Origin of the sequence: Pantoea sp. AG702 (assembly GCF_003182295.1) — a bacterium.
GTDB lineage: Bacteria > Pseudomonadota > Gammaproteobacteria > Enterobacterales > Enterobacteriaceae > Pantoea > Pantoea ananatis.
This window is the reverse complement of record NZ_QGTU01000012.1, coordinates 1-57671: the sequence shown is the minus strand read 5'-3', so window position 1 is coordinate 57671 and position 57671 is coordinate 1. Positions and strand designations below refer to the sequence as shown.

General features: G+C 52.0%; 52 protein-coding genes and 3 pseudogenes (1 of these 55 running past the window's edge). 20 read left to right on the top strand and 35 right to left on the bottom strand.

Translation table 11 applies throughout. From position 1 onward, the window contains the following. The 4 genes in view from DFO57_RS21755 to DFO57_RS21740 are tightly spaced (each overlapping or abutting the next) and all read right to left on the bottom strand, a layout consistent with a single transcriptional unit that may run on beyond the window. On the bottom strand, positions 1-24 hold the 5' portion of the coding sequence (locus DFO57_RS21755) for an ABC transporter ATP-binding protein (protein WP_022623562.1). The gene continues 807 nt to the left of window position 1, outside the view; only the first 24 of its 831 coding nucleotides appear in the window; it begins with the start codon at positions 22-24; its stop codon lies off the left edge, out of view. Continuing rightward, positions 14-871, bottom strand: a complete 858-nt coding sequence (locus tag DFO57_RS21750; protein ID WP_013026852.1) for an ABC transporter permease — start codon at positions 869-871, stop codon at positions 14-16. Before DFO57_RS21750 ends, DFO57_RS21755 begins: the two co-directional genes overlap by 11 nt. Beyond that, positions 868-1920, bottom strand: a complete 1053-nt coding sequence (locus DFO57_RS21745; RefSeq protein WP_013026851.1) for an ABC transporter permease — start codon at positions 1918-1920, stop codon at positions 868-870. Before DFO57_RS21745 ends, DFO57_RS21750 begins: the two co-directional genes overlap by 4 nt. After that, positions 1920-3494 (bottom strand): ABC transporter substrate-binding protein, encoded by a 1575-nt coding sequence (locus tag DFO57_RS21740; RefSeq protein ID WP_019106312.1) that lies wholly within the window; start codon positions 3492-3494, stop codon positions 1920-1922. The genes DFO57_RS21745 and DFO57_RS21740 overlap by 1 nt, the downstream gene beginning before the upstream one ends. A 648-nt stretch (positions 3495-4142) precedes the next feature. Between DFO57_RS21740 and mgtA the strand changes: the two genes are divergently transcribed. The 4 genes from mgtA (at position 4143) to DFO57_RS21720 (ending at position 9116) form a co-directional block, all read left to right on the top strand. After that, on the top strand, positions 4143-6845 hold the full coding sequence (mgtA, locus tag DFO57_RS21735) for a magnesium-translocating P-type ATPase (protein ID WP_110015947.1): 2703 nt from the start codon (positions 4143-4145) through the stop codon (positions 6843-6845). A 472-nt stretch (positions 6846-7317) separates the two neighbouring features. Continuing rightward, positions 7318-8109, top strand: a complete 792-nt coding sequence (locus DFO57_RS21730) for a winged helix-turn-helix domain-containing protein (protein WP_019106314.1) — start codon at positions 7318-7320, stop codon at positions 8107-8109. Continuing rightward, a complete protein-coding gene (locus tag DFO57_RS21725) occupies positions 8096-8569 on the top strand; it encodes a hypothetical protein (RefSeq protein ID WP_013026847.1) in 474 nt (157 codons plus the stop codon). Before DFO57_RS21730 ends, DFO57_RS21725 begins: the two co-directional genes overlap by 14 nt. A 205-nt stretch (positions 8570-8774) precedes the next feature. Next, positions 8775-9116 carry a FaeA/PapI family transcriptional regulator gene (locus DFO57_RS21720; RefSeq protein WP_227022906.1) on the top strand — a complete coding sequence of 114 codons (342 nt, stop codon included), beginning with the start codon at positions 8775-8777 and terminating at the stop codon, positions 9114-9116. 406 nt (positions 9117-9522) lie between these two features. On the opposite strand, the gene DFO57_RS21715 is transcribed toward DFO57_RS21720, so the two are convergent. Genes DFO57_RS21715 through DFO57_RS21705 form a run of 3 tightly spaced genes read right to left on the bottom strand, consistent with a single transcriptional unit; the run spans position 9523 to position 12319 of the window. Next, positions 9523-10284: an ABC transporter ATP-binding protein gene (locus tag DFO57_RS21715; protein WP_014605212.1), complete on the bottom strand. Its 762-nt coding sequence runs from the start codon at positions 10282-10284 to the stop codon at positions 9523-9525. After that, a complete protein-coding gene (locus tag DFO57_RS21710) occupies positions 10284-11321 on the bottom strand; it encodes an iron ABC transporter permease (RefSeq protein ID WP_013026844.1) in 1038 nt (345 codons plus the stop codon). The genes DFO57_RS21715 and DFO57_RS21710 overlap by 1 nt, the downstream gene beginning before the upstream one ends. Continuing rightward, a complete protein-coding gene (locus tag DFO57_RS21705) occupies positions 11321-12319 on the bottom strand; it encodes an ABC transporter substrate-binding protein (protein ID WP_013026843.1) in 999 nt (332 codons plus the stop codon). Before DFO57_RS21705 ends, DFO57_RS21710 begins: the two co-directional genes overlap by 1 nt. Before the next feature lie 573 nt (positions 12320-12892). Here DFO57_RS21705 and DFO57_RS21695 point away from each other — a divergent pair. Further along, a complete protein-coding gene (locus DFO57_RS21695) occupies positions 12893-13837 on the top strand; it encodes an ATP-grasp fold amidoligase family protein (protein WP_110015943.1) in 945 nt (314 codons plus the stop codon). On the opposite strand, the gene DFO57_RS21690 is transcribed toward DFO57_RS21695, so the two are convergent. The 3 genes from DFO57_RS21690 to DFO57_RS21680 form a co-directional block, all read right to left on the bottom strand. Next, positions 13834-14901 (bottom strand): ATP-binding protein, encoded by a 1068-nt coding sequence (locus tag DFO57_RS21690; RefSeq protein WP_028715551.1) that lies wholly within the window; start codon positions 14899-14901, stop codon positions 13834-13836. The two genes, DFO57_RS21695 and DFO57_RS21690, sit on opposite strands and share 4 nt — an antisense overlap. Beyond that, entirely contained in the window at positions 14898-15596 is a 699-nt protein-coding gene (locus tag DFO57_RS21685; protein WP_014594389.1) for a response regulator, read from the bottom strand. The genes DFO57_RS21690 and DFO57_RS21685 overlap by 4 nt, the downstream gene beginning before the upstream one ends. Before the next feature lie 200 nt (positions 15597-15796). Then, complete coding sequence (locus tag DFO57_RS21680; protein WP_013026839.1) at positions 15797-16336, bottom strand: GNAT family N-acetyltransferase; 540 nt, start codon at positions 16334-16336, stop codon at positions 15797-15799. A 248-nt stretch (positions 16337-16584) separates the two neighbouring features. Between DFO57_RS21680 and DFO57_RS21675 the strand changes: the two genes are divergently transcribed. Together DFO57_RS21675 and DFO57_RS21670 are read left to right on the top strand one after the other, a co-directional pair. Then, a complete protein-coding gene (locus DFO57_RS21675; RefSeq protein WP_024471351.1) occupies positions 16585-16872 on the top strand; it encodes a hypothetical protein in 288 nt (95 codons plus the stop codon). 147 nt (positions 16873-17019) lie between these two features. Next, positions 17020-20121, top strand: a complete 3102-nt coding sequence (locus DFO57_RS21670; protein ID WP_110015941.1) for an efflux RND transporter permease subunit — start codon at positions 17020-17022, stop codon at positions 20119-20121. Positions 20122-20303: 182 nt separating this feature from the next. On the opposite strand, the gene DFO57_RS21665 is transcribed toward DFO57_RS21670, so the two are convergent. Continuing rightward, entirely contained in the window at positions 20304-20732 is a 429-nt protein-coding gene (locus DFO57_RS21665; RefSeq protein ID WP_110015955.1) for a GFA family protein, read from the bottom strand. Between the two features lie 85 nt (positions 20733-20817). Beyond that, the gene (ompC, locus tag DFO57_RS21660; protein WP_013026835.1) at positions 20818-21921 is read right to left on the bottom strand and encodes a porin OmpC; all 1104 of its coding nucleotides are present in this window, start codon (positions 21919-21921) and stop codon (positions 20818-20820) included. Positions 21922-22589: 668 nt separating this feature from the next. Between ompC and DFO57_RS21655 the strand changes: the two genes are divergently transcribed. Further along, entirely contained in the window at positions 22590-22712 is a 123-nt protein-coding gene (locus DFO57_RS21655; RefSeq protein WP_233255888.1) for a helix-turn-helix domain-containing protein, read from the top strand. On the opposite strand, the gene DFO57_RS21650 is transcribed toward DFO57_RS21655, so the two are convergent. Next, positions 22702-23607, bottom strand: coding sequence for a LysR family transcriptional regulator (locus DFO57_RS21650; RefSeq protein WP_014605223.1), 906 nt, complete (start codon positions 23605-23607; stop codon positions 22702-22704). The two genes, DFO57_RS21655 and DFO57_RS21650, sit on opposite strands and share 11 nt — an antisense overlap. A gap of 97 nt (positions 23608-23704) precedes the next feature. Here DFO57_RS21650 and DFO57_RS21645 point away from each other — a divergent pair, with 97 nt between their 5' ends. Both DFO57_RS21645 and DFO57_RS21640 read left to right on the top strand, forming a co-directional pair. Then, positions 23705-24304, top strand: coding sequence for an NAD(P)H oxidoreductase (locus DFO57_RS21645; protein WP_015699675.1), 600 nt, complete (start codon positions 23705-23707; stop codon positions 24302-24304). A gap of 83 nt (positions 24305-24387) precedes the next feature. Continuing rightward, complete coding sequence (locus tag DFO57_RS21640; protein WP_230957766.1) at positions 24388-25494, top strand: right-handed parallel beta-helix repeat-containing protein; 1107 nt, start codon at positions 24388-24390, stop codon at positions 25492-25494. Positions 25495-25681: 187 nt separating this feature from the next. On the opposite strand, the gene DFO57_RS21635 is transcribed toward DFO57_RS21640, so the two are convergent. Beyond that, positions 25682-26080, bottom strand: a complete 399-nt coding sequence (locus DFO57_RS21635; RefSeq protein ID WP_042676877.1) for a helix-turn-helix domain-containing protein — start codon at positions 26078-26080, stop codon at positions 25682-25684. A 102-nt stretch (positions 26081-26182) separates the two neighbouring features. Here DFO57_RS21635 and DFO57_RS21630 point away from each other — a divergent pair, with 102 nt between their 5' ends. Then, entirely contained in the window at positions 26183-27196 is a 1014-nt protein-coding gene (locus DFO57_RS21630; RefSeq protein WP_105077896.1) for an NAD(P)-dependent alcohol dehydrogenase, read from the top strand. Positions 27197-27389: 193 nt separating this feature from the next. On the opposite strand, the gene DFO57_RS21625 is transcribed toward DFO57_RS21630, so the two are convergent. Beyond that, on the bottom strand, positions 27390-28058 hold the full coding sequence (locus DFO57_RS21625; RefSeq protein ID WP_110015939.1) for an ATP-dependent Clp protease proteolytic subunit: 669 nt from the start codon (positions 28056-28058) through the stop codon (positions 27390-27392). Positions 28059-28685: 627 nt separating this feature from the next. On the opposite strand from DFO57_RS21625, the gene licT reads away from it, so the two are divergent. The 3 genes and pseudogenes from licT (at position 28686) to DFO57_RS21610 (ending at position 31582) form a co-directional block, all read left to right on the top strand. Beyond that, complete coding sequence (gene licT / locus DFO57_RS21620) at positions 28686-29519, top strand: BglG family transcription antiterminator LicT (RefSeq protein ID WP_031284132.1); 834 nt, start codon at positions 28686-28688, stop codon at positions 29517-29519. A gap of 132 nt (positions 29520-29651) precedes the next feature. Further along, positions 29652-29750: pseudogene (locus DFO57_RS21615) on the top strand (PTS transporter subunit EIIB); the annotation flags it as partial. 491 nt (positions 29751-30241) lie between these two features. Continuing rightward, positions 30242-31582 carry an MFS transporter gene (locus DFO57_RS21610; protein WP_013026827.1) on the top strand — a complete coding sequence of 447 codons (1341 nt, stop codon included), beginning with the start codon at positions 30242-30244 and terminating at the stop codon, positions 31580-31582. Between the two features lie 122 nt (positions 31583-31704). Here the strand turns inward: DFO57_RS21610 and DFO57_RS21605 are convergent, their stop codons facing one another. The 4 genes from DFO57_RS21605 to DFO57_RS21590 are packed head-to-tail and all read right to left on the bottom strand — an operon-like array spanning position 31705 to position 35655. After that, entirely contained in the window at positions 31705-33057 is a 1353-nt protein-coding gene (locus DFO57_RS21605; RefSeq protein WP_022623545.1) for an MFS transporter, read from the bottom strand. A gap of 38 nt (positions 33058-33095) precedes the next feature. Then, complete coding sequence (locus tag DFO57_RS21600; RefSeq protein WP_028715542.1) at positions 33096-34028, bottom strand: SMP-30/gluconolactonase/LRE family protein; 933 nt, start codon at positions 34026-34028, stop codon at positions 33096-33098. After that, positions 34025-34963: a hydroxyacid dehydrogenase gene (locus DFO57_RS21595; protein ID WP_110015937.1), complete on the bottom strand. Its 939-nt coding sequence runs from the start codon at positions 34961-34963 to the stop codon at positions 34025-34027. Before DFO57_RS21595 ends, DFO57_RS21600 begins: the two co-directional genes overlap by 4 nt. Further along, positions 34963-35655, bottom strand: a complete 693-nt coding sequence (locus DFO57_RS21590; protein ID WP_014605231.1) for a diguanylate cyclase — start codon at positions 35653-35655, stop codon at positions 34963-34965. Before DFO57_RS21590 ends, DFO57_RS21595 begins: the two co-directional genes overlap by 1 nt. 175 nt (positions 35656-35830) lie before the next feature. Between DFO57_RS21590 and DFO57_RS21585 the strand changes: the two genes are divergently transcribed. Further along, on the top strand, positions 35831-36547 hold the full coding sequence (locus DFO57_RS21585; protein ID WP_014605232.1) for an IclR family transcriptional regulator: 717 nt from the start codon (positions 35831-35833) through the stop codon (positions 36545-36547). Between the two features lie 120 nt (positions 36548-36667). Here DFO57_RS21585 and DFO57_RS21580 read toward each other — a convergent pair whose 3' ends face one another. The 7 genes from DFO57_RS21580 to DFO57_RS21550 form a co-directional block, all read right to left on the bottom strand. Next, positions 36668-37426, bottom strand: a complete 759-nt coding sequence (locus DFO57_RS21580) for an ABC transporter ATP-binding protein (RefSeq protein WP_014605233.1) — start codon at positions 37424-37426, stop codon at positions 36668-36670. Next, the gene (locus DFO57_RS21575; RefSeq protein ID WP_014605234.1) at positions 37423-38415 is read right to left on the bottom strand and encodes an iron chelate uptake ABC transporter family permease subunit; all 993 of its coding nucleotides are present in this window, start codon (positions 38413-38415) and stop codon (positions 37423-37425) included. The genes DFO57_RS21580 and DFO57_RS21575 overlap by 4 nt, the downstream gene beginning before the upstream one ends. Further along, complete coding sequence (locus DFO57_RS21570; protein WP_014605235.1) at positions 38405-39364, bottom strand: ABC transporter permease; 960 nt, start codon at positions 39362-39364, stop codon at positions 38405-38407. Before DFO57_RS21570 ends, DFO57_RS21575 begins: the two co-directional genes overlap by 11 nt. Next, the gene (locus DFO57_RS21565; RefSeq protein ID WP_013026818.1) at positions 39361-40305 is read right to left on the bottom strand and encodes a siderophore ABC transporter substrate-binding protein; all 945 of its coding nucleotides are present in this window, start codon (positions 40303-40305) and stop codon (positions 39361-39363) included. Before DFO57_RS21565 ends, DFO57_RS21570 begins: the two co-directional genes overlap by 4 nt. A 230-nt stretch (positions 40306-40535) precedes the next feature. Beyond that, the gene (locus DFO57_RS21560; RefSeq protein ID WP_233255887.1) at positions 40536-42683 is read right to left on the bottom strand and encodes a TonB-dependent receptor domain-containing protein; all 2148 of its coding nucleotides are present in this window, start codon (positions 42681-42683) and stop codon (positions 40536-40538) included. Positions 42684-43416: 733 nt separating this feature from the next. Beyond that, on the bottom strand, positions 43417-44313 hold the full coding sequence (locus DFO57_RS21555) for an alpha/beta fold hydrolase (RefSeq protein ID WP_110015933.1): 897 nt from the start codon (positions 44311-44313) through the stop codon (positions 43417-43419). 164 nt (positions 44314-44477) lie between these two features. Continuing rightward, the gene (locus tag DFO57_RS21550; RefSeq protein ID WP_110015931.1) at positions 44478-45095 is read right to left on the bottom strand and encodes a TetR/AcrR family transcriptional regulator; all 618 of its coding nucleotides are present in this window, start codon (positions 45093-45095) and stop codon (positions 44478-44480) included. 501 nt (positions 45096-45596) lie between these two features. Here DFO57_RS21550 and DFO57_RS21545 point away from each other — a divergent pair. From DFO57_RS21545 to DFO57_RS21525, 5 genes are all read left to right on the top strand, one after another. Then, complete coding sequence (locus DFO57_RS21545) at positions 45597-46166, top strand: HD domain-containing protein (protein WP_110015929.1); 570 nt, start codon at positions 45597-45599, stop codon at positions 46164-46166. Positions 46167-46200: 34 nt separating this feature from the next. After that, positions 46201-46899, top strand: a complete 699-nt coding sequence (locus tag DFO57_RS21540; RefSeq protein ID WP_110015927.1) for an RraA family protein — start codon at positions 46201-46203, stop codon at positions 46897-46899. A 26-nt stretch (positions 46900-46925) separates the two neighbouring features. Beyond that, on the top strand, positions 46926-48344 hold the full coding sequence (locus DFO57_RS21535) for a DASS family sodium-coupled anion symporter (RefSeq protein WP_105080401.1): 1419 nt from the start codon (positions 46926-46928) through the stop codon (positions 48342-48344). Positions 48345-48368: 24 nt separating this feature from the next. Beyond that, positions 48369-49400: a hydroxyacid dehydrogenase gene (locus DFO57_RS21530; protein ID WP_110015925.1), complete on the top strand. Its 1032-nt coding sequence runs from the start codon at positions 48369-48371 to the stop codon at positions 49398-49400. A 327-nt stretch (positions 49401-49727) separates the two neighbouring features. Then, positions 49728-50675 carry a LysR family transcriptional regulator gene (locus DFO57_RS21525; RefSeq protein WP_110015923.1) on the top strand — a complete coding sequence of 316 codons (948 nt, stop codon included), beginning with the start codon at positions 49728-49730 and terminating at the stop codon, positions 50673-50675. Positions 50676-50856: 181 nt separating this feature from the next. Here DFO57_RS21525 and DFO57_RS21520 read toward each other — a convergent pair. The 9 genes and pseudogenes from DFO57_RS21520 to DFO57_RS21480 form a co-directional block, all read right to left on the bottom strand. Next, positions 50857-51400 (bottom strand): annotated as a pseudogene (locus tag DFO57_RS21520) (DDE-type integrase/transposase/recombinase); the annotation flags it as partial. An 8-nt stretch (positions 51401-51408) separates the two neighbouring features. Further along, positions 51409-51672, bottom strand: a pseudogene (locus tag DFO57_RS21515) (integrase arm-type DNA-binding domain-containing protein); the annotation flags it as partial. A gap of 290 nt (positions 51673-51962) precedes the next feature. After that, positions 51963-52427 (bottom strand): hypothetical protein, encoded by a 465-nt coding sequence (locus DFO57_RS21510; protein ID WP_110015921.1) that lies wholly within the window; start codon positions 52425-52427, stop codon positions 51963-51965. A 2-nt stretch (positions 52428-52429) separates the two neighbouring features. Continuing rightward, complete coding sequence (locus tag DFO57_RS21505) at positions 52430-53152, bottom strand: hypothetical protein (RefSeq protein WP_110015919.1); 723 nt, start codon at positions 53150-53152, stop codon at positions 52430-52432. Positions 53153-53381: 229 nt separating this feature from the next. Beyond that, a complete protein-coding gene (locus DFO57_RS21500) occupies positions 53382-55706 on the bottom strand; it encodes a phage/plasmid primase, P4 family (RefSeq protein WP_110015917.1) in 2325 nt (774 codons plus the stop codon). Between the two features lie 11 nt (positions 55707-55717). Beyond that, a complete protein-coding gene (locus DFO57_RS21495; RefSeq protein WP_110015915.1) occupies positions 55718-56041 on the bottom strand; it encodes a DUF5375 domain-containing protein in 324 nt (107 codons plus the stop codon). Then, a complete protein-coding gene (locus DFO57_RS21490; RefSeq protein WP_110015913.1) occupies positions 56038-56262 on the bottom strand; it encodes a hypothetical protein in 225 nt (74 codons plus the stop codon). The genes DFO57_RS21495 and DFO57_RS21490 overlap by 4 nt, the downstream gene beginning before the upstream one ends. Continuing rightward, on the bottom strand, positions 56259-56798 hold the full coding sequence (locus DFO57_RS21485) for a host cell division inhibitor Icd-like protein (protein ID WP_199226584.1): 540 nt from the start codon (positions 56796-56798) through the stop codon (positions 56259-56261). Before DFO57_RS21485 ends, DFO57_RS21490 begins: the two co-directional genes overlap by 4 nt. Before the next feature lie 28 nt (positions 56799-56826). After that, a complete protein-coding gene (locus DFO57_RS21480) occupies positions 56827-57084 on the bottom strand; it encodes an AlpA family transcriptional regulator (RefSeq protein WP_110015911.1) in 258 nt (85 codons plus the stop codon). Between the last annotated feature and the right edge of the window lie 587 nt (positions 57085-57671).

Here is a 57671-nt window from a genome sequence, read left to right as displayed (position 1 = left end):
CTCTACCAGAATGTTATTTTGCATGTCGGGTATCCAGTCGGTCACGCAGGCCATCGCCTGTCAGGTTAAAGGCCAGGCTGGCAAACAGAATGGCCGCGCCGGGTGCAGCAGCGACCCACCACTGGTCAAATATGACCTTACTGCCTTCTGCCACCATTGAACCCCACTCGGCGGTCGGCGGTTGCACGCCCATGCCAAGGAAGCCCAGTCCGGCGGCCGCCAGAATAATCCCACCCAGGCTGAGTGCGGCGCGCACCACCGCGGTGGGCAGGCACAGCGGCAGAATATGGCCGAACATCAGGCGAAAACCGGTAATCCCCTGCATTCGGGCCGCCGCCAGATAGTCGCTGCGGCGCAGCGCCAGGGTTTCGGCTCGTGCCTGGCGGGCAAACGGAGGCCAACTGGTCAGCGCCAGAGCCAGCGCGCCGTTCATCAGTCCCGGTCCCATCATTGCGACCAGCGCCAGCGCAATCACCAGGTTGGGCAGCGACAGAAAAATATCCGTAATGCGCATTAATACGCGCTCGGTCCAGCCGCCCGCGTAACCCGCGGTGATCCCCACCAACAGGCCAACCGGAATGGTCAGAACCAGGATCAGCGAGACCAGCAGCAGCGTAGGGCGCGCGCCATAAATCACCCGGGAGAGTAAATCGCGACCAAATCCATCGGTGCCGAACCAGTGTGCAGCCGAAGGGGGCAGCAACCGGCTGGCGATGGTTTGCAGATTCGGATCGTAAGGGGCAATAAGCGGGGCCAGCACTGCCATCAGAATCACAATCGTCACCAGCGTCAATCCAATGGTTAACGAGGTGATGCGGCGACGGCGGCGACGGGGTCGCACCGTTTCAAGTTCAGTGAGTTGTTGCGTCATCGTGTTCTCGGGTCGGTTAACCAGGTGAGGGCATCCGCCAGCGCGTTAATCAGGATAAAGCAGCCGCCGATCAGTAAGGTGGCGCCTAAAATCGCCGGCACATCGCCAGAGAAAAGCGCATTGGTCATGTAGCGCCCCACGCCGGGCCAGGCAAATACGGTTTCCGTCAGGACCGAGCCTTCCAGCAAGGTCGCGTAAGAGAGCGCAATCACGGTAATCAGGGTGCCGAGCACGTTAGGGAAAATATGGCGCAACAGAATGCGCCCCCGTCCCGCGCCTTTGGCTCGTGCCAGCACCACATACTCTTTGCTGCTCTCTTCCAGCAGCGCCGCGCGCAGCAGGCGGGTGATGCCTGCCATCGCCAGCAGGCCCAGGATCACCACCGGTAACCATAAGTGCGCCACCGCATTCCAGAATATTTCCCGGTCACCCGACAGCCAGCTGTCAATCAGCACGAAGCCGGTTTTCGGCTCCAGCGTATAGGCCCAGATATCATCCAGCCGCCCAGGTCCGGCAGACCAGTGCAGAACCGCATAAAACAGCAACAGGCCCAGCAGGCCCAGCCAGAAAACCGGCACAGAGTAGCCCAGCAGGGAGATAAAGCGGGCGACGTTATCAATCCAGCTGCCGGGTTTCCACGCGGCAATCAGTGCCAGTGAAACGCCAAAGATGACGGCAAAAATCATCGCGCAGGTCGCCAGCTCGATAGTGGCCGGAAACGTCTGAAGCAGGTCGCTGCTCACCGGCTGGTTGGTCAGGCGGGATACGCCGAGATCGCCGCGCAGCAGGTGTTCAATGTAGTGCCAGAACTGCATCAGTACCGGCTGATCTAATCCCAGATCGTGACGCACCTGCGCGTAGGTCGCTTCGCTGGCATGATCGCCAGCGATTTGCTGTACCGGATCGATAGGGGACAGATGCGACAGCATAAAGGTGAACGCCAGCAAACCCAGCAGGGTGATCGCCAGCGACAGCAAGCCTGATGAAAGGCGGCCAACGCGCCGCCAGACATGCCGGGCGGGCCCGGCAGAAGAGGCAGACTGTGCCATTACTTCGTTACCTGCGAGTAGTAAACCATGTCCGGGTTAATGCCCTGAACATAGCCCTTGAGGTTATCGCGCAGGGCGATGAGGTTTTTCGCCTGCAGGCCAATCACATAAGGCGAGCTTTTCAGCACTTCACGCTGCATGGCCTGATACAGCTCAACGCGTTTTTTCGGATCGCTTTCAGCCGTTGCCGCCAGCACCTGTTTGTTCAGCTCCGGAATGTGCCAGTCGGAACGGTAAGCAATCGTCTTGCTGCCATCTTCCGGGTTATAGGCAAATGACGCGGCGTTGGTGTTCGGATCAAAGTAGTCTGCGCCCCAGGCGTTGATCGTGCCTTCGTAATTATGCGCTTTGACGCGGGTCGAGACTTCAGAGCTCAGTCCCGGTAACACTTCCACTTTCACGCCGCCCTTGGCAAAGCTGCCCTGCAGGGCCTGAGCGATATCCAGGTAGGGAGGCTGATTGCTGGTAGACAGGGTGAAGCTGACGTTAGTCAGGCCGGCCTTTTTCAGAATCGTTTTGGCTTTTTCAGGATCGTAACTGTAGGGGTTGTCGTTTAATGCACCCAGAAAACCTTTCGGCAGAAACGTCTGGTGCACATCGAACTGGCCTTTCAGCAGCTGTCCGGCAATGCCCTTGTAGTCAAACAGGTAGCGCGCGGCTTCCCAGAAGGCCGGATTTTTTAAGGCGGCGTTGTTTTTGTTGCCGATGTTGAACTGAATGTAATACAGCGAGGCCATCGGAATGGCTTCGGTTTTCACACCGCTTTTGCCCTGCAGCGAGGCGATCTGATCGGCCCCCAGATTACGGGCGATGTCTGCATCACCTTGCTCAAGCAGCAGACGGCGGGCCGCGGGTTCCGGCACGTTCTTGATCAGAATATTTTTGATCTTTGGCGCCCCGGCTGGAGAGGTCGGATTGGCGGTCAGGATCACGGCCTGGTGCATCACGACCTTGCGAATCTGATACGGGCCGCTACCGGCGGAGTGCGTAGCCAGCCAGCCGTTCCCCAAATCGCCTTTTTCGGCGTGCGCGCTAACGGTTTTTTCATCGACGATGGAGGACACTGGTGCTGACAGCAGGCTCAGCACATAGGCCGGGCTGACGTCGGCCGTCCAACTGATTTGCACATGGTCGTCATCGACCTTTTTCAGGAAGCTATCCACATTATCTTTATTCCAGCCGAGCTGGGTAAGAATAAAGGAGGGATCCAGATTCAGTTTCACGACGCGACCCAGCGAGAAGATCACATCTTCCGGACGCAGTGGATTGCCGCTGGAGAATTTAGCGTCTTTACGCAACGCAAATGTCAGGCTGCGATTGTCACTGCCTGGCTGCCAGGACGTTGCCAGCGTGGGTTTTAAATCAATTGGGTTCTGCGGGTCGGACTGGACCAGCCGCTGATAAATATTGGTGAACGCCTGTACGCTGGTGAGTTCAAATCCCTTCGCCGGATCGAAGCTGTCGGCATCATCGGTCGACTGCACCACGACTAACGTATCTTTTGGTGTGGCAGCATTGACGCTAAAGGCGGTGGCCAGTGACAAGGCCAGTAGTGATGGAATTATTTTTTTCATGGAAAATCCTTGCCTGAGAAAGTAACGCGAGTGTACGAAAGGGCTCATGCAAAGAATAGTCCATTATCGGCTAATGATATGCAAAAAAGTTATAACAAATGCAGCCCGGTTATAAGACGCAAACAAAACGGCTGTGCGAAACAGAAACGGTTAATAAACGAGATGGCAATTGAGCGGTTATTTTCCTTTACCCGAAGGGCCCGGCGTTTATACTACGTGAAAATATTTGCAGGAGTCATACATTGGACAGTCACCCTAAACGCGATTTAACTCCGGCAAGCTAACTGCATTTCGCTGCTTGCCACACGGCGGGCAGCAATCCTTTCTTTAGATCACGATTGCTCTCCTTGAAATTAACGCTGTAGTCACCGCGAGAGCACGCTATGTTGATGTATATTCTGGCACTTTTTCCTCCGCCTCGACAGGCGTAGCTGTGGGCTGCGCACCCTTTCACTTTCAGCTTTCTTTTGCTTTGCGTTTATTTCGCAAGGCCCGACATCTGTCGGCCTGATATTACGGCCGCAGGGTGGGGAAAATAACTTTTTCTAAGAGACGGGCTGATTCAATAAACCGGTAATCACCGGAAAACCAGGCATGCATTATTTGGCATGCAGGATATCTGTTGCTTTAAATCAGGGAGATGTCGACATGAGCGACATGAAACTCGAACAAGCCGCGATGGCTTACCATGCGCATCGTGCAGCAAAAAAATCAAACACCCCTTATGCCATTGAACGTGAAGCACGTTATCGCACCGATGTGACGCTGACGAATCTGCACAGCAGCTTTGAGGGGCTGACCCATGTGGAAGCCAGCGCGCGGCTCAATGACTATGGTCGTAATGAAGTCATGCATGAGAAGGCGCCCTCTGCGTTTATCCAGCTGATTACGGCATTCAATAATCCGTTTATTTATGTGCTGATGGTTCTGGCACTGGTGAGCTTTATAACGGATTACTGGCTGCCGTTGCGGGCTGGTCAGGAAACCGATCTCTCGGGCGTGACGATTATTCTTACCATGGTGACGCTGAGCGGGCTGCTGCGTTTCTGGCAGGAGTTTCGCACCAATCGTGCCGCTCAGGCGCTGAAATCTCTGGTGCGCACTCAGGTGACCGTGCTGCGTCGGGAAGAGGGCTGTGCAATCTCCCGGCGCTACGATATTGATATGCGCGAACTGGTGCCGGGGGATGTCATTTTACTGAGCGCGGGCGATCTGGTGCCTGCCGATGTGCGCCTGCTGACCTCACGCGATCTGTTCATCAGTCAGGCGATCCTGACCGGGGAATCCCTGCCGGTAGAAAAAAACGATCTCAGTGCAGGCGTGGAGATTGAAGAGCAACCCGGTCGCAGCGTGCTTGAGCTGAAAAACAGCTGCCTGATGGGGACCAATGTTGCCAGCGGCACGGCCAGAGCGTTAGTGGTCGCCACCGGCAGCGAGACCTGGTTTGGTTCGCTAGCGGCCTCTCTGTCCGGCCGCCGTCCACAGACATCGTTTGACCGCGGCGTGAACAGCGTTTCCAGACTCCTCATCCGTTTTATGTTGGTGATGGTGCCGATTGTCTTACTGCTAAATGGCTTTACCAAGGGCGACTGGATGGATGCCATGCTGTTCGCGCTGGCCGTTGCGGTGGGCCTGACACCGGAAATGCTGCCCATGATTGTCAGCGCCAATCTGGCAAAAGGCGCCATTGCGATGTCGCGCCGCAAAGTGATTGTTAAACGCCTGAACGCCATTCAGAACCTCGGAGCAATGGATGTGCTCTGTACTGATAAAACCGGCACGCTGACACAGGACAATATTTTGCTGTCGGCGCATCTCAACGCTAACGATGAAGAGGATGCCCGCGTCCTGCTGCTGGCATGGCTTAACAGCAGCAGCCAGAGCGGTGCGAAAAATTTAATGGATCGCGCCGTGCTGAAGTTTGGTGAGCAAACGCTGTCTAAAGCGCAGTGTAGCCAGTTTCAGAAAGTGGATGAGCTTCCTTTCGACTTCGTTCGTCGTCGTGTCTCGGTCATCGTGGAGGATTTGCAAAGCCACCGCCCGTTGCTGATCTGCAAAGGCGCTGTAGAAGAAATGCTGGCGGCGGCGACCACGCTACGTCAGGGCGATACCACCCTTCCACTGTGCGAGCAAAAGCGCGCAGAGCTGCTCGCGCTGACACGGCATTATAACCAGCAGGGTTTTCGTGTGTTGCTGGTGGCCACGCGTGAGCACGGGATATCGGTGCCGCTCAGCCGTGAAGATGAGTGCGAATTAACGATTGAAGGCCTGCTGACATTCCTTGATCCGCCTAAAGAGAGCGCGGGCAAGGCGATACAGGCACTGAAAGACAGCGGAATTCGCGTTAAAGTGCTGACCGGCGATAATCCCCTTGTGACGATGCGCGTCTGTCAGGAAATCGGGCTGGCTTCAGAAGCCATGCTGACCGGTAATGAAATCGAGGCCATGAGTGACGACGAGCTGCGCCGGGACGTCGAGCGCTGCATGATCTTCACCAAACTTACGCCTCAGCAGAAGTCACGCGTGCTTAAATTACTGCAACAGAATGGACATACCGTTGGCTTTCTTGGCGATGGCATTAATGATGCGCCCGCGCTGCGCGAGGCGGATGTCGGCATTTCGGTCGACAGCGCGACGGATATTGCCAAAGAGTCGTCCGACATTATTTTGCTGGAAAAAGACTTAGCGGTACTGGGCGAAGGCGTACTAAAAGGGCGTGAGACCTTTGGCAATATCATCAAGTACCTGAACATGACGGCCAGTTCGAATTTCGGCAACGTGTTTTCCGTGCTGATAGCGAGTGCGTTTATTCCTTTTCTGCCCATGCTCTCTGTGCAGCTACTGATTCAGAACCTGATGTATGACGTCTCTCAGTTGGCGTTGCCCTGGGATAAAATGGATCGCGAGTTTCTGCGCAAACCGCGTAAATGGGATGCGGGTAACATCAAACGTTTTATGCTGTGGATGGGGCCAACCTCTTCCATTTTCGATGTCACAACCTTTGCGCTGATGTGGTATGTGTTTGGCGCCAATCACGCCGGTGCGCAGTCGCTGTTCCAGTCCGGCTGGTTTGTTGAAGGTTTACTGTCCCAGACGCTGGTGGTGCACATGTTACGGACGCAGAAAATCCCCTTTGTTCAGAGCTGTGCCCGGTTACCAGTGCTGCTGACCACGCTGGGTATTTCCGCCGCCGGTATTCTGCTGCCGTTCTCGTCGCTTGGCGCAATGGTCGGGTTAGTGCCCCTGCCATGGCACTATTTCCCCTGGCTGGTGCTGACGCTATTCAGCTACTGCCTGGTCGCGCAGGGAATGAAAATGTTTTATATCAAACGTTTCGGCCGCTGGTATTAATCTGCCTGCAGGAATAAACCGATAACGTCATAAACGACAGGTGGATGCCGAAACCGCGTTGGCAAGGCATCCACCGCCCGCCGTACTCTCCCCGCATTGCTGCCGATCGCACACTTTGTTTTGGATCAATCCGTCGAAAGTGATGCCATAAATGTAAGCAAGCTATTGGTCATTCCCTCTCTCCCGCCAGATTTCTCTGATACAATTTGCACATTATTCACCGCGCCAGCGTCGGGGGATCTTGAGGTGAGCCGGTATGGGGCAGGCCGCGTTCACTGCCGCGGGTGCAGGTTGTTAACCACCTGAACCTGCGATCGCCTCGACGAGGGCCGGGTCCTGCCGTAGCGGATTCCGCATTCACCTTTTGTGTGCCTTCGCGAGCCATTGCGCTTTTGTCCCATGCCGATAAGGGTTTGTTGCCACGCATGTGTTGCTTATTGATTAAACACGCAGTTTGTTGCCGGAGAACAGGATGCAACAAACGGAGTATGTGATTGACGATTTGGTGCGGTTTATACCGGCTCAGGGCCTGCTATGCCTGGTGGATTCCAGCGAGACCAGCGTGCCGCTATCGCCTGCCTGCAACCATTTACTGGAAATGTTCCTGAAAAGCGCCGGCGTCGTGCTGGCCCGCGAGCAGATCCTGGATAACTTCTGGCAAGAGACGGGCGCAACGCCTTCTTCCAACAGCCTCAATGCCTACGTTTCCGCCATTCGACGCGGGCTGTCTTCACTGGGCATAGAGCAGGAGGCGATTACCACGGTGTACAAGGTGGGCTTCGTTTTCAATCCCGCTATTCGCATCCAAAAATCGGCCCTCCAGCCCCCAAATCCCGCGGGCGAACCAGCGTCCACTTCCACTTCCACTTCCACATCCGTTACGCGACGCAGCCCGCGCGCCTACTGGCTGTCTGGCGGTTTTATCTTGCTGTTACTCGGCGTGCTTCTTCTTCCGCTGCTTCTGAAAGAGAAAAGCATCACGCCCGTCAGCGTCGCCCGGCTTGATGGCTGTGACGTCTTTTATCTTCCCGTTCACCCCGGTGAATCGACCTTTCCTGCTGAACGCGTGTGGCACAAGCTGATTACAGACAGCGGAATGGCGTGTCAGAAGGGCGGTCGGTATATGTTTTATGTGGACAGAAATGTCACGGCAGGCCACAGCGGCAACGTCTATGTCTCGTACTGCGTGAGAACGAAAGACGAAAAAATAGCGTGCTCAAATTATACCGAGCTGGGATGGAGGCCAGATAATGATAAACCCTAAACGACGCCTCGCCTTATTGCTGTGCCTCATCATTGCCCTGGCGGGCGTGGTCATTTATGCCAGCTATTATTACGTGCGATCGCACAGTGACATGTTTGAATTTACCTGCGCGGCTAATTTACAGCAGCGCGATGCCGCCACTGACTTTCATCTGGACGCCAGTTTTGTGCTGACGCTGCGTTATTCTGGCGACGCAATGGTCTCCGTTGATGGCATCGTACATAAAAATGGCAAGGATTACGTCTTAAGGCGTAATGCCGAATTCCACTATTCACCTTATATTCAGTCTCTGTATAAACTCAATCATTTCACCCTTCATCCGGGTCTGCGGGATAATGTTCCTGACAGCGTATTGAATACCAACTTCTCCTATCTTTATATCAGCAAAATAACCGGTATGAACGATGCCGTACTTATCGGTAGCCGTGTATTGCCACTGATTGTCTGTCATACCCGCTAACGGATTGACCGGACGGGCACGAGCTTGCCTGCCGCTCGCCTGTCCTCATTCTTCTTGCCTCACCGCTGTCTTCGTCTGGTTTATTATTTTGTGTTTATTTATAAATTCAGAATATTAAATCTAAAAATAAGCGTGGATAAGTGTTTGTGGTTGCCTGAGGGCGGTAATTGTTAAATTGCATCGTCGGTTAAGATTGCGGTCGGTTGTGGCAGAAAGCCGTCGCCGATACGCGCTTATACAAGCGTTTGATTTCGAAAATGAAGTCGGATTTTTACCTTACGGGGAGCCAGCGATGAAAAATTTAGCTTATAAAATTCAGTGTGAGGCGAAATGGAATCAGCTTCAGGAAACGGAAAAAAAACCAAAAATGAAAGATGTGATGATGTGCCTGATAAAGCGCCAGGCGGAAGGAATCATGACTCGTGATGTCGCGGATGAATGCGATATGTCTATTTATGCTGCGCGAAACTGGTTATTGAAACTGGAAAACAGTGGTTTATTAAAAAAAGAACCCGGGCGTAAATCCTGCAAGTGGTTCATCCTCTGAGTTTTAATTATCTTATTTCTGTCGTGATAACAGGCCCAGCCCTGAACACTACGCTTTTTTTAAGGGACAACACATTATCAGCATGGCAACGGCGTGCATGAAAGGAAAAAGCGCCAGCTTAGTATGGCCTGGGGAAAGGGGAGTAGCGCAGCAGCAAGCTGGCTGCCCATGATGAGATTTCGGCCAGCACGGCAAAAACGCCCTCGTCTCAAGCGCGCCGTAGCACGCGACCAGTCTGGCAGCCCGACAAGCAGCCCGTCCTTGCACAGAAAGCGGCCTGAAGGGGCACGACCGAATAAAAGCTGAGAGTAAACACAAACCGGCAGGCAGAACAGGCGATCACAAACGGCTGGCCGGGCGCAGCGGAAACGGTGACATCGCGTTAAACATTTAACGCAGCACTGAATCAGGCATAGTAATGAATATGCTTCTTGCCATGGACGGGCGACGTCTCGATTTTCGTCCTGACCTTGAACACGTCCCACAGAAGCGACTCTGTGAGTATCTCATCAGGCGTTCCCTGCGCAATCAGTTCGCCCTCCAGCATCACAATCAGCCGGTCACAAAACAGCGCCGCATGATTCAGATCGTGAATGGCGACAATGCTGGTGACCGGAAGCTCGCTAATGAGTTTCATCAACTGGATCTGATGGTGAATATCCAGGTGGTTAGTGGGCTCATCAAGCAGAATTTCATTGGGCGCCTGGGCTAATGCTCTGGCGATGTGTACGCGCTGGCGTTCACCGCCGGACAGGCTCTGCCAGCCCTGATCGCAGCGTGAGCACATATCCACCCGCGTCAGCGCGGCTTCCACTATCTCATCATCGTGATGTGTCCAGCTGGAAAAAGGGGAGTGATGCGGGATCCTTCCAAGCTTTACGACATCACGTACGGTCATATTGGCGCTGGTTAACGCATGTTGCTCAACAAAAGCCACACGGCGGGCAAGCTGCTTTCTGGCAATCAGGGACAGATCCTTGCCATCCAGCATCACTTTGCCCGTGTGTTGCTTACGCAGACCGGCCAGCAGGCGCAGCAGCGACGATTTACCGGAGCCGTTCGGCCCCAGTAAGCCCACGGTTTCGCCCGACGAGACCGCCAGGGATACATCGTTAACGATGACTTTTTTTCCTACCCGCCAGGTAAGATTTTCCGCGCTGATGCTCATTATTGCGTCCTGGAGCGATAAATAATAATTGCAAAGAAAGGCACGCCAACCAGCGCGGTCACGACGCCAACCGGCAGGCTCTGCGGCGCAATCAACATACGTGAAGCAATATCCGCCAGGACCATCAGAATCGCGCCCGCGATGGCACAGGCAATCAGTAAGCGGCTGTGTAGCGGGCCGAAAAAGAAGCGCATCACGTGGGGAACGACCAGGCCGACAAACCCGATCGAGCCAGCCATACTGACAATCGTGGCGGTCATCAGGGCGGTTGCCGTGAACAGCACCAGACGCACCACGCCGACCGGAATCCCCAGCGAGGCGGCGGCGTCGTCACCAAAGGTAAATGCGTCCAGCGCGCGGGAATAGTACAGGCAGACCGCTAAACCGATGACCACTATCACCAAAACCAGCTGAAACTCAGGCCAGCGCACGCCGCTAAAGCTACCCAACAACCAGAACATCACGTCACGCGCCTGTTGGGCATTGGCTGAGGTACTGATGGTATAGGCGGTAATCGCATTGAAAAGCTGCGACGCTGCCACGCCCGCCAGAATGGTACGCTCTGTGCCACCGCGTGCGCCATTGGTGAGCAGTGCAACAAAGGCAAAGGCGGCAAAGGCGCCGGTAAAGGCGCCCAGCGACAGGGAAATCGCACCGGCCCCGACGCCCGAGACCACGATCAATACCGCACCCGTCGATGCGCCGGCAGAAACGCCCAGTACGTAAGGTTCGGCAAGGGCATTTTTCAACAGGCTTTGCAGTACAGCACCGCAAATGGCCAGACCGGCACCGCTCAGCGCCGCAACCAGCGCACGGCTTAAACGAAAGTCCCAGATAACGCTTTCGTGAATACGGTTCACGGGCACATCCGTCATACCCAGTTTATTGGTCACGGTGTACACCACGGATTTCAACGGTATCGATAATTCGCCTACGCTGACGCCGAGCGCGATAACCATAAACAGCACGACGATGGCGATGATTGCGACAGCAATAAAACCCATGCCACGTCGTGCCTGAACAACCCCTTCACGCATTAATTCAGGCCCATCTTACGTAACTGTTCGCCAACCTGTTCTGCCCCGTAAAGGGTACGAATCGTCGGGTTCATTGCCTGACCGTCCATCACCACGATATGGCCTTTCTTCACCGCATCCAGCTGGCTGACCGCCGGATCGCTTTTCAGGAACTTAATCTTTTCTTCGGCGTTATCCAGTTTCCAGCGATTACGGTCAAGGCTGGTCACAACGATCACATCCGGATTGGTGGCAATAATGCTTTCCCAGCTCACGGTGGGCCATTCAGTTTCAGTGGTAATCGCATTATGGCCGCCTAACACATTGGCAATAAAACCGGATGCGCCGTTCTTACCGCCGACGTAAGCGTCGGCAGAGGGCGAGGAGCTGGAGAACCAAAACAGGAAGGAGAGATCTTTCTTACCTTTCGGGAAGGCTTTTCTCAGGGCGCTTTCGCGTGCTTTAAAGTCGTTGATCACCTGCTGGCCGCGATCTTCTACGTTAAAGATTTTGGCAAAATCGGCGATCTCTTGATAAACGTAGGACATATTCCACAGCGTGGCACGGCTACCGTAGATATCGCCGGTGTTCTGTTTTGTGGCACACATGCCCGGAGACAGATAGGTGTTGATGCCCACTGACTCAAAGTCTTCACGTTTGGCGACCTTGCTGTTCGGCCCCATCAGCAGCTGGATCTGTGCCGCAACAAAATCGGGGTTCTTCGCCAGAATGGATTCCAGCGTTGGGATCTCGACGGTCAGTACCGGCACTTTGGCATTTTGTTCCGCTAACTGCGGTAAGACTTTGGTCGGCCAGAATGCGCTGGCCACCATTTTGTCCTGCAGTCCCAGCAGCAGCAGAATTTCAGCGGTATTCTGCCCAAGCGCCACCACGCGTTCAGGTGCCTTGGTGAATGTTTCTTTCTGACCACAGTTTTCAATCGTCAGAGGATAGGTGGTTGCCCAGGCGGAACTCGTTGTCAGGAAAATAAAACTTAACAGGCTAAGCATTTTTTTCATTAGTATCTGTCCATTAATAAATGAGACTGCGTGCTTTTAACATTCTGGCGCGGCGGATTTTATCAGACCTAAAATGTAAATAGAAATCATTATTATATGAGTTGGCTTTTAGCTGAAATGTATAAAAATTACTTGAGTGAAAGAAATCAACGTGCCAGCCTGGTCATTATTAAAATAAATAACACTGAGCTAAAACAGATGAGTAAACCCTTCATTACAATTAGAGGAGTAATAGTTAATGTAATGATAGATGAAATAATATTAACCATGAGAAGAGGGTGAAGTACGGCAATGCGCGGTTTAGCGTTCCTGACTGACTGACTGACTGACTGACTGACTGACTGACTGACTGACTGACTGACTGACTGACTGACTGACTGACTGACTGACTGACTGACTGACTGGGTTGCGGGCGCGTTACGCGGTAATGCGTCTGCGTTGCCCCGGCGTGGCGCGTCGGCAGCGCCAGCGACGTTTTCGGCTAGGGCTGGCGGCTCCATCTCTGCTCCATCATTCACACAAACTCCAGCAATCTATTCTGCTTATCATCCTGCCACTTTCGGGGAGGATAAGATGAAGACGCTGAACTATATCGCTAAATATGTTGAATATAAGCTCAAAATCATCAGGTGTTTTTTAATTAGCGACGTACTTTTCCATACGCAACGACTGCGCCCGTTGTTAAACAGAGAGCCGGATCTGATTCATCCTGTCACGTTGAATGAAAAAATGTGCTACAGGCTGCTCTATGACAGGAAGCCGCTTTATACGCTGCTGGCAGACAAGCTCGCTGTCCGTCACTACGTTGCCAGCCGCACGGATGAAGTCACGGTCGCGCCCTTAATTAAGACCTATAAAAGCACCAAAGAGATTGATTTTGCCGCGTTGCCCGATACCTTCGTTTTAAAGTGCAATCACGACAGTGGCAGCACGATAATCTGCAAAGACAAAACGGCGTTCGATAGTCAGTCTGCTTTATTAACGCTGGATTTAGCCCTGAAAAAGAACATGTATTACTGCACGCGAGAGTGGCAATACAAAGACATTACGCCCACCATTCTGTGTGAAGAATATATTGAACTGTTTGAGGGAAGGGACAGAAGCACTACGCCCGAGATGTTGCGTATTCACTGCTTCGACGGCAATGCGAGCATTATCGAAGCCGACTTTACTGATGAACAGGGCAGGGAGTACGTGAATGTGTACAACAGAAAATGGGAACTGCAGCCCTTCCAGATAGCCTATCCCCATCATCCTGTTTTTATACCGGAACCGGCGCTGTTTTATCGCGCCCTCTCTGCTGCGCAGGCGCTGGCAAAAGATATCGACTATTGCCGGGTCGATTTAATGCTGAAGGACGACAGCCTGTACTTCAGCGAGATCACGCTTACGCCACAGCGCGGTAAGCTCAAAATCATTCCCCAGGAATGGGACGCGATACTTGGCGCGATGTGGCAACAGCAGGCGTACCATAAAACCTTCCGCCTGCCTTCAAGCCCAGAGATGGATTTGCGCTAGTCAGCGTCAGGCCAGCGCAGTAAAAAAAGGGAGCCGCCCTGGGATGATGTGCGGTAACGAATATCGCCCCCATGAGCCTGCATAATCGCCTTCGCAACGGATAAACCCAGCCCGCATCCCGCCGGGTTTATCGCACGACCTGCAGCGCCGCGTTGAAACGGCTCAAACATATGACGCTGGAAATCGTCGGGCACGCCCGGCCCCGTATCTTCCACCTCAATAAAAAACAGGTTGTCCCGATATCCGCTTCGGACCCTGACGATGCCCGGCGTGGCGTAATTAAGCGCGTTATCAAATAAAATGGTCAGGCACTGGATAATGCGCAGCGGATCACACCGCGTAACGGCATTATTTTGCTCAATGATGAGGTTAAATCCCTGCTCCCGAAACGGGTGACAAAACGATGCGCCAACGTTTTCCAGCACGTCGCTCATTGCCACGGCTTTCACATCCAGCGTAAAGGATCCGCCTTCTGCCGCTCCCACGACGCGCAAATCGTCGATAAGCCGTGATAATCCTTCTGTCTGCCGCAGCAGGCTTTTGAACAACGGCGGATCGGGTTCAAACACCTCTTCAACCAGCCCCTGCAGCCTGCCGCGTAAAATCGTGACCGGCGTTCTGAGTTCATGGGCGATCGCCGCATTCCAGGACTTTCTTTGGTTGTCCAGCGTCTGCAGCTTTTCCGCCATTTCGTTAAAGTCCCTGACTAAGGTATTCACCTCCCCCAGGCTGCTCTGACTGTTTGCGGCGCGGGCGCTCAAATCGCCCTGAGAAATCCGGCGCAAACTGGTGGCAACGGAACTCAGGGGATTCAGTATTTTGGCGGAGAGTTTGAAAGCAAACAGTAAGGCAATCAGGAAGCTGATTATCGAGCTGATAGCGATCCAGACCCAGTCAAAAACCGTCATGCTTTCACTGTTGCTGGCTGACAAACCGCCGGGGAAATTTTCAATAATGAAGCTGTAAAACAGATAGGAACCGACCACGGCCACAATAATGATGGTGAACGTCAGGGACAGCATAAACAGAAGAATTTGCCGACTGAGCGCTTTATCTTTATTCACTTCTGTTCACCCAGCCGATAGCCTATCCCACGAATGCTTTCCGGTACGCCGTTTAAGCCACAGCCCTCAAATTTTTTACGCAACTTACTCATGTGGCTGTCTACGGTTCTGTCGAGCGTGTCACTTTCGGGCAGGCAGGCATTGAGCAGCTCTTCACGGCTGAAGACCTTACGGGGATATTTTGCCATGTGCGTCAGAAGCTTGAATTCTGTGGTGGTCAGCACCGGCGTAAACGTCTGTCCACCGCTGTGGATCTCCACACAGAACTCATCGGTGTAGATGGTCATAAAGCGTGTTCTGATCAGGGATTGAGGGACAGCCTGATTTTTTGCTCTGCGCAGCACGGCCTCAATACGGGCGACCACTTCCGAAGGATTAAAGGGTTTAACGATATAGTCATCGGCACCCAGGCGAAGCCCCATCAGCTTATCAATATCCTGATCCAGCGCGGTCACCATGATCACCGGCGTGTTGCTTTCTTTACGCAACGTTGAAAGCACATTCCAGCCATCGATTAGCGGCAACTGGATATCCAGCAGCACCAGGTCAGGCTGTAAGGTTTTAATTAAGGCCAGAGCGCTTTCCCCCTCTGCCGCATGTACCGCTTTCATTCCGGCGCGTTTGATATAACTCATTAATATATCAGAGATTTCAAAGTCATCCTCTGCCACAAGGATTAGATTGTCGTTGCTCATAACGCCCTCAAAATTAAAAACACCTGTTGCGGATGATGGGGCAGCACAGCCGGAGGAGAAGCGCGTCCTATCATCAGGAACATTACGCCTGTCATGACAGGCAGACCAGCAAAAGCACTGCGCAAAGCATGAAACCCACAATCAGACCTTAGCCAAAAGAAAAGCAACGTCACGCGGCGACAGAAAGCATGGAACGCCGATTAGCTGATGCACCACTCTCTTTGCAGGATGGCGTAAACCTGCGTATTTTCATAAATCGCGATGCCATTGTGATCCGTGAATGACACATGCTCTTTAAAGCATCCTTCCAGCCGCATCCCCAAACGCTGACATAATCGCTGCGAACCTGCGTTGTCATCGGCGACATAGGCATAAATCCGCCTGACATTTTTTATCCGAAATAAATAATTAAACAGGCAGATTGCGGCTTCCTGAGCATAGCCATGGCCTTGATAGGCAGGATTCAGATACCATCCCACGTTCCGGGTACGGGCATCCGGTTCTTCGTCATCGCAGGCAAAAAGATGACCGATTAATTCGCCTGTCTGTTGCAGACACAGGGCAAACTGCGTGGCGTCAATGCTCCTTTTCCGCGCCTCCTTGACGGCGGCCTCAAGATCGGCCAGTTTCTCATCGAAAAAGCAGGCCGGATAAGGCGCGGATAAATAATTTAACAGGCCCTGAGCATCCTGTTGCAAAAAACGCCTGATGAAGACGCGTTCACTTTCAGCTATTTTCATCTCAAACCCTTTCCCGGGATAAAATAAAGGCGAATACCTTGTAATTTTGTGTCCAGATAATCTCTGTCCCTGTCAAAGTTCAGCATATATTATGTCCTGCGCTTTTAAATTGTCTATCGAATATATTGCGCGGTGTGCGACGTTTTTTTATTTTTACCTATCCATACTCTCTCCATAAACTTTACATAATAGGTCATTGTCAGGCGGGTACACTCCGGAATAATGCGCATTATTGGAGAGTATTCGTGATGACGCCGCGTAATTTAGTGAGGTCCGGTTTTTGCTTTTTATTTTTGCTGCTGTTCACCACCGGTTTGCATCCTTCCGGCGTCACACCGCTACAGCAAGCGTTAAGCGTTAAGGGGAGAAGCGTGATCGCGACGATGTATCGGCCAGTGAAAAAGATTAATCGCTATGAGCGAACCGCCCAGACGCCGTTCTGGGAGGCGGTCACCACCAATGCGCTGGCCTGCCGGGGCGGGCGCGTGACCCGGCTCCTGTATAAGGCCGCGCTGCGCCGACTAAAGGAGGCGTAAATGCACACAGCAAACAAGCCAGTTAACACCACGATGAATTGACAGACTGGCGTCTTACTTTAAAAAGCACGCACACCTGCGGGGCTTGCAGCGTAACAGGTGACGGTTTTCTGCCCTCATCTTTTTTATATTCATTCAGGGTAAATCATGCCTCAGTTTTTTATTAATCGACCGGTATTTGCCTGGGTTATTGCCGTCTTTATTATTTTGTTTGGCCTGCTCTCCATTCCAAAATTACCCGTAGCGCTTTATCCCTCGGTGGCACCGCCGACAATCAGCATCACCGCCTCATATCCGGGATCAACGCCGGAAACCATGAACAACAGCGTGGTGGCGCTGATTGAGCGTGAGCTTTCATCGGCAAAGCACGTGCTGTATTACGAATCGTCCAGCGATACCAGCGGTATGGCATCCATTACGGTGACTTTTGCGCCCGGCACCGATCCTGAGCTGGCTCAGGTTGATGTGCAAAACCGTATCAAAGTGATTGAGCCGCGCCTGCCCCAAGTCGTGCGGCAGAATGGCCTGAGCGTTGAGGCCTCGGGCGCTAACTTTTTGATGATCGTCGGGCTGACGTCTAAAGATGGCAAACTCACTGAGGCCGATCTGAGCGACTACTTTTCACGCAATATCACGGAAGAGCTTCGTCGTATTGAAGGCGTGGGCCGCGTGCAGCTGTTTGGCGCAGAGAAAGCAATGCGGGTCTGGGTCGATCCGGTCAAGCTTAGCCAGTATCGCCTGACCGTCAGCGATATCAGTCGGGCAATCAACACGGAAAATACCCAGATCGCGCCCGGACGGACCGGTGACGCACCGGCGGCTGCTGGCCAGCAGGTCAGCTATCCACTACTGGTCAAAGGCCAGCTTGGTTCACCCCAGGAATTCGCCAGTATTACCCTGCGCGCCAATCCGGATGGATCTCGCGTGGTGCTGAGCGACGTGGCGCGGGTTGAGCTCGGATCGCAAACCTACAGTTTTGCCACCCGTGAAAACGGACGCGTCTCTACCGCGGCAGCGATTCAGCTTTCGCCAGGCGCCAATGCGGTTAAAACCGCAGAGCGGATCAAACTCCGTCTGAACGAGCTGCGTCAGGCTATGCCAGAGGGAATGGCTTACAGCATTCCGTTTGATACGACGCCCTTCGTGAAGATCTCGATTGAGAAGGTCATTCATACCTTTATCGAAGCCATGATACTGGTCTTCCTTGTGATGTATCTGTTCTTACAGAATGTTCGCTATACCTTTATCCCGGCGATTGTTGCGCCGATTGCGCTGCTGGGCACCTTTACCGTGATGCTGCTGGCGGGATTCTCGGTCAACGTATTAACCATGTTCGGTATGGTGCTGGCGATTGGAATCATCGTTGACGATGCGATAGTGGTGGTGGAAAACGTCGAACGAATCATGACGGAAGAGGGGCTGGGCCCGAAAGCGGCAACGCAAAAGGCGATGAAGGAGATTACCGGTGCGGTCATCGGGATTACGCTGGTCCTCAGCGCGGTCTTTATCCCGATGGCGATGGCCAGTGGTTCCGTTGGGGCGATATACCGGCAGTTTACGCTCTCAATGGCGGTTTCTATCCTGATCTCCGCCTTCCTGGCGCTCAGCCTGACGCCGGCGCTGTGTGCCACGCTGTTAAAACCTGTTGATCGGCATGCTCATCAGAAAAAGGGCTTCTTTGGCTGGTTCAACCATAAGTTTGCAGCAATGACTTACCTTTACGGCCAGGGCGTAAGCCGTTTATTAAAACGGGTAGGCGGTGCGTTAGCGGTTTATGCGGCGCTGTGCCTGCTGTTCTTCCTGGCGATAAAAAACCTGCCGTCTTCGTTTCTGCCGGAGGAGGATCAGGGCTACTTTATGACCTCCATTCAGCTCCCCTCGGACGCGACCAGCGAACGCACGCTGAACGTGGTAAAAGCTTTTGAACAGCAGGTGCTTTCAAGCCCGGCGACGCAGTCAACTATCGCGATAATGGGGTTCAGCTTTGCGGGTTCCGGGCCTAACTCCGCCATGGCTTTCACCACCTTAAAAGGATGGGAAGATCGTCAGGGGGCCACCGCCTTTTCTGAAGCCGCGCGCGCGCAGAAAGTGATGTCAGCGAATCCTGAAGCGGAAACCTTTAATCTGATCCCCCCGGCTATTGACGAGCTGGGGAACTCATCGGGCTTTACGTTGCGCCTGCAGGATCGCGGCGGCAAAGGCTATGCGGCGCTGAAAAAGGCGGAAGAGCAGTTGCTGGCGCTTGCGGCGAAGAGTTCTGTCGTCCGGGATGTGTACGTTGACGGCTTACCCGATGGGCAGATGATCCGGCTTAATATCGATCGACAAAAAGCCTTTGCGATGGGCGTGGCTTTTGATGAGATCAGCCAGACGCTTTCCGGCGCGATAGGTTCGCTTTACGTCAATGATTTTCCCAACAGCGATCGTATGCAGCAGGTCATCATTCAGGCCGATGCGAAATATCGTATGCAACCCGAGGATATTCTCAGGTTATACGTGCGCAATGCGTCCGGCGGAATGGCACCGCTCGCTGAGTTTGTTCATGCGGAGTGGGAAACCTCCCCGTTGCAGCTGGTTCGTTATCAGGGTTATCAGTCAATCAAGATAACCGGCAATCCCGCACACGGCTATTCAAGTGGCGATGCGCTGAACGAGATGAGCCGGCTGGCGAAACAGCTGCCAGAAGGCTTTGCTATAGAGTGGACCGGTGGCTCGTTACAGGAGCAGCAATCGGCCTCTGAAGCGCCTATGCTGATGGTGCTGTCCATGCTGGTGGTGTTCCTGGTGCTGGCGGCGCTCTATGAAAGCTGGTCAGTGCCGGTCTCCGTTATGCTGGTCGTGCCGCTTGGCCTGCTGGGCGCGGTCATTGCCGTCAGCCTGATGGATATGCAGAACGACGTATTCTTCAAAGTTGGGATGATTACGATTATTGGACTGTCGGCAAAAAATGCCATTCTGATTGTCGAATTTGCTAAGCAGATGCACGAAGGCGGCAAAGGGCTGGTTGAGGCAACGCTGGAAGCCTCGCGGATGCGTTTACGCCCGATCCTGATGACGTCGCTGGCCTTTACCCTGGGCGTGGTACCTTTGATGCTGGCTAGCGGAGCAAGTGCCAGAACGCAGCAGGCGATCGGCAGTGGCGTATTTGGTGGGATGATCAGCGGCACGCTGCTGGCCATATTCTTTGTACCCCTGTTCTATTTTTCAGTGATGAAGGCGGTCGAAAAACTAAAACCGAGGCAGCGCTAAGCGCCTCTGAATCAGGCCGGGCGAGGGCAACATAGCCATTCGTCCGGTTGTCGGGTCAGATAGCGTATTAGGTCGTTAAGATGGCGTGATGATCTTTACTGCTGTGACGTGACGTGACGTGACGTGACGTGACGTGACTGCGCCGCTGGCGTCAGTGCATGAGGGATGGCTGAGGAAACCGATTAGCGGTGCGGCATTCTGGCTTCGAACGCTTTGCCACTAAAGCGGGCATATTGCCCTGTAAGGCGCCAGAAGGCAGGCTGAGTCTCGGTGCAGATTTCAGCGGCCAGTACCAGACGGCGCTGCACATCTTCAGTCAGGTCAAGCTGTGTCCAGGGAATAAAATACCGTTGGCTGTCAGTCAACAACAACCACATTGGAGAACCACAGCCGGGGCAAAAATAGCGTTTACCCTGTAAGGACGAGGTGAAACATGAGGGCGAGGCTGACTGCCTGAGTAATGCTGGCGCACTGGCCGCTTCAATGTACATGGCAATCCCGCCTGACCATTTTTGACACAACGTGCAATGACAGGCATGCACGTTCAGTTCATCGATCTCGACGGCGAACTGACACTCACCACAAAGGCAACGCCCGTTAAATGTTGTCAAAACCATCCTTGTACCCCAGAGCGGTAAATATGCGGGTGATAAAAAAGCCAGCTCTGAGAGCTGGCTTAACACGAGCGCGTCGGAATTAGAATTGATAAACCAGGCCGACGGCCAGAATATTGTCAGTTGAAATGCCCGCTGCCTGAGTGAAGTCAGTTTCATCCAGCAGGTTGATTTTATAATCGATGATGGCTGACATATTTTTGTTGAAGTAATAGGCCGCACCTAAATCAACATATTTCACTAAATCCCGGTCGCCAAAGCCTTCAAGATCTTTCCCTTTTGATTGCAGATACGCGATGCTGGGGCGCAGACCAAAGTCGAACTGATACTGCGCAACGACTTCGAAATTCTGTGCTTTGTTGGCGAAACCTGGGTTGCCATTACCAACGCGTGTGGCATTGTAGGTTTGGGTATATTGTGCCGCCAGATAAACGGCATTGGCATCGTATTTCAGCGCGGCTGAATACGTTTCGGCATTATCACCCTCACCCAATGCCAGACCGTTCTGGTCCAGTGTGCGTTTGGAATGAGAATAGGCCACACCGGCATTGATGCCCAGAGGAGAGGCATAGGTCACTGCTGCACCGTAGCCGTCGCCGTTTTGCTTCGCAGCATTACGGTTATTATTCGTCACACTGTTGCCTTCACCATCAGCACCGCCGTTTCTGCCTTGATACTGTAAGGCAAAGTTAAGTCCGGATACCAGGCCAAAGAAGTCGGTATTACGGTAGGTCGCCAGGCCATTGGCACGTTGTTGCATAAAATTATCGGAGCCATAGGTGTCGCCGCCAAACTCCGGCAACACGTCGGTCCAGGAGGTAACATCGTAAACCACGCCGTAGTTACGGCCGTAGTTAAACGAACCATAGTCACCGTATTTGAGCCCCGCGAAGCCTAAGCGCGTCCATGACTGGCTCTCAGATTTTTCATCGCGGTTCGCCTGCATGTTGTATTCCCACTGACCGAACCCGGTCAGTTGGTCGGTGATCTGCGTTTCCCCTTTTACACCGAGGCGAGCATATGAATTATCACCACGCTCACCTTTATCACTGCTGAAATAGTGCAATCCCTGCATTTTACCGTAAAGATCTAATTTATTACCGTCTTTGTTATAGATTTCTGCAGCATTTGTTACACCTGCTGCTAACAATGTAGTTACTGCCACTGCAACTAATTTAAGTTTCATGAGAGAAATCCTGTAGTTTTATTTTATATTAACCAGAGCCACTGATGGATGAGGCGCGCTTAAATGGCTCACTATTTTTAAATGACAATCCGGTATGAATTCAATGATAAGTTTCCTGCCATTTCGATTTATTTGTGTTTGTATGATCTGCGTCTAAATAGAAGGTCTGATGTGTTTTTTGTTTGTCTTGATATTATTGTTTTTATATTGTCGTTGTTGCTATTTTTTTAATATTCCGTTGTTTTTTATGGGTTATTTGTTTTGTTCTTATTATGACTTTTTTGTTAATTGTTTTTCTGGCATTCTCTGGTTTTTATAACTTCATTAATAAAAGAATAAAGATGAGGGAAGTGTTTTTACGTAATTAAAGGTTTTTCATTTATTGACACTGAAGGTGAGATCTTACCCTGAGAGACGGATTAATAATGTACAGCGTCTCTATTGCACTCTGTTAAAATAGTGTTTAATAAGAACGATGTGTTTAAAAAAGTGGATATGTTTATCACAAGTATTTGTTAACCGCATTTATCTTCCCGGATCTACGTCCTCAGCAAAACTGTTGAGTTTCTCAACATCCATTCACCGTTAACTGCCTCACATCTTCACTTTCAGAATGAAATGGTTAATCAATCTCTCTTTTCTTTTTGAAAAGCTCCCGTTTTTTATTAGTGATAATTATCACGCGTATCATCACCCAAACTCAAGGGGATAAGGTCAGGGCGGCAGCCATCCTTGGCATCAGCCCGACCACCCTGTGGCGTAAGTTGAAAGAGTACGATCTTAACGGCTAACCGCGGCTGGCGAAGCGGCTTTGATGTGGTCAATAAATGCCCTTAACGCCGATGACATATAGTGGCGATTAGGATAGTAAAACTGCAGGCTGGGCTGCTCTGGTAACCACGCTTCCAGTACCGGAACCAGACGGCCAGCTGCCAGCTCATCTTTTACCTGTTCGTGATAGAGGTAGCCCAGTCCGGCACCGCACAGCACGGCATCACGTTGAGCGTCCATATCGTCCAGCAGGATATTACCGGCCGGAAGTATCTCAAGCCTGCCTTCCGGGCCGCTGAATTCCCATTGATAAATGCGACCGCTGCCGTGACGGAACATCACGCACTGATGATTCATGATGTCACGTGGGTGTTCAGGCGGTGCATGGCGGGCGAAATAGTCCGGGGTTGCCACCACAACCAACCTGATTTTGGGCCCGACGGGAAGCGCGATCATATCTTTTTCAAGCCTGCTGCTGAGGCGAATACCCGCGTCAAATCCCTCTTTAACAATATCGACCAGCCGGTCTTCCGTTGTGATTTCCACACGGATATCCGGATAAAGCCGACTGAATGTTGCCACCAGTGGGATTAACACCATGCGCGAGGCAAGACGCGATGAGTTAATTTTTAGCGAGCCCATGGGCGTCTGACGAAAACAGTTAGCCTCATCAAGTATCACATTGATTTCATCAAAGGCCGGGCGCAAACGCTCATACAGATTTGCTCCGGCTTCTGTCAGGGCAACGCTACGCGTTGTGCGATTGAACAGCCGGATTTTCAGCCGCTGCTCAAGTTGCTTTATTGCGTGGCTGACCGCCGAGGGCGACAGGCCAAGCTCGTCACCGGCCGCGCGAAAACTTTTGTGCCGTGAAACCGCGATAAAGGTCGCAAAGTCATAGACGTTCAGTTTCATTAGTGAAAATCTCTCATTAACCCATCTCAAATCATACGTTTCACACACTAATGTGGCGAGCGTAATGTGAATGCCTCAACACAAGATGAGGTGAAAGATGAAATCAACAAACCTGTATATCGTCTGGTCACATCCCCGAGCCGATTCACTCACCGCACAGATGGTGGAAAGCCTGCGCCATCGAGCGGAGCAGCGGGGCGCACATGTTAAGACGCTGGATCTCTACCGCAGTGGCTTTGATCCGGCGATGCGGGAAGAGGACGAACCCGAGTGGCAAAATCCGGCTAAGCGCTACTCACCGGAGGTGCATCGTCTGTTCAGTGAGCTTGACGATCGTGATGCGATCATTTTTGTCTTTCCACTGTGGTGGTACAGCTATCCCGCCATGCTCAAAGGCTATCTGGAACGCGTATGGAACTATGGTCTGGCCTACGGTGAAAACAGCGCGTTAAAAGATAAAAAAGTACGCTGGCTGGCGCTGGTCGGCGGTTCTCAGCAAACCTTTATTAAATATGGCTGGGAGAAAAACATCACGGATTACATGATGGGCGTTACGGGCTATCTGGCGATCGGTGACGTGGAGGTTCATTTCCTCTATAACACCTTGGGTGTTGAGGAGACGATTGATGACAGCCACTCGCATTATGAGCAACTGTTTGCACAAGCGCAGGCGGTCGTAGACAGCACCATTGAATAAAGCATGGCAGGGCGATCGCTGCCCTGCAAAACGGCGTACATGACAGCCTGGCCTGTATCGGGCGTCGACAGGAGATGACCAAAATGAAAATAGCCATAGCGGGCCTGTTACTGATATCCGGCTCTGCCATTAGCGCGGTGGGCAGTTGCGATGTCATTGGAGGTGGGGCGCAGTATCAGGATCGTCTTACGTCGGATAACGTCGCCCACTATGTTACTGTCCGCACTTTCGATGCGTTGAAACAGGCTGTCGACAGCAATCATCCCTTCATCTATGTTCCGGGTGATGTCACCATCACGGTGCCGAATCAGCCACAGGCATTGCGCATTAAAGCCGGGCAGACGCTTTTTAGCAATCGTGGTGAAAAAGGCAGTCGGGGCGCTTTATTACAAACGCCATGGCTCAATGACGGACTTAATCAATATCCTGTGTATGTTGTTGAGGCTAAAGCAAGGATAACCGGGCTGCGTATTGAAGGCCCCTCTGGACAACCGGACACGCCGAATAAAACGATTGGCATCCAGTTTTTACCTGGCACCGATCATATTGATATCGACAACAATGAGATTTATCACTGGCCGTGGGCCGGGATTAGCGTAAAAACGTCCGTCGACAATAAAATTCATCACAACGTTATCCACGATAATATCCGTACCCAACTGGGCTACGGTGTGGTGGTACAAAATGGCCATGCCCAGGCCGATATCTACTGCAATACCTTTAACGCTAATCGTCATGCTATTGCCGGAAAAGGCGATGACGGTGAGGGCTATCACGCTTATAACAACCTTGTGCTCAATGGCGGAGCACGGGGCGCTTACCATCAGTTTGATATGCACAAGGGCGCGCAGGGCCACGGCGGGAAAAACATCATCATAAACAATAATCTGTTTGATTATGGCCGCTACGGGACGTCAAACCGAGGCAGTGTTTATATTCGAGGTGTACCGACCGACGGGCCGGTTAGCGTTAACGACAATCTGTTTACCCAGCCCTGGACAGTAGGCTTGCAAACCGCTGTGGGTGGTGTGCCTGGCTCAATCCCGCCGGTTGAGGAGATTAAACGCCACAATCGTTTCAGTGTGGCGGCACATTACAGCAAAGATGCGGCCGGATTTTGTGTTGTCTCCGTGGCAGAGCACAGGATGCCGGTGAACTGTGAGTCGGTTGCTTCTGTGCTTGAGAAATAAGTAATGGCGAGACAGCACAGAAAACCGGTCATCGGTTGCTGCGGGCCACCTTGTGATGTGGCAGATGGAAACGTACTGAACGACTGAACCTCACCACCGGCGTTTCAGGTTCCTCCCCATGATATCCTGCGGAGGAACCTGTCCAGGATCAGTCATAACAGGTTTTGGGGGCACCGCGCACGGCCATTCATTGTGCTTCAGCCTCGGACGTTTCCGGCACAACGGCGGGGTTTTTTTTGCCTAATAAGGCCAGCGCGTGTTGCTCTCCCCACTGCTTTAACAGCCCAAGCAAGGGCGCAAGCGAAGCGCCTTCTTCGGTCATGCTGTACTCCACCTTCGGCGGAACTTCAGCATACACTTCGCGATGAATTAACCCGACGTTTTCCAGTTCCCGAAGTTGCCGCGTGAGTACCCGCGGCGTGATATCACCCAGCCGTCTTCTTAGCGCATTAAACCGCAGCGTTTCGTTTTGCAGGTGGTAAAGAATCATCCCTTTACCCTTGCCGCCAATCAGTTCCAGCGTGGCTTCAACCGGGCAGGCCACCGCATCGTAATTTTCATATCCTGGGGTTTTTACAGTATCCAAAATGTACCTATATCACCTAAATGACCGTATTTAATAAAATGCACATATGGTCTATGTTTAGCAACTGCTGATTAAGACATCCCTCTTTTAACGGAGAAAAGCATGAAAGCACTTACCCTTAAAGCACCAGGCGGACTCAACAATATCCATGTGTCGGACATCGCCGATCCGGGCCAACCGGGCAAAGGTGAGATTCGGGTCGCTATCAAAGCCGGCTCCCTGAATTTTCACGATCTGATTGTCGCTACCGGGCAGTTTCCAACCGAAGATGGCCGCATCCTGCTGTCTGATGGCGCAGGCGTGGTAGAAGCCGTTGGCGAAGGCGTTAAGGATTTCCGCGTGGGCGACAGCGTTGTGTCAACCTTCTTTCCCGTCTGGCTGTCCGGCAAACCTTCCGCAGAAGTGGGAGGCTTTGCCCATACGCCGGGCGACGGCATTGATGGCATGGCCAGTGAGTATGTCGTGCGTTCGGAGAATGCCTTTACCCATGCCCCGCAAGGCTGGACGCACACCGAGTCGGCCACGATCACCACGTCTGGCCTGACAGCCTGGCGCGCCCTGATCACTGAAGGCAAACTGCAGGCCAACGACACGGTGCTGGTGCAGGGAACGGGCGGCGTGTCCATGGCCGCCCTGCAGATCGCCAAAGCGATGGGCGCGAAAGTGATCGCCACATCCTCATCAGATGAAAAGCTTAAGCACGTTAAAGCGTTGGGTGCCGATGAAACCATCAACTACCGCACCACTCCGAACTGGGGCGATAGCGTCCTCGCACTGACCAACGGCGTGGGCGTGGATCATGTTGTTGAGGTGGGCGGCCCGGCGACGCTGGGCGAGTCACTGAAAGCGGTCAAAATCGGTGGGCACATCACCCAAATCGGTATCATTTCCGGCGATGAAGCAACGCTCTCCATTCTGTCTGTTCTGGCGAAGCAGGTCACCATTAAAGGCGTGATCGTTGCCAGTCGTCAGGACCAGATTGACTACGTGAAGGCGCTGGAAAGCATGAACCAGAAGCCGGTTATTGACCGGACGTTTAAATATGACGATATTGCCGAGGCCTTCGCCTGGCAGCAGAGCGGCTCGCATCTGGGCAAAATCTGTGTTGAGTGGTGACAGATAGATAAAGTGGGCATGTAAGCCTTGTCATAAGAGGCGAAAACCTGCTTGTCGTCGGTCAAAAAAGGGTGCATACGCTGTGCACCCTTTTCAACAAAACCCCCTGCACAGCACGGGTAAGTGAGCGGTGTTATCATCCAACGGCTCGAACCTCGTCTGACTTGCAGGCTCTGCCCCTCTTCATCATCCTTTAGTCATTATCATGAATATAATACGCGGCATCAGCAGGCTGAAAATCGGTCATTTCGCCTGTGGCGATGCCCGTGGCTAATGCCTGCTTGTTGTCCAGCAGCTTATGGTTATCTTCACTGTAGGTGATCTTTTCAATCTGCTCGTCAGTGAGGTGGGTGCAGGACTGATAAATCGTTTTTATCATGTTCCGGTATCTGCTGGTAAATTCGGTTTTCTCGTCCAGCATATTTTCACTGACATTGCTACGCGGCGCGTTTCCAACGGTTGGCGCATGCAATAAGAAAATGCTGTCACCCATAACCTGCCTCTTTTGTGCGCCGCAGTAGATCATCGTCGCCGAGGACTCGACGGAGGAGGCGTTCACGGTCGTAACGGGAATGGGGGAGTTTTTAACGATCTGATAACCAATTTTCCCGGCATCAATGTCACCACCGGGGCTGCTGATATAGAGCAGCACCTGCGTGGCTGATTTATAATTCTGGCCGATCTCGTCGAGCACGGATGAAAGCGACATCACCTTATTAAGCGTGACCACGCCGGTAAAAAACACCTTTACGGATTTAACCGTATTTGGCGGGCGTTTGACGTCAACGACTCTGTTGATAGCAGCCAAAGAGGGTGCACTGATCGTAATAAACAGGGCCGCTATCAAAGCGTTATATTTCATTGTTGAATCATCACTCCGTTTTTTTCATTTCTTATCAGCCACAGGGATTTTATGCAATGCCGATTGGTTATTTGCAGGGCTTTGTTACCCTTTAATATATTTCACATTATTATTTATCAGGCATTTTTAATCGTTAGGGTGCGAATTTTTTTTCCTCGCGATAGTAATAGCGTGAATCTCGGAATACCTGATGCTTAACACTGTTTTGGATATCGCGAAACCTGTTATCAGTGAACACCTGCGCCTCTGAACGGAGTGCTGTCACCTGAAAGCAAATGGCGGCGCATGGAGGATAATCCAGCTGTCGAGTGATTGCCGGATGACCGTGAATGCGTTGACCAGGCACGTTCGACGCGTGCACTGAAGGCGCTCTCAACACAAAACGCTGTCAGTGTCGGTCAGGTCATCGATTCGCGCCTTATCCTGGGTGTATTTTCGCCTGTCTGCGCTCGCGTGCAGTGAAAACATGAAGAGACCTTCGCGCGACATCACGTTTTTAGTGGCGGTGTATTAAGGCGCAAAATGAAACTGATAAGATGCCTTTTTTAAATTGTTACTGCTGCGGCAGGCAAAACCTGATTTCCTGGCCTGTGCCGGAAGTCGGGTTTTTTTGTTTCTGGGGTTCTGATGAAAATCGCCAAAATACTTAATAACAATGTGGTGGTTGTTCTGGATGAGCACGGACGTGAGCAGGTTGTTATGGGCCGGGGGCTGGCCTTTCAGAAACGGGTCGGTGAAGAACTGGATAAACAGCGCGTCGAAAAGGTGTTTGCGTTGCAAAACGATGAGCTGGTTCACCGCCTGGGGGAACTGCTCAACCAGATCCCGCTGGAGGTCATGACGACCTGCGATCGCATTATCGAACGGGCAACAGAATGTCTGGGAAAATTGCAGGAAAGTTTGTACATCACCCTGACCGATCACTGCTACTTTGCGATTGAGCGGCAGAAGAAAGGGCTGGCGATAAAAAATGTGCTGCTGTGGGATATCAAACGTCTTTATCCCAAAGAGTTTGCGCTAGGGCAGGAGGCCAGGCAAATCATTGCCCGTCGTCTTCACACCGAGTTGGACGAGGACGAGGCGGGTTTTATCGCGTTGCACCTGGTCACGGCGCAACTTAACAGTGAAATGCCTGAAGTGATGCACGTCACCCGGGTTATGCAGGAAATCCTGCAGTTGGTGAAATATCAACTGAGGCTGGAGTATCAGGAGGAATCGCTCAGCTATCAGCGTTTTGTGACGCATCTGAAGTTTTTTGCGCAGCGCATGTTAACGCGCACCGTGGTGGAAGATGATGATGTTTCACTGCATTCAGCCGTAAAAGACAACTATGCGAAAGCCTGGAAATGCGCGGAGAAGGTTTCACAGTATCTACAGCAAAACTATCAGCGTGAGCTGACAACAGAAGAGATTGTGTTTCTTGCCATTCATATCGAACGGGTAAGAAAAGAGGCGCATTAAGCCTGATTAACACAGGATTGTAACTGCATTGCGCAGGCAAAACCTGAGCGCGGCCCATGACACACAAGGGGGCCGTTCTCAGGTTTTTTTATTTTTAACGGATGCCACCGGCATCGCTCTGAGGACAGCAACATGAAATATCAACCGTTGGCCAGAGATATTCTCAGCCACGTCGGCGGCAAAGAGAACATCGTCAGTCTGGTGCATTGTGCCACGCGTCTTCGCTTCCGGGGCAGGCACCCTGGCACGCAGTCGCAAGAAAAGCTTCTTCTGGTATCAGGACGTGATCGCATCCAAAGGCGCATCGTTAACAGCCCGTCCTTAACAGCATAACGTCCCTCAGGCGGCTTGAGGCTGCGCGATTCTGTTGCCTCAGCTTGCCTGCCATTTTGCGGCTGGCCTCTGTCTCGTCGGCAGCCGACGCTGCCACATCATCCATCAGGCGACTCTGCCTAACGCCAGCCTTGCCGGTCTCTGCTGATATTTTGACTGTCGCATTTCCCCAACATCGCTCCCGTTTAAAAGCGTAAAAACTCCTCCAGCGTCACATATCGCCGCTTATGCTGATACCTTTTTGTGACAAATAACACAACCTCATAACATTTACCTGCGGCGGAAAAAGTTTGACTAGATAATGAGTGTACTTTGTACACCACGGTTTTACAGAGTAAAACAAGAGATATATCCAGGCGTAAAACCATGACAATTCTGCGAGGAACACCATGTCTGACAAGATGCCGAATGGCGCATTAACCTCCGATATCGAACAGCAGACCGTAAAACGCGTGATAAGACGGATTCTCCCCTTCCTGATCGTCTGCTATCTGATCGCTATCATTGACCGCGGCAACATCGGAATGGCGGCGTTGCAAATGAACGAGGATCTCGGCCTGTCCAAAGCGGTATTTGGTCTGGCAAGCAGTCTATTTTTTGTCGGCTATTTTCTGTTCGAAGTGCCCAGCAACTTAGCGATGCAAAAGATTGGCGCAAAGATTTGGATATCTCGCATTATGGTGACGTGGGGCATCGTGTCCGTCTGCACCGCCTTTGTTTCAAGCGCTGAAATGCTCTATTTCCTGCGCTTCTTGCTGGGTGCTGCCGAGGCGGGGTTTTTTCCCGGCGTTATCCTGTATTTGACCTACTGGATCCCCGGTAAGTACCGCGCCCGCGTCATCGCGACGTTTATGGTGGCCATTCCGGCGGCAAACTTCATTGGTTCACCGATCTCGGGCGCAATACTCTCGCTGGATGGCTGGTTCGGGTTACGCGGCTGGCACTGGCTGTTTATTTTAGAAGGCATTCCAGCCGTGCTTTTAGGCGTCGCCGCCTTTTTCCTGTTAAGCAATCGCCCTGAAAATGCGACCTGGTTAACCGAAGATCAGCGCAACTGGCTCAGCACCACGCTGGCTGAAGAGAACGCAAAACGTAAAGTGATTGGGCATATTTCGTTGTGGCAGCTCCTGCGTCACAAACATATCTGGGTGATGGCGCTGATTTACGCAGGGGCTTCGGCTGCCGGTTCTACATTGAGCGTCTGGTCGCCGCAGTTGCTTAAGTCGTTTGGACTCGACAACTTCACCACCGGGCTGGTCAACGCGATTCCTTATGGCCTGGCGTCGGTGTTGATGATTGTCTGGGGACGTAGCTCTGACCGCACGGGCGAACGCCGCTGGCATACCGCGTTAACGCTTTTCCTGATCGCGGGTGGGCTGCTCTCTGCCTTCCTTACGCAGTCGCTGGCGGGAAGCGTGGTGATTCTGTCGCTGGTTCTGATTGGTGCTTATTCCATGAAAGGCCCGTTCTGGGCGCTGGCGTCCGGCTGGATGTCTTCTACCACCGCAGCGGCGGGCTTAGCGGCTATCGGCGCAATGGCGAATCTGATTGGTGGTGGTCTGATGGTCAACGTCTACGGCATTATCAATGAGCAAACCGGCAGCCATGCGCTGGCGATGGTGCCACTGGCGGTACTCTGCGCGGCGGGCGGTATCGCGGTGCTGATCATGGGCCGCAAAAGCGCCGCAAAAATCGAGGTTGATCAGAGCCTGTCACCGGCAAGCAAATAGTGGGTTCAACCTGAAAAACCAGTAAAGCGCCTGCGGGCGCTTTTTTTGTAGCCGATGAAATGGCGGAATAAGGCTTAACAGGAAAAGGTAAAGGCGCCGGAGCGCCTCAGGGGAGGGGATGACTATGCTTTGCGGTAAGGATCTTTGATTAACGCTACGGTAAACGCGCCAATCAGCAACACGGCGGAAACTGCCAGCAGCGCCCACATAAAACCCCCGCTTGTCTGACGCACATAGCCAATAAGCGAAGGCCCGACAAATCCCCCCAGATTGCCGACAGAAACAATCATGGCTAATCCGCCTGCGGCCGCGCTTCCTGTGAGAAAACCCGAAGGCAGTGCCCAGAATGACGCCTGAAAAGCCAGAATGCCGCTGACGGTAAAACAGAGCGCAAGCATCTTCACCACCGGCTCATTCACGACGGCGCTGCAGGCCAGCGCGATGGCGGCGATAACCAGCGCAGCGCTGATCCAGCGAATGCGGTGGCCGGAGGCATTGGCCCGCTGCGCCCAGAACAGCATGCTGAAGGCACCACAAATATAAGGTAGCGCGGTCAGAAAACCCGTGGCGGTATGGCTCACGCCAATCTGCTTGATGATCTGCGGCATCCACAGGCCCACGCCGATAGAACCGACAATGCCGCAAAAATTAATGAAAGCCAGCAGGTAAAGCAGGGGATTGCGCAGCGCGTCACGCAGGCTGGCACCGTGCGCCCTTTCAATTTGCTGCTGCTCGTTTGCCAGTCGTCGGCTCAGCAACGTTTTTTCCGCCTCGCTCAGCCAGTTGGCCTTTGCCGGGCGATCGTTGAGGAAGAACAGGCACAGGACGCCGAGGATAACGGCCGGAAACCCTTCCAGCAGCAGCAACCATTGCCAGTTACGAATGTGCTCATGCCCGGTGATTTGCATCAACATGCCGGATAAGGGCGCGCCGATGATATTGGCCACGGGGATGCCGACTAAAAATGCCGCCGTGATTTTTGCGCGCCAGCTTCCGGGAAACCAGTAGGTGAAGAACAGATAAATACCCGGTGTAAAGCCTGCTTCAGCCACGCCCAGGCAAAAACGGGCAAAGGCAAAGCTGACCGGCCCGGTAACGAAGGCGGTCGCCATGGAGATGATGCCCCATGAGATCATGATGCGGGCGATCCAGATACGAGCCCCCACTTTTTGCATAATCAGGTTACTGGGCACCTCAAACAGAAAATAGCCGATGAAAAACATCCCGGCACCAAACCCGAACTGCTCAGCCGTAATGCCCAGATCGGCGTTCATGCCCAGTGCGGCGAAGCTGACATTGGTGCGATCCAGATAACTGACCACGTAGCAGATGAAAATAAAAGGCAGGATACGGCGGAACGCTTTAGCCGCCGCCCGTTCGCTTTGTTCAAAATCAGTTTGATTCATGTCTTCATGGGATGCAGACACGGCTGCTGGCTCAACAGGTGAGCCAGTGCTTACAGAATGCAGATTCATGGTTGCCTCCGCTGCGTTCAGAAAACGCAGTGTTGTTCTCAGAGAAAATCGGTGGACAGGAAGGGCAGTGGATGGCCTGGTGTTTTCATTGAACAGGTAAGAATGCTGCCGCTGACCGATTCGGTAATAAACAGCTGCTGTAAATTTTCGCCACCAAAACAGAGATTGGTGGTGGAGCGTCCGGCGGGACTGGTGAGAATTTCTGCGGGCTCAGCCAGATCGTTCAGCAGCCAGACGCGGCCCAGGCCAGGGTTGGCAATCAGCAGCTCGCCGTGCGCGTTCATGGCTAATCCATCGGGACCGCTGGGACCGTGCGAGGTAAAATACTGACCGACCTTGCTGACTGAACCATCCCGCTGAAGCGGCACGCGCCAGATCGCATTGCCGCGCGTCATTGCGACATACAGCACTTTTTCGTCTGGCGACAGCACCAGCCCGTTTGGGCTTGGGCAGTTATCCAGCAGGATATCCAGCCTTCCGTCCTCGCTGAGCCGATAAACCCGTCCTGTGGGATCGTGCAGCCCGGTTTGCCCCTGATCGGTGAAATAGAGGTTCCCCCGGCTGTCGGGCGTTAAATCGTTCACGCCGCGAAAACTCTCGCTGTTACGGCGCGACAGCCATGGCGTGATTTTTTGCGTTTTGAGACAGAGCTTCATTAACCCGTGACGATAATCCGTAATCAGAAGCGTCTCCGGACCGACAAGTTTCATGCCGTTGGGTTCGCCATCGTATTGCACGATGATGTCCCAGTTGCCTGCCATATCAACGCGGAATATCCGGCCATAGGGAATGTCGGTCAGGTAAAGACAGCCCGAGGGATGCCAGACCGGCCCTTCAAGAAAAGAGTCGGTAAGCTGGCCGCCGCGATTCGCGGTGGCCCAGGCATTGTGACGGTCAGGTGCGCGGAAGCGGTCGGGCAACCGGGTAAAAACCGATGTCTGCCTGACCTCCGGTGTGGTCAGGCACATCATACGGTGGCTTCCTTTTGCGCTAATACTTTAAGCAGATTGGTTACGGAGGCCGTGCCCATTTTCACGTAAGAATTATCACTCACACCGCCGATATGCGGCGTAATGATGACGTTTTCCACCTTCTGCCAGATGTGCGGCGCAGTCAGCGGCTCAACGGTAAAGCTGTCCAGCGCCGCGCCGCTGAGTCTGCCGCTGTTAAGGGCACGAATCAGGGCATCATCATCAATCAGTCCACCGCGCGCGGTATTCACCAGCACGGCGCCGGGTTTGAACTGTGCCAGGGCCTGGTCATTGATCATCTTGCTGTTTTGCGCGGTCAGCGGACAGTGCAGTGACACAAGATCTGCGCGCGCATACAGCGTGGCTAAATCGTCCACCTGCTCACAGCCTGCGGGCAGCGTTTTCGCCCAGGGATCGTAAGCTATCACCTGCATGCCAAACACCCGACCAATGTCCGCCACCCGGCCGCCTATCGCCCCCAGCCCAACCAGCCCAAGCGTCCGGCCTTCAAGTTCAAGCGACTTGTGGGTGGATTTATCCCAGTAGCCGTCACGCATCCGGCGATCCAGCGGGATCAGGGATTTGGTGCAGGCCAGAATCATGGCCCAGGTATGTTCTGCCACCGCTGCCGCATTGGCACCGGGCGCAGACTGGACGCTGATGTTTCGTTCGGCCGCCGCCGTTTGATCGATAACGTCAATGCCGCTGCCATGCTTGGAGATCACGCGCAGGGCAGGCGCTGCATCCATGATGCGGGCGTTAATTTTTCCATAGCGCACCACAATCCCGACCGGATTGTGCTGCTCACAAAGCGCAACAAGATCGTCTTCTGACGGCTTAGTGCCCGCAAAGACCACCTCATAATCCTCCAGCATCGCGAGCGCGGCGGGAGCGATGTCTGCGCCGGTAATGATGACTGTGTCCTTTTTACGCATCACAGTTCCTCCCCTTCCGCTAACATGCCCGCTGCACGCAGGGCACCGTTCAACCAGCCCGGCCTTTTGTCACCGGCTTTGATCGCCGCAATACGGCGGGTTTCCATATCCAGTTTTTTCGCCGCGAGCTCCAATACCACTTCTACTTCATCGCGTGGCACCACCACCACGCCATCGATATCACCCACCACCAGATCGCCCGCGTTAATCGTGGCGCCGGCAACAGAAACCGGGTAATTCACGCGACCAGGAATGAACTTCGTCGGGCCACAGGGATTGAGCCCGGCCGAGAAAACGGGATAGGTATGCGTGCTCAGTGCGTCCGCATCCCTGACCGCACCATCGATGATAATCCCGGCAATGCCGGATGCTTCGGCCTGGGTTGCCATGATTTCGCCTAACAGCGCGCAGCTGATATCGCCCTTGCCATCCACGACGATGACATCGCCGGGTTTGGCCACCGCCAGCGCAGCATGGATCGCCAGGTTATCACCCGGGCGCACTTCCACTGTCACCGCCGGCCCGGCCACTTTCATATGTGTGCCCAGCGGTTTGATACGGCCATGCAGCGTGCCGCGTCTGCCCGCGACATCCGCAATAATCGCGGCCTGAAATTCAGCGGCACGTCTGACATAATCACTGCTGACTCGCGTAACGTCTCGGTTGATCATCGGTTTTTCGTTCGCGGACATGGGTCACCTCACAGGTTGATTGTTTTACAGGGTAAAACTGTGTTGTACATAATGAAATAACTATATCGGTGACACTGACCACGGCGCCAGTGTTGCGAGCTTGTTTGTGATGTAAACAAGATGTGACTCACAGTTTCGGGTACACTCGGTGCCAGCAAAAATCAGGAGAAGCGAAATGGGAAACGAAGGCGTTAATGCGGTAGAGAAGGCGCTGGCCTTGCTGGATTGTTTTAAGCCAGGCGAAGAAAGCCTGTCCCTGACGACGCTGTCGCAGCTTTCGGGCTACCACAAAACCACCGTTTATCGACTGATGAATTCGCTGGAACGTATGAGTTACGTGGTCAGAAGGGATAACGGCATTTACACCCTGGGGCCAAGGCTGCTTTATCTGGGCAAGCTCTATGAACAGTCGTTTCATCTGGCCAGCGTGGTTCAGCCCGAACTGCAAACGCTGGCCTCAGCCACAAAGGAAAGTGCCAGCTGGTATGTGATTGATAGCGGCCAGCGTCTTTGTGTCTTTCGTGCCGAATCCTCAGATGGCTTACGGCATACGCGACTGCCGGGCTCGCTGTATCCGCTGGACAACTCCGCAATTGGTCAGGTTCTGCGTCACTGGGGGATGGGCGAAACCTTGTTTGATGACGCAGCGGATTTACCGCTCTATACCTCGGGCGCGCGCGATCCCCATACTGCCGCCTTTGCCATCCCGGTGTTTGGCGAAGGGGATAAGTTAGCCGCAGCCCTGGCGTTAACCGGCCCATCGTCACGGTTAACGCTGGATCGCAAAGAGGCGGGATTGGGAGAACTGATGCGAGAGTCCGCAGCCAGACTTTCCGCTCAACTCGGCGCGAGAAAAGCGTTCTGTGATGTTGTTTACGCACACAACGCGTAAAAAACCTGTTGCTGAACGCGTGCATGAATACAGCCACAGGCTCTATATGCGCGCGTTGGCCCGCAGGTTGACTGAAAGCGCCGATGGCATAACCATCGGCGTTTTGCCCGGGGCGCAAGGTTAACGGTAGTAGACCGCAATGTGCTGTCCCGCCACGGTTTCAACCACGACAGGTATTTCAAAAAGGCGCTCAATAAGATCGGGTTTCATCATATCAGCCGGCGAGCCGCAGAAAAAAACCGCACCGTTCTTCATGGCGATAATATGGTCTGAATACGTCGAGGCGAAGTTAATATCATGGATAACCAGGATGATGGATTTTCCCAGCTCGTCAGCGGCGCGCCGTAGCTGCTTCATCATGGTCACGCTGTGTTTCATATCCAGATTATTCAGCGGCTCATCCAGCAGCACGTATTTTGTATTTTGACACAGCACCATCGCGACAAAAGCGCGCTGTCGCTGGCCTCCCGAGAGTTCATCAAGATAACGTTCAGCAAGCGGGAGCAAATCCAGAAAATACAGTGCCTGATGGATATGATGCTTATCGTTTTCCGTGATGCGCCCTTTGGAATAGGGATAGCGACCAAAACTCACCAGATCGTACACCGAGAGCCGGCTGGTGACCTGATTTTCCTGCCGCAGTACCGACATAATTCGCGCCAGCTTCTCGCTGTGTGCTTCATTGACGATGAGCGAATCGATTCTGACCTCACCGCTGTCGGGCTTCAACAAGCGGCTAATCACCGACAGCAAGGTTGATTTGCCTGCCCCATTGGGCCCGATGATTGAGGTAATGCCCGATGAGGGCAGGGTTTCGTTGATGTTTTTAAGGACAGATAACGGGCCGTATGCCTTATTCACATTCACAACTTCAATCACGTCGCCACCTTTTTCAGAATCAGGTAAATAAACAGTCCACCGCCTAAAAATTCAATAATGACGGACAGCGTGCCCGCCATGTTAAACACCTGCTCCAGGATTAACTGTCCGACCGTCAGCATGATGATGCCAATCAGCACCGTACCCGGAAGCAGGTAGCGATGACGCCACGATCCCACCACGGGCCAGGCAAGGTTGACCACCAATAGCCCCAGAAATGTCATCGGCCCGACCAGCGCAGTTGAAATTGCCACCAGGAGCGAAACCAACAGCAACAGACCGGTGACATAACGCTGAAAAGGGACACCAAGTGCCGTCGCGCTATTGCGCCCTAACGCAATAACGTCCAGGCGGTGCCGTATGCGCCAGACGATAATCGTGATTGCAGCAATCAGCACGGCCGAAAGGGCCAGCACCGCCGGGTCAGTATGGGTAAAAGTGGCAAACATCCGGCTTTGCAGCACGGCGAATTCGCCAGGGGAGAGTAAACGTTGCATCAGACCCGAAAGGCTGCGAAAGAGGGTGCCAAACACCAGGCCCGTTAACAGTACCCGGTGAAGATCCAGCCCACTGCGGTTAAATAGCCAGCGATAGAGCAGCGTGGCAAAGATCATCAACAGTGCCGTTTCGCCAAGAAACGGCACCATACTTCCTACCTGGCTCAGTTGCGAAAGCTGAACAAAAAATACCAGCAGGGTTTGGATAAACACAAAAAGCGACTCAAGGCCCATGACCGAGGGCGACAAAATGCGATTTTGCGTGATGGTTTGAAAAAGCAACGTACTGATGCCGGATGCAAAGGCGACCAGCACGATGGTGAATAAAATCTGCCCCCGATGTTTTAATACGTAGCTGATGTTTCCCTGCAGATGCAAGGTCATAAAGACAAAGGAAACAATGACCGCAAGCAGGGCTAACAGGCTGATTCGCCAGACGGGCGAGGAGACGTTTTTCAGGGCGCGGGACAGCGGTGACAGATCAGTTGCCATAGCGCCTTCCTCTGATAATCAGCACCAGAAAAACCGCCGCGCCCAGTACGCCGAGTAAGGCACTGACCGGGACTTCAAAGGGATAAATAATCAGCCGCCCCAGGATATCGCAGCTTAAAACCAGTATGGCACCTGTCATCGCGACCCAGGGCACGGTGCGGCGCAGGTTATCGCCGAAAATCATGCTGACAATATTCGGCACAACCAACCCGAGGAAAGGCAGAACACCGACGACAACGATCACCACGCCGCTGACAATGGCGATCATCGCCATCCCCGTTAACTGGATCTGGCGATAGTTCAGCCCGACGTTAACCGAGAAGTCCTGGCCCAGACCGGCCACCGTGAAGCGATCGGCAATCAAGGCCGCCAGCAGGGTAATCAGTCCGACAATCCAGATCAGCTCATAGCGGCCCTGCATTACACTGGAAAAGTCACCGGATTCCCAACTGCCCAGCGACTGCAGGATATCAAACTGCATCCCCAAAAATGTCGTTACCGAGCTGAAAACGGCGCCCAGCATGATGCCAGCCAGCGGCACAATAAACGCGCTTTTCTGCCGGATACGCTGAATGAGCAGCATAAACAGTACCGTACCGGCCAGCGCAAACAGGGAAGCGATGCACATTTTGACGATAACGGGCGCCGCCGGATACCAGACCATCACCAGCAGAAGCCCCAGGCTTGCGGATTGCGTGGTGCCCACGACTGAAGGCTCAACAAAGCGGTTCTGCGTCAGCATCTGCATGATCTGGCCCGCCACGCTCATCGCGCTACCGGCAAGCACCAGCGCGACGGTACGTGGAAAGCGGCTGACAAACAGAATTTCCCGCATCTCGGTATCGTGCCACAGGTCGATTAATGACATGCGGGTTACGCCCGTGACTAAGCTCAGCATAACCAGCGCAGACAGCAGCCCCAGGCCCATGAGATAAGCCCCGTATTTCATTCAGGCTGCTCTCTGGCAGCGAGCAGTTGCTGTTTGATCTGGCTCATCATGAGGCTGTAGCTCTGGATCCCGCCGGCAATATACAGCGAGGCGGAATCCAGCCAGATAATCTGCTGCTTTTTCCATGCGGTGGTGCGGCGCACCAGCGGATTATCCAGAACCTGACGGGCCGAGAGGCCTTCTTTACTGCCGATGGCGCTGTCACGGTCCAGAACGAACAGCCAGTCGGGATTCGCCTGCATGATCAACTCGGGTGAAATGGCATTGCCATGTTTGCTGGCGTTGGGCAGAGAGAGTGCAGGCTTGAACTGCAGCACATCAAAAACAAAACCAAAGCGGGAGTGCGGCGTATAGGCGCTGAGTTTGCCGCCGTTAACCATTAACATCATGGCGCTTCCCGACCGGGCGGCGAGGGGCCGAAGGTCTGCAATCTGCGCGTTAAATGCGGTTAAAACGGCTGTTGCCTGCGCCTGTTTGCCAAAGATCTCCCCCAGTTGCGTCGTGCGTTGCGTCAGGCTTTGCATGAAATCATGCGGGTCAATATCCAGAGAAACGGTGGGCGCGATACCGCTGAGTTTATTGTAGGCCGCCAGGGCTCTGCCACCGGCAAAGATCGCCTCCGGTGCGGCGGCGCTTAAGGCTTCATAGGCGGGCTCAAACAGCGTTCCGGCATTGAAATAGCCCTGACCATTATATTTAGCCAGATGCGCCGGATAGGTGAAGCCGGCTTGCGGGACGCCCGCCGGTGTAATGCCTAATGCATCGGCAATATCCAGCGTGGACGGATTGAGGATCACCACGCGTTGAGGGTGCTGCGGCAGCGTCGTGGTTCCCTGCAGATGCGCTACCCTGACCGTTGGTGCTTCACCAGCAGATGCCGGAGGCAAAACCGTCAGTACCCAGGCCAGGGGCAATAAAATCGACAGAAACGGGAAACGCATGTGTTCTCCTTGCGCGTGGTTAGGGTCCGTATAAGGTCATGGGTTTTGGTTTATACGCAGTTCTGATTACCTGCTTTACGCGCCTGTATCACGCAGCGGTCGCAATGCATAAAACGTGATGCCGGGCCAGTTACTGTTCAGGCTGCTCTCTGTCCATCCCACGCTCGCTGAGATCAATCATCCTGTGACGGCACCATTGACGGGGCGGCGTGAAAGCATCAGTGGGGCGATCAGAATGACGCCGTTATTGAGGCATACATCGTGCGGCCGGGAACCGCGTAGTTGTTGCCTGAAACCCCGCTTGAGGATGGATGGTCAGAGACAGGGTTTTTATCAAAAAGATTGTCCAGCCCGGCATTAAACTTAAGGTTTTTCGTTGCCCGGTACTGGCCAGACAGGCCATAAATCATGTAGGCATTGCGGATGCGTGCCGTCGCGGTATTGCCTCTCGCCGCCTGGTCTGCGCTGCTGTTCAGCCCCAGCATCTTTCCGTAGTATTTTGCGGTAAATGAAAGGCTGATGTCGTCATTGACCTGCCAGTCAAGGGAGGACCACGTGGCGAGCGTTGGCGTTGTCACGAGCATCACGCCCAGAGAATCTTCGGCTTTGAGCATTCGCGTGAACGTATTACTCAGCGACAGGCGCTTCATCCAGGGGCCCATTTCTTCTGAAATCAGGGGAAGGGTCACATTGCCTTCCAGGCCCTGAGTTCGCGCCGTATCAAGATTGACGCGTTCAAGCCAGTAGCGGCCTGAGGTATCACCGGGTAAATAGCCAACAGGCGCAGAGGCGATTTTGTCTTTGAAGCGGCTGTCGAAGAACGTCAGCCCCGCGCTCCATCCTTCATAATCGAAGATCGCGCCCACTTCCCAGTTTTGTGACGTTTCAGGCTTGAGTTTATCGCTGCCCATCGTGTAACAGCCGCCGCCGTGGTAATCGGCATAGCCGTTACATCCAGCGCCTTTTGAGGATTCAATAAAGCCTTTACTGGCCTGGCGCACGCTGGGTGCTTTAAAACCTTCTGAATATCCCCCTTTTAACGTCAGCGTATCCGTGGCCTGCCAAACCAGATAGGCGCGTGGCGTTGTCCTGTTACCGTAATCGGTATTATCTTTGCGCAGGCCCAGCGTCAGTGAAACAGTATCCAGCAGGTCGATTTGATCTTCGACAAACAGGCCGGTACTTTTGGCCTGAGCGTGATGTTTGCCATAGCTGCTGGAGGCGTCCGCCACCACGCCAACAGAGCGAGGGTTGTTCAGCTCTTCTTTTTTCCACTGTGCGCCGACAGTCAGGTTATGCGGTAAACCGAATTCAAATGGCAGGTTAATATCGCCTTCAACAATGCGTTCTTGATTCCACAGCGCCACATCCTGACTGCCCGTCACCGTACCGCCAGAAATCACCGGAACATCGGTTACCCAGTTTTTAAATTTATTTTGATAAACGTTCAGCTTTGCCGTGCCGAAATCAAAAATACCGCGATAATCGAGCGCATAATTTTCACGTTCAAGTTTATCCACACCGCGCAGCGCAATTTCACTGCCGTCCATGGATTCACCGGGAATACCTCGCTCGGTTCCCTGCTGAGTGGAAACGGCGATGCGCTGATGAGGGGTGATATCCCAGCCGAGTTCTGCGCCGTAATTTTCATTTTTGCGGCCTTCCTGGCCGCTTCCCCAACGCAACGCGTCGGTTTCGCTTTTATCCGCTTCGCGCTTGTTCCACGAACCGTTAACACGCAAATCAAACCCATGGCCCAGCGGACCACCGATGCTGCCTGTCCAGGTCTGGGTATTGCCCCGGTTGCGATCCTGCGGCCGTCGGGTGCCTGCCGTTAATGCGCCGTGCCAGGTATCGCTATTTTTCTTTGTGATAATATTCACGACTCCGCCCATTGCATCCGAACCATAGAGCGCGGACATGGGCCCCCTGACCACTTCAATGCGTTCAATCGCATCCACGGGGATCCAGTTAATATCGTCGAAATAGTTTTGCTGGGTGCTTTTAATACCGTTACTTGAGCCGATGCGTTTACCGTCAACCAATAACAGCGTATAAGCCGCGGGCATACCGCGCAGTTGAATACCGGAACTGACGTCTGTGCCAATGGCTTTGGTCACGCCTGCGACACGTTCAAGAATATCGGCAAGGTCCGTGGCGGATTTACCAATGTCTCTTTCCAGCTGTTCTGCGGTGATAACAGAGATTGATGCAGGGGCATCTTTCAGTCGCTGTTCAATCGCCGATGCCGTTACCACCATGACATCTTCACTGTCTTCATTCCTGTCAGACTCAGCCAGAGCGGGGGAGATCATGCCAACAGCGGGAACCAATAAACTCGTGGTAATATGGCGAGTGATTTTTTTCAACGACATCATAACGATTAATCCTTTAACGATTGTCATCCAGTTGATATATCCCTGAGCGAAAGAAATCATAATTCCATATGCAAATGGGAATCAACTCAATAATCATTATCAATTGCCGGAAAAATAAATCCGTCATGAAACTGAGTGGTTTTTTTAACGAATTAAATTGCCAGCAAGCGTCGTAAGAATACCAGGGTGCCACAAATGCGCCTTAGCTAACTGATTAAGACTGCAAGGTTTTGGGATTGTCTTTGGCTAAATTTAAATTTTCATTAATACTGTCTTGAATAATGAGTTGTCTATAAGTCACGCTTAAATATTAGATATTCTCTTCTTTGCCTCAGAAGACATATACAGGCAATTAACAATTTCGGGCTTGGTTATTAACTTTCAATAAGCGTTTTATTTATATTTTAACGATGATCGGGCCGGAATTGCGGTGCAGGTAACGCGTAATCTGCAGAGAACTGGAAAATCAGGCGAATCTTTTATTCAGAATAATGATGAATATCGTATTCAGAGGCGGTGAGGATATTGCAGTGGATTGCGGGCGCATCCGCTAAACGTGTTCCGGGGATGCTCAATCCTCAGACACGTTTTTGACGTCAACGCGCCTTTGATACTCCGCGGCTCTCAGATGGAAGGGACGCGGCGTTGGGATGGCGCATTCACCTTTATTGTCCACACCGAACGGCCAGCAAAGCTGTGCCGATGGTTTTGTTATCCATGGACAGAGACTGGTCTAATGCCTGTACTGGCCAAAAAACGCGGCCAGGGCGTTGGCAGTGGCTTCGGGCTGTTCCTCCGGCTGGAAGTGCCCGCAATTAGCGATGTGCTGGCCGTGTATATCATCGCCGTAGGCTTTCAGCGTCGCCGCCATATCTGCAATCGAGCCTTGATCGGCGGACAGCCCCAGTACCGGCATGACCAGTCGCCCCTGCCTGACCAGCTCCGCATTTTGCGCAGCCGACTGAGACAGCGCTCTGTAAAACGCCAGCCCCGCGCGTAAGCCTCCCGGCGTTTTAAGCAAGCGCTCATATTCGCTCAGTTCAGTCTCGCCATAACAGCTGTGGTTAGCGGCTTTCTCGCGAAAAAACCATTCCAGATAAATGCGCTCACGGCCTACCAGCAAGGCTTCAGGAAGATCCGCTACGGCATGAAAGGCAAAGTGCCATGTTTTCCAGGATTTGTCAGAAGCCGACGGCAGTTTATCCGGTAATGATATGCCCGGAATACCGGCATCCATCAACGTCAGCGCCCGTATTTCCTCGCCATATAACATCGCGTAGGTAAAGGCTACCCAGGCACCGACGTCGTGTGCGGCAAGAAAGTACGATCCTAAACCGAGTGAATCGATAAAGGCATGCAGCCGCGTGGCAACCGTTTGAGTGTCGTAGCCGGAAAGCGGCTTATCGGTGTCGCCCTGGCCCGGCAAATCAACGGCGATAATTCGGTATTGATCAGCAAGAGGCAGCATGACATGTCGCCATGCAAACCAGCTTTCAGGAAAGCCGGCCAGCAACACCAGCGGAAAGCCATCCTCACGACCGCCCGTGACATAATGAAAGCGCAGACCTTCTATCCGGGAAAAATGGTGACTAAAACCGTCGGGTGCAGCAGGGAGCATGAGAGCAGACATAGGGTTTTCCTAAAGTAAAAGTACACTACCGGCTTACCGCCGCCATGGCGCGTTGTAATCATCCGCCGCTTAAAATGGTGAACCAGGTGCATGGACCAGATGAGTCATGAAGTCCGCTGCAACGGCAATATCGCCCCGGCAAGCGCGGCCTCAACAATCATGCGTTACGCCAGAACCTTCAACGCCTGAGCTACAAAACGCTCAGCATCGTCGGTGAGGGTTGAGGCTTTACCGATGACGCGCATTCCCTGAAGCAACGCCAGAATCACCTCGGCAGCGGCGGCTTCGTTGGTGGTCGCGGCAATGGAGCCATCTTGCTTTCCGCTTTTGATCAATTCCGCAATGTTGCTGCGCCGCTTTGCCAGCTGTTTTTCCAAGCTGGTGGCTGCAGCGCCGAGCTGGTCGACGTTAGTGACACCAGCCACCACCATGCAGCCCAGCTTGCCCTCTTTCCCCTGACTGAGCTCAACGTAATCCCGCAGCAGTTCAGCAAGCTTGTCTTTAGCTGTCGTGGCCTTTTCCAGCCGGGTTTTTATGTGCTCTTCACGAAGAAACACATACCGCTCAAGCGCCCTAGCAAAAACGCCCTGTTTGTCTTTATAAGCCTTGTAAACGCTGCCTGTACTGAGGTTGGTCGCTGCGGTGATGTCGCTGATGCTGACGTCACTAAAACCACGATCGCGAAATAGCCTGATGGCCCCATCCAGAAATTGCGCTTCGTTAAAAGCACGCGGTCGGCCCGCAGAGGATTGCGCATTGCCGGTGTGGGAAGGGGATTTCATAGCTAATCTCCAATTAGGAAGTGATCGTTTCCTTTTTAGAGCATGGAGGGGGAGGCTGTCAAGGGGAGGAAGAGGGAGGGGGTGACACTGGAGATTCTGATCTCGGGTTCAGGCACAAAGCAGAAGAGACTTGATGAGTGTTAAGACTTAATCAGGCCGGCAGCAGATCTATAGTGTCAATCTAGAGCCATCATCAAATTTCACGTATCAAATGTTATTCACGCCAACTTTATTAAAGTTACTTTATTTACAATTATATTGATGAATACTTTTTTTTGTGATGTGACGCTCATATGCGAAGTGTTTTAATTGACTATTTTTGCATATCCACTTCATGCCTCAAGATATTATAAGGAAATGCGTTAATATTTTAGTGGCGCACCAACAACATTTTGTTGTCAATAATAAATAAATTGTTGTTTCCATTTTTTGGTTTCAAACAATATAGTACATATGAACACGATATGGCTTATTAAATAACGTTGACTCGTGAGGGGTAAAATGAGCGAAATATACATTGAAAAAATTAAAGAATACTTCCCGCAACTCTCAGAAGTAAAAGATAAAACACTTGTAGATGCTACATGCAAAATATGGATCGAGGCATTAAATAATAGTACCTGGAAAAATATAGAGGAAGCGCAATTTGCGACCAGAGCACCAAACGTTGGATTGATTAAGCATACAGAGAGTGTTACGGAAAATGTTCTGGTCATAGCCAGGAACATGATAAGAAAATTTGGATATGACATAAATACAGATACTTTAATTATTTCAGCAGTTTTACATGATGTATGTAAATTGGAAGAAATGGAAATGGATGTTGGTGGACCTGGAACTAGTAAAAAAAGTCTAACAGGTAAACTCTATCAACATGGTTTTTTAAGTGGATATTATTGCCATAAATACGGACTACCTGAAGAGATTACTGCATTAGTTGTTGCACATTCAGGGCAGTCGAGAGTTATCCCACAAGGTAAAGAGGGGATGATTTTATTCTATGCAGACATGATGGATGCAGATGTCCACTTTGTTCATGTTGGAACAGAACTTTGTCTCCATGGGAAATAATACCTAAATTAATAGAATTAATAAGGAACATACTATGTCAGTAGGTAATAGAGTTTTTACAAAAAGAACATTGCCAGATCCAGAAGTGGTTAAAGCATTCAGTAAAATAGCAGCGGCAAATGTGGCGGATTGCATGGGGCGATTGTGTGGAATGAACCCACAAATAAAACTTATGTCGAATCCGTCCGGTAGAATTATGTGTGGTGTTGCATTAACAGTTAAAGCCAGAGCCGGCGATAATATGATGCTTCATAAAGCCATGAATATTTCACAACCAGGCGATGTAATTGTTATCTCAAACGAGGAGGAACGAAGTAGGGCTGTTATGGGTGAAATAATGTTTAATTATTTACAAGGCTTCAAAAAAATAGAAGGGATTGTAATTGATGGCCCGGTCAGAGATATCGATGTCCTTTCAAAAGGAACATTACCTCTTTATGCAACTGGAACAACTCCATCTGGCCCATATAAAGAAGGACCTGGGGAAGTTAATGTTCCTGTTTCATGTGGTGGTATTATTGTAAATCCAGGAGATATCATTCTTGGAGACAGAGATGGCGTAATTGTAATACCCAAAGGTGACGCTCATTCTATTCTGGAAAAAGCGATAGTATTATCTGAAAAAGATAAAAATAAAGCAGCAAACTCTGCAGCGGGTACTGTCAATCGACAATGGGTAGACGATTTATTGGAAAAAAAAGATGTAGAGATAATTGAAAAGCCATATGAATAATAATATTAAAGCAGGAAAGGCGAAATATGAAGTACAAAATAGCAAAGCTTATTCCAGTTGTAATTTTCCCTGTACTAATCTGGATACTTCCGTCCCCTAGTGGACTGGATATTGAGACATGGCATATGGTTGGTTTGTGCCTTTCTCTAATGTGTGGATTAATCATAAAACCTTTTTCCGAACCAATTATTAGCCTGATTATCGTAGGTATTGGATCATTTTTTTTAAAAGATCCCAATTTGCTTTTTCAAGGTTGGGGAAATCAGAGCGTTTGGTTTTTGCTGGCCGTGCTACTAGCTTGTAGTTCATTCAGAAAAAATGGTCTGGGTAAACGTATGGCATACATTTTACTATCCAAGTTTGGGAATACCTCCTTTGGACGTTCCTCACTTGGTTTGGGATATGTTATGCTGCTCTGTGATTTGATATTAAGTCCAGCAACGGGCTCTAATACATCCCGATCCGCAATTGTTTTCCCGATATTTCGAGGGATAGCGGAATCTCTCGGTTCTCATCCAGACAAGGACCCCAAAAAGTTAGGTGCTTACCTTGAGTTATTAGAGCATGTAATTGCAATGTCAACAGCGGCACTTTTTTTAACCGGGATGGCATCCAATGCAGTGATCGCATCGACTGTAAATCAACTGGTAGGTATAGAGTTATCGTGGGGTTTATGGTTTAAAGCAGCGTTAGTCCCGGGGTTACTTATTCTTTTTTTAAGCCCTCTTGTTGTCTATAAGTTATTTCCACCAGAAATACGTGATTTAGGCAATATAAAACCAATCGTTACGCAAAAGCTTGCTGAAATGGGTCCGATGAAACGAGACGAAAAGATCATGTTAGTTCTTTTTATCTTAGCTATTTTGGGATGGAGCATAGGCTATAAAATCGGAATGGGTTTATATATCGTTGCCTTTATCTGGTTAGCCCTGCAGTTGATTTTTGGGTTATTAGATTGGAATGACCTAATGGCTGAAAAAGGGGCCTGGAACATGTTCCTCTGGTATGGTGCATTTTTCAGTATAACCGTTGCTCTGAATCAAGGTGGATTCTATACATGGCTTGCGTCACAATTTCAGTACTACATTGATCTATCTGTGATAAGCGGCTCCCTTGTTTTAGTCATACTGGTATTACTTAGTTTAGTAGTTAAGTATTTTTTCGTTTCGAACGCTGCTTATATTGTATCAATTTACCCGGTCATTCTTACCTTAGCAAAAGCAACTCAGGTAGATATGATGGCTTTGTCATTGATGCTAGCTCTCTTGGGTGCATACGGCGCTTTGCTTTGTAACTACGGAAACGGTGCAAGTATTTATTTATTTGGAAACGGCTATGTTAGCCAAAAAGATTGGTATACAAAAGGCACGATAGTACTTGCCCTTATTGTTGCAGTGCTCTTTGCTGTCGGTCTACCATATTGGAATTTGATTGGTATATTGTAATATATTAATAATGAGGTTTTTAACATGGGTTGGAAAATTCTGTTACCACAAGAGTTGAAACAAGATGGCCGTCATCTGCTTGAAAGTCAAGGGCATACGTTAATTGATGGTCGAGGCTTTGAAACAGAGGATGTAATTGCAGATATGAAGTTACATCGGCCCGATGCGATTATTGTTCGTGTGACAAAAATGTCTCGTGAAGTATTTGAGGCAGCAGCGCCAAATTTAAAGGTTCTTGTCCGACATGGCGCTGGATTTGATGCTGTGGATCTAGATGCTGCTAGCGACTTTGGGGTCAAATGTTTGTATGCGCCAGTAGCTAATAGTACATCAGTTGCTGAAACAGCGTTGATGCTAATGCTATACATGAGCCGTAATGTGACCACTCTTCGTACAATGTTGCCAGTAGATTACTATGCGGCAAAATTAAAAACTCATATGACAACATTAAACGGAAAAACAGTAGGGATCATTGGATGTGGGAATATTGGAAGCCGCACGGCCAAACGGTGTCTTGCTATGGAAATGAACGTTCTGTGCTATGATCCATATAAGCCTGCTAAAGATTTCCCTGATGGTGTCGAGGTTGTAAGAGATCTCGACAGAATTTTTACAGAAAGTGACTATATATCACTTCATGCACCGAATACATCTGTGACTCATAAGATGGTCAACAAAGAAAAGTTAGCCATGATGAAATCGAGCGCTTTTCTGATCAATACAGCTCGAGGTGGATTGGTAAATGAAGATGATCTCTTAGAAGCATGTAAAAATGGCGTGATCGCTGGAGCTGGACTGGATGTAATTGCACATGAGCCAATGCTGCCGAATAACCCATTGTATAAACTGAATAATATTTTAATTACTCCTCATATTGGTGGAAATACTGTAGAAGCTGCAATTCGTGCTTCTTACATGGCTGCTATGGGCGTTGCCGAGATGTATGAGGGTAAGGTTCCAACATGGCCAATACCATTAATTGATTATAATAACGCTGTGACTTACATAGATACAAAAGAAAGTAATAAAACTCCTGTTGGAATGTTTGATTATTAATTGTATTTATATCTGATGTGATCGACCACAGTGCATTATCAGTGGTCGATTTTTATACTTCAGAGATTATGCCTTAATTAAAGTAACCAGCGCTATTTTAGAAATGGAAAATAGTTGTAACACCTATTTCTATAAGTTATTATTGAATCATATGTCCATGAGTTGGTTAATTCAACGAATCTAATTTTCTTATTATTATACAATCGCTGTCTATTTTTATCAAAAAAATAACAATTCATTGCATATCTTAACGATTTAACATGCAGTGATTACGATAAACAAGCGAGTAATTATTGGTGGTTATTATATAGTTATATTGAGGTTGTTATGAATTTCATTAGTTTGAGCTATTTTGTCGAGTTGGCAAAAAATTTAAACTTTACCAAAACTGCCCAAAAACTCTCCACCTCACAGCAAAATCTCAGCATACATATTAAAAAATTAGAAGATTATTACGGCATAGATCTATTTCATCGAAAACCGCAGCTTAAATTAACTCAGGCGGGAATAGTGCTTTATGACTCTTCAATAAAAATACTCATGGAAAGTAATAATGTATCATCTCGAATAAATGATATAAAACAGAATAATATAGGTACATTAAATATTGGCGTGACTCCATATAGAGGTAGTTATTGGCTCCCCATGCTTTTACCGGAATTTTTTATAAAATGGCCTAATGTTACAATAAATATCACAACTGAAACATCAGCCAGAATGGAGCAAATGGTTATCTCCGGAGATCTTGACTTTTTTGTAGGCATAAAAAAAGGAAGTGATTCATTATTAGAGGCAATTCCATTGATGAACGACAGACTATATCTGGCAGTCACCAGAAAACTGCTTGTTGAATATTTTGGAAGGGATGCAGATAATGTTATTTTAGAATGTAAAAATGGTACTACGCTTGATAAATTCAAAAACTTTCCATTTATTTTGCTTAAATCAAATTATCGTCTTCATGAAATTGTAAATGTATGCTTTCAAGAGGCTGGGTTTAAACCAAGAAAAATATTAGAGGTTGATTCAATAGAACTTATGCTTTCTTTATTTGATTATGATCTTGGCGTTTTTTTTCTGACTGAAATAAGAGTGCCAACCTTACAAGAGAGATATCCAGATAATGTTTTTTTACCTGTCCTTTTACGAGATGGTTATGTTTTTAGCCCATTGAATATCATCTATCATAAAAAAAGTTTTTTATCAAAGTATGCGCATGACTTTATCTCCCGGACAACAGCATTGTTTGGGGCTTCCCAATCTATTTCACAATAAATCGTTGGCCTGCTTTCTGATTGAGCAATACTCATAATTTCAGGAATACCTTTGCCATAGTTATCGGTCCCCCCTCTGTATCCCCAAATATAACTTGATGCAGATTGAAGTTGATTGACTTCAGGACACAAAAAAGCTTGCTTGATCTTGACCCGCTATCTCTGGACAGTTTTGTATATTTAGTTATCCATATCCGCTGCCGCTGGTATTCCCTCGGGGTGTTTTATCCCAGCGCTGTGCGGGTGGTTTTCATTGTGATGTGAGAACGCTACTGCAAGATTTCGCAGTGCTGTTCTCACATCCAGTTTGGGCATGAACGCGTTATAATCTTCCTTCATCGTCTTCACGAACCGCTTGGCCATGCCATTGCTCTGTGGGCTGCTCACTGCTGTTGTGCAGGGATCCAGATTCAATCCTCTGGCGAACCTCCGCGTTTCATGCGTGGTATACGCTGAACCGTTATAGGTCAGCCACTGCACTGCTGTTTCCGGCAACCTTTCGCAGAAGCGCTTTTCTAGCGACCTCAGCATCACATTCTGAACGGTAGAACTGTCGTAGCCTTAGGTGCTTGCTGCCCAGTCTATGGCCTTTCTGTCGCAGCAGTACAGCGCGAACGTGATCCGTAGTTTTTCACCATCGTAGCAACCTAACTCGAAGGAGTCTGAACACCAACGCAAATCGCTTTCTACTACCGCGATTTTCCCTTTGGATTCACGCTTCGGACGTTCTCCTATGGATCGATTTGTTTCGCCAGGAGAGAGCGAGACTGTGTCCGGTAGTATCTGGCATCGGCAAGGGTGACTGACGGGTAGTGGCCTATGCTCTTCTTCGCACGTTTCTGGGTGACAGGGCGGATGTAACGAAACTGCCAGATTTTACTGCCGCTGGATTTGATGAGTAGCTCAAAGCCATCGCCATCATTGAGCACTTAGTCCGCTTCCTTGGGTTTGGCAGATTCGATTTCCTTAACCGAGAGAGGTTTGGCTTGTCTTGCCATTGCCTGGTTTACATAGTTTTAGGCACCTCACAAACAATAAAGCGTCATGAGGTGCCTAAAAGTTCGGATTTAATTGGTTTACTTCAGACTGTCCCAGGACAAATTGCAGGTACAAAAAAGCCTGCAGGGCTTGCGCCGTGCGGGCTCTTAGCACTTCATCGGATGACGCTTGTAATCGCTGGCAGAATCTGAATAAATAGCCTATCTGCATGAAATTAAATATAAATATTAAATTAAAAAATAATTGGTATACCTAAACGTATACCAATTGCTGTTGTTAAATGGTTTTTTTATGTTGGGGAGGGCGATGGCTTTGCATCTATAGTCAGATACGCTTTTAGACCTGAAGAGCGTTTTACGCCACGAGGATCGGAAAAGAAGGGAACACGGAGCTTTGGGGTGTCGTTCACTTTAATTGTCCAGACAGACCCGCCAATGAAATTGAACTCAATGGTTTTGTGATTGACAGACAGCGCCTCGAAAGAACCTGACGAATACTCATTGCCAACCTGCAAACGTTCAACAATCCCCTGACTCAGGCTGATGAGAGTAACAGTAAGAAACTCCTCAAAGATCACATCATCCGTTGTAAAAAGAATATACCTGTCATTGTCGACTTTAACTGAGGCTTCGAGTACCTGCCCGTTTATAGTGATACCCGTCGGTTTGTTATCGATCACTACTTCAGAAACGGCCTGCTGAAAATCAGTTGCTTTACTTTTCTCAACAAGCTTTACCGAGAGAGTTTGTTCCATGACTATCCCCAAAGACGTCCCATTTCAAAGGCGGCAAGTGCACCACCAACAAATCCACCAATCAAAACACAAACGGGTGCTCCGGGGCCGCATACCAAACCTGCTAAAGCACCTCCCGCTGCACCACCTGCTATGCCTGCACCGTTAATCGCTATTTGTTTACCGGTTTCAGCAACTTTGTTTTCAGCGGTATAAATTTCATATACAGAGATGGCTAAAGAGAGGACGATAAGCCCTTTTCCTGCTCGTGAGAGCTGCAACATCTTCAGGTTAACACTGGGATTAGCTTTACCCGCAGATTCCACAATGCTGGCATACACCTGATTTTTTTGCACTTCAGAAAGGCTGGCAAAGTTTGTTTTAGGCCCAAAAAGTGAGGTCGCTTTCTTTGCGACTAACTCATTAAGCGTCTTACCCGATGACTTCATTCTTTCCGCCATTGCACGCCCAAGTGGCGTACTGCGAGTCCTGATCATTTCCATGATGAGATTTCGCGTTTCCTGAGCTTCTTTCGCAGCCTGTTCCCATGTTAGCAATCCAGCATTAACTCGGGATCGTAAATCGTCAGCCATCTCTTTGATGCGCCTCGAATACTCAAGGCGCAAACGGGGATCTATGGATAGTCGAGCGGCAGCAGCAGCGACATCCCCCTGCAAAGCATTAATAGCTGCGTCAAACTGTTCACGATTTTTAGTGTCCAGTGCATTCAAAAAAGAGGTGTCCATTTATTGCTCCTTTTTTAGGCATTCAAACTTTATCAAAACAGTTGCGCGGCCAGAAAGCGAGATCCTACAAAAAAAGATTTTATAAATAATCCTTCACACTGTTCACCTTGTGTTTTTATGTTTTTATATCATAAGGTTAGATGGTGATGGATGGGTGAAGGGTGACGCATATCCTTCACCACGGGTGTATGATGGGTATAAAAAAACCGGCTTTCGCCGGTTCAGGTTGTCATGCTGCGTTCGGATCGTCGCACTTCGGCAGCCAGTCGGCGCTGCTTTCGTCCGTCAGCCCGAGGTTGGTCTGCATCCCGAGCTTCGTGCGCCGCTTCAGGTAGCTTTTCCCGTACTCGCGCAGGATGCTCTCCAGCGCCTGGCTGAAGGTCTTCATGCTGAGCGGGTTGCGGTAGCCGTTGGCCTCCATATACGCCAGATAGGCGTGGTAGAGGTAGCGCTTTGGCTGGAGCGGCCGGATGCTGGCGTTACCCATGTGCAGGCCGTTCGGCTCAGCGGTCGCAAACAGGTAGCCGCAGAAGTCCACCATCGGGTCGGCGTCGCGCTTGATGCGCATGGCCTCACCGGAGTTCTGCTGCTGCTGAAGCAGCGCGCGGGCGTCCTGCGGGCTGCTGAAGCGCTGCATCAGCTGGCGCACGATAACAGCCAGCTCCGCCTGTATCTTCTCCCTCAGCTGCGGGTCGCGCTCGTCCGCCGGGATGATTTCCGCAAAGTGCAGGATGACGCGGCGGCGTGACACGCCCCCGCTGCGGTCGGTGAAGCGCATGGGGTTGTTGTTCACGGCCAGAATCACCGCCGGGATGTGCGTGGAGTAGGCGTCGCGGTACTTGGGGTCAACGGACACCGCATCGCCGCCGGTAATCGCCTTGATGCCCGCGCCGTCGCCGCTCCACTTCTCCTGGTCGGGCAGGCGGATGAGTGAATAGCCGATGACCGAGGCGCGCTCGCGCGAGGATTCCAGCGTTTCGATGGTGGCCGACACGGCGTTGTCCGTTCCCGCCAGCATGGTGGCGATTTCCGCCATGATGCTCTTGCCGCTGCCGCCGGGGCCGGTGACCTCCAGAAACAGCTGCCAGTCGTAGCGGTTCGCCAGCACCATGAACAGCGCGGCCAGAATCACGTCCCGCTTGTCTGCGCTGCGCCCGGCGGCGCGGTCAAGCCACTGCCAGAAGTGCGGCGCGTGGCGCTCCAGCGTTTCGCCCGCCACCGGGCGGGTGTAGTCCACGTCGCTGACCGTGCGAAGCCAGTTCTCACGCCGGTGCGGGCTGAAGGTGCCGCTGCGGGTGTCGAGCACGCCGTTACGGAATCCGATGAGCTGTCGCTGCGGCGCGGCCTGCTGGGGCAGCATCAGCTTCAGCGTGTCCACCACGCCCGCCACCTTGCCCGCCGAGAAAGGCGCGCGCAGGCGCTGAAACAGCTTTGCCACGTCGCGCCCGAACTGGTTGCCGGAAATCACCTTCCACGCCCCGGCCTCATAGCGGCAGAGGATTTCGCCGCTGGCGTCCACGGCCAGATTACGCCCGTAGTGTTCCGCAACGCGCTCCGCCTTCTCGCTGGCGCTCATGGCCGTAAACTCGGCCTCGCTCATGGTGTCGAACGGGCTGGCGGCGGGCGGGGCTGAGGCTTCGCGCAGCGCCTGCCGGGTGGCATCCTCACCGTGCGCGGTAAAGGCGTCGTTCCAGTCGCCGAACACCGGCGGCAGGGCCACTGTTGCGTTGCAGGCTGCGGCGGCGTGTTTCGCCTTACGCTGGCCGTCGCCGTTCAGATCGCGGTCGGCGGCAATCACCAGCGGCAGCGTCGGGTGCTTTTCACGGACGAGGCCGGCCAGGGAAAGGAGGTTCACGGACGACAGGGCAACCCACACCGCGTCACCGGTCAGCGCGTGTACGGTCAGCCCGGTGGCGTAGCCCTCGGTGAGCCAGATGCGCTTTGGCGTGCCTTTGCCGCTCAGGACGTGGCAGGCGCTTTTCACCTGGCCGCCTTTAAGCGTGCGCTTGTCACCGGCGGCGTTAACCAGCTGGACGTTGACCAGCGCGCCGTCCGCGTCGTGTAGCGGCACCATCAGATCGCCGGGGCGGTAGGCGGTCAGCGCCACCTTGTGCGGCTTCGTGAGCGTCAGGCAGGAATGTTCGGGCAGCCCCTTACGGGACAGGTAGGCGTTGCCGGTGACCGCTTTTGCGCTGCTCACCAGCTGCTGCGCCAGCGCGGCGGCGGCCGTGCGGGCAGTTTCATCGTCCGCCTCCGCCTGTGCGGCCTCAGTGACCGGCGGCAGGTTGCCGGTCAGGTCGTTCACGCGCGCAGCGGCCCCGGTCAGGCTGACGCCCAGCGCCTTCTGCACCAGGTCCATGCCGTCACCGGCCCCGCACTGATTGCAGAACCACGTCCCGCGCCCCTCTTTGTCGTCAAAGCGAAAGCGGTCTTTGCCGCCGCACACCGGGCACGCCGTGTGCCGGTTCTTCACCACCTTTACGCCCAGCGCGGGCAGGATGCGGGGCCACTGGCCCCGCGCGGCGCTGGCCGCGTCTGATACGGTCATTTTCATTATGATTTCCCTCAGTGCAGCGGCGGTGCGTCGTGGATGCGCCCGCAGAGTTCGTCCATCACCACCTGGCCTAAAAAGCTCAGGCGCGGGGCGGCCTTCAGCGGCCCGGCGGTCAGCAGGTCGTCGAGCAGTGCGCAGGCAATCTCCAGCCCGCGCGTCCGGCCGTGCTGGCGCAGGTAAAAGCCCTCCAGCTCTGTCTCAATGGCGCGCTCCAGGCGGGCCAGTGTCAGGCCGCAGTGGCGCTTCTGCTCACGGCACAGGGTGAGCCAGGCGCAGGCCACGGCGCGGCGTGACAGCGCGGCGCGCAGCTCAGGGGACAGGGTGCGTGCGTTCATGCGCTCACCTCCCCGTTCATCCAGCCGTCGCGGCAGCGGGTCACCACGTCATCCAGCTGGCCGGTGATGAGAAACAGCAGCGAGGCCAGCTGTTCGCTGTCGGCAGGCTCCGGCGGGGTGCAGCAGTCGCGCAGGGCCGCCGCCTCACAGGCCAGACGTCCGGCGTTGCGCAGGTGCTCCAGGCGGGCGAGGTCGTCAAGGGTAATGGTGGCGTGATTCATGCGTGCACCTCCGTGACCGGCAGGCGGGCAGCAAAGGCCAGCACGTAATCGCGGGCCAGCAGCTGGCGGGCGGCACGTTCGGTGGCGGCGGTGGCGCGCAGCATCTGCACGCGGGTATGACGCTCACAGCGGCGCACGGCGGCAAACACAAAGACAAATTCTGAATGCGGGGAATTAAGGACGGTAGCCATAAGGACAGTCTCCATTGAGTAGCGGTTATCGCCACCACCGGAAACGCCAATTTCACTGGTGGTAGCCCGGACAGGGTTGGCGTAACCGGCCTCAATGGATACCGGCGCTTCGTGAGAAGCCCCCGCCCGGGCCACCATTACAAGTACGGTGCAGCGATTAAGTAACCGCCGCCCGATAAATGGGTGCACTGACGCAAAGACACAAAAAAAGACGCAAGGCGCGTCTGGTGTCGCCATTGAGTTGCTCAGGACGCCAATCCCGGCTGTCGATTTTGCGACAGCAGAAACACTGTACCAGGGAAGGCCCCCGGCGCGCAAGCCGGGGAAAGCAAAGAAATGCAGCATGACGGACAGCCTCAGCGATGGATGGAGGTCATGCCGCACGCCCCTGACCGCGGGCGGCGATGCGTTCGTTCATCCAGGCGTTTACCTCGCTGGCCGCCCACGCGACGTTCTTGCCGCCCAGGGAAATCTGCGCGGGGAAGGCCTCGCGGCTGATGAGATCGTAAATAGTCGAGCGGGACAGGCCACAGACGTGAATGACCTCCGGCAGGCGCATGAAGCGCTCCTGCACCTGCGGCGCATAAGGGGCTGACGGGGCGGAAGATGGTGCGGTTAAAGCAGTGTGCATGGGCTACCTCTCGTTGATTCCATACAGAGCCGGGCGGGTACGTCCGGCATCGGGCAGCTCTTTATTCTGAGCATTTTTCTGCTCCATTCAACAGGTAAAATAAGACTTTGCGTCCTCAGAAAACCTTGCAAATTCAGTCTGGTGCAACGGGGTGCCATATAGTGGCAAATAGTGACATAGTGAAAAATGGAAGAAACTTAAGGGAATAAATTCAGAATTATTTATTTCTTATTGTTCTTAAAAGTACTGTTTTCTCAAAATCGTAAGGGTGAAGGATGGTGAACAGTGGGTGAAGGATGCTTTTTCAACTGTTCACCCTCTAATTTACTGTATTACTTATCTTTTTCTTTCTGGTGAAGAATAGTGAAGGATTTATATAAAACTAAAAGCTGAGCAATGGGTTTCGTGAAACCTTTCCCTGGCTGGCCAGAAGAAGGGCTTTTTGTCTGAGTCGTCACACAATGTCATCCGGTGGCACCGCCTGTGCCAGCCCCGGCACAATTGACTTACTGAAAACGACCACACAGGAAGCCGACATGACCGACACCGCTTTATCCCTTCCCGCCGCCACGCAGGCCGCGCTTGAT

Bases quoted from the DNA above. Each gene is read 5' to 3' on its own strand.
- DFO57_RS21750 (WP_013026852.1), bottom strand. From the start codon at position 871: ATGACGCAACAACTCACTGAACTTGAAACGGTGCGACCCCGTCGCCGC.
- DFO57_RS21745 (WP_013026851.1), bottom strand. From the start codon at position 1,920: ATGGCACAGTCTGCCTCTTCTGCCGGGCCCGCCCGGCATGTCTGGCGG.
- DFO57_RS21740 (WP_019106312.1), bottom strand. From the start codon at position 3,494: ATGAAAAAAATAATTCCATCACTACTGGCCTTGTCACTGGCCACCGCC.
- mgtA (WP_110015947.1), top strand. From the start codon at position 4,143: ATGAGCGACATGAAACTCGAACAAGCCGCGATGGCTTACCATGCGCAT.
- DFO57_RS21730 (WP_019106314.1), top strand. From the start codon at position 7,318: ATGCAACAAACGGAGTATGTGATTGACGATTTGGTGCGGTTTATACCG.
- DFO57_RS21725 (WP_013026847.1), top strand. From the start codon at position 8,096: ATGATAAACCCTAAACGACGCCTCGCCTTATTGCTGTGCCTCATCATT.
- DFO57_RS21715 (WP_014605212.1), bottom strand. From the start codon at position 10,284: ATGAGCATCAGCGCGGAAAATCTTACCTGGCGGGTAGGAAAAAAAGTC.
- DFO57_RS21710 (WP_013026844.1), bottom strand. From the start codon at position 11,321: ATGCGTGAAGGGGTTGTTCAGGCACGACGTGGCATGGGTTTTATTGCT.
- DFO57_RS21705 (WP_013026843.1), bottom strand. From the start codon at position 12,319: ATGAAAAAAATGCTTAGCCTGTTAAGTTTTATTTTCCTGACAACGAGT.
- DFO57_RS21695 (WP_110015943.1), top strand. From the start codon at position 12,893: ATGAAGACGCTGAACTATATCGCTAAATATGTTGAATATAAGCTCAAA.
- DFO57_RS21685 (WP_014594389.1), bottom strand. From the start codon at position 15,596: ATGAGCAACGACAATCTAATCCTTGTGGCAGAGGATGACTTTGAAATC.
- DFO57_RS21680 (WP_013026839.1), bottom strand. From the start codon at position 16,336: ATGAAAATAGCTGAAAGTGAACGCGTCTTCATCAGGCGTTTTTTGCAA.
- DFO57_RS21675 (WP_024471351.1), top strand. From the start codon at position 16,585: ATGACGCCGCGTAATTTAGTGAGGTCCGGTTTTTGCTTTTTATTTTTG.
- DFO57_RS21670 (WP_110015941.1), top strand. From the start codon at position 17,020: ATGCCTCAGTTTTTTATTAATCGACCGGTATTTGCCTGGGTTATTGCC.
- ompC (WP_013026835.1), bottom strand. From the start codon at position 21,921: ATGAAACTTAAATTAGTTGCAGTGGCAGTAACTACATTGTTAGCAGCA.
- DFO57_RS21650 (WP_014605223.1), bottom strand. From the start codon at position 23,607: ATGAAACTGAACGTCTATGACTTTGCGACCTTTATCGCGGTTTCACGG.
- DFO57_RS21645 (WP_015699675.1), top strand. From the start codon at position 23,705: ATGAAATCAACAAACCTGTATATCGTCTGGTCACATCCCCGAGCCGAT.
- DFO57_RS21640 (WP_230957766.1), top strand. From the start codon at position 24,388: ATGAAAATAGCCATAGCGGGCCTGTTACTGATATCCGGCTCTGCCATT.
- DFO57_RS21630 (WP_105077896.1), top strand. From the start codon at position 26,183: ATGAAAGCACTTACCCTTAAAGCACCAGGCGGACTCAACAATATCCAT.
- DFO57_RS21625 (WP_110015939.1), bottom strand. From the start codon at position 28,058: ATGAAATATAACGCTTTGATAGCGGCCCTGTTTATTACGATCAGTGCA.
- licT (WP_031284132.1), top strand. From the start codon at position 28,686: ATGAAAATCGCCAAAATACTTAATAACAATGTGGTGGTTGTTCTGGAT.
- DFO57_RS21610 (WP_013026827.1), top strand. From the start codon at position 30,242: ATGTCTGACAAGATGCCGAATGGCGCATTAACCTCCGATATCGAACAG.
- DFO57_RS21605 (WP_022623545.1), bottom strand. From the start codon at position 33,057: ATGAATCTGCATTCTGTAAGCACTGGCTCACCTGTTGAGCCAGCAGCC.
- DFO57_RS21600 (WP_028715542.1), bottom strand. From the start codon at position 34,028: ATGATGTGCCTGACCACACCGGAGGTCAGGCAGACATCGGTTTTTACC.
- DFO57_RS21595 (WP_110015937.1), bottom strand. From the start codon at position 34,963: ATGCGTAAAAAGGACACAGTCATCATTACCGGCGCAGACATCGCTCCC.
- DFO57_RS21590 (WP_014605231.1), bottom strand. From the start codon at position 35,655: ATGTCCGCGAACGAAAAACCGATGATCAACCGAGACGTTACGCGAGTC.
- DFO57_RS21585 (WP_014605232.1), top strand. From the start codon at position 35,831: ATGGGAAACGAAGGCGTTAATGCGGTAGAGAAGGCGCTGGCCTTGCTG.
- DFO57_RS21575 (WP_014605234.1), bottom strand. From the start codon at position 38,415: ATGGCAACTGATCTGTCACCGCTGTCCCGCGCCCTGAAAAACGTCTCC.
- DFO57_RS21570 (WP_014605235.1), bottom strand. From the start codon at position 39,364: ATGAAATACGGGGCTTATCTCATGGGCCTGGGGCTGCTGTCTGCGCTG.
- DFO57_RS21565 (WP_013026818.1), bottom strand. From the start codon at position 40,305: ATGCGTTTCCCGTTTCTGTCGATTTTATTGCCCCTGGCCTGGGTACTG.
- DFO57_RS21560 (WP_233255887.1), bottom strand. From the start codon at position 42,683: ATGATGTCGTTGAAAAAAATCACTCGCCATATTACCACGAGTTTATTG.
- DFO57_RS21555 (WP_110015933.1), bottom strand. From the start codon at position 44,313: ATGTCTGCTCTCATGCTCCCTGCTGCACCCGACGGTTTTAGTCACCAT.
- DFO57_RS21550 (WP_110015931.1), bottom strand. From the start codon at position 45,095: ATGAAATCCCCTTCCCACACCGGCAATGCGCAATCCTCTGCGGGCCGA.
- DFO57_RS21545 (WP_110015929.1), top strand. From the start codon at position 45,597: ATGAGCGAAATATACATTGAAAAAATTAAAGAATACTTCCCGCAACTC.
- DFO57_RS21540 (WP_110015927.1), top strand. From the start codon at position 46,201: ATGTCAGTAGGTAATAGAGTTTTTACAAAAAGAACATTGCCAGATCCA.
- DFO57_RS21535 (WP_105080401.1), top strand. From the start codon at position 46,926: ATGAAGTACAAAATAGCAAAGCTTATTCCAGTTGTAATTTTCCCTGTA.
- DFO57_RS21530 (WP_110015925.1), top strand. From the start codon at position 48,369: ATGGGTTGGAAAATTCTGTTACCACAAGAGTTGAAACAAGATGGCCGT.
- DFO57_RS21525 (WP_110015923.1), top strand. From the start codon at position 49,728: ATGAATTTCATTAGTTTGAGCTATTTTGTCGAGTTGGCAAAAAATTTA.
- DFO57_RS21510 (WP_110015921.1), bottom strand. From the start codon at position 52,427: ATGGAACAAACTCTCTCGGTAAAGCTTGTTGAGAAAAGTAAAGCAACT.
- DFO57_RS21505 (WP_110015919.1), bottom strand. From the start codon at position 53,152: ATGGACACCTCTTTTTTGAATGCACTGGACACTAAAAATCGTGAACAG.
- DFO57_RS21500 (WP_110015917.1), bottom strand. From the start codon at position 55,706: ATGAAAATGACCGTATCAGACGCGGCCAGCGCCGCGCGGGGCCAGTGG.
- DFO57_RS21495 (WP_110015915.1), bottom strand. From the start codon at position 56,041: ATGAACGCACGCACCCTGTCCCCTGAGCTGCGCGCCGCGCTGTCACGC.
- DFO57_RS21490 (WP_110015913.1), bottom strand. From the start codon at position 56,262: ATGAATCACGCCACCATTACCCTTGACGACCTCGCCCGCCTGGAGCAC.
- DFO57_RS21485 (WP_199226584.1), bottom strand. From the start codon at position 56,798: ATGCTGCATTTCTTTGCTTTCCCCGGCTTGCGCGCCGGGGGCCTTCCC.
- DFO57_RS21480 (WP_110015911.1), bottom strand. From the start codon at position 57,084: ATGCACACTGCTTTAACCGCACCATCTTCCGCCCCGTCAGCCCCTTAT.